Origin of the sequence: Streptacidiphilus monticola, assembly GCF_042658505.1 — a bacterium.
Classification (GTDB): domain Bacteria; phylum Actinomycetota; class Actinomycetes; order Streptomycetales; family Streptomycetaceae; genus Streptacidiphilus; species Streptacidiphilus monticola.
In genome coordinates this window covers 158,161-200,528 of the sequence record NZ_JBHSQJ010000010.1, presented here as the reverse complement: position 1 = coordinate 200,528, position 42,368 = coordinate 158,161, and the positions used below count along the sequence as shown (strand labels likewise).

The 42,368-nt window shown below is 72.5% G+C and carries 38 protein-coding genes and 3 tRNA genes; 23 read left to right on the top strand and 18 right to left on the bottom strand.

Annotation, left to right across the window (positions count from 1 at the left end):
• A partial coding sequence (locus ACFP3V_RS03980) for an RNA polymerase sigma factor (protein WP_380579714.1) occupies positions 1-1,054 on the top strand: 1,054 nt, incomplete at its 5' end.
• Between the two features lie 39 nt (positions 1,055-1,093).
• Here the strand turns inward: ACFP3V_RS03980 and ACFP3V_RS03975 are convergent.
• Both ACFP3V_RS03975 and ACFP3V_RS03970 read right to left on the bottom strand, forming a co-directional pair.
• Positions 1,094-2,539, bottom strand: a complete 1,446-nt coding sequence (locus tag ACFP3V_RS03975; RefSeq protein ID WP_380579712.1) for an FGGY family carbohydrate kinase — start codon at positions 2,537-2,539, stop codon at positions 1,094-1,096.
• Positions 2,540-2,585: 46 nt separating this feature from the next.
• A complete protein-coding gene (locus ACFP3V_RS03970; RefSeq protein WP_380579710.1) occupies positions 2,586-2,882 on the bottom strand; it encodes a YtxH domain-containing protein in 297 nt (98 codons plus the stop codon).
• Between the two features lie 293 nt (positions 2,883-3,175).
• Here ACFP3V_RS03970 and ACFP3V_RS03965 point away from each other — a divergent pair.
• From ACFP3V_RS03965 to ACFP3V_RS03955, 3 genes are all read left to right on the top strand, one after another.
• A tRNA-Asn gene (locus ACFP3V_RS03965) sits at positions 3,176-3,248 on the top strand.
• Between the two features lie 69 nt (positions 3,249-3,317).
• Positions 3,318-3,393 (top strand) — tRNA-Asn (locus ACFP3V_RS03960).
• Between the two features lie 117 nt (positions 3,394-3,510).
• Entirely contained in the window at positions 3,511-4,257 is a 747-nt protein-coding gene (locus tag ACFP3V_RS03955) for an SDR family NAD(P)-dependent oxidoreductase (protein WP_380579708.1), read from the top strand.
• A gap of 28 nt (positions 4,258-4,285) precedes the next feature.
• Here the strand turns inward: ACFP3V_RS03955 and ACFP3V_RS03950 are convergent, their stop codons facing one another.
• The 3 genes from ACFP3V_RS03950 to ACFP3V_RS03940 all read right to left on the bottom strand — a co-directional run bounded on the left by ACFP3V_RS03950 (position 4,286) and on the right by ACFP3V_RS03940 (position 6,601).
• On the bottom strand, positions 4,286-5,263 hold the full coding sequence (locus ACFP3V_RS03950) for an ADP-ribosylglycohydrolase family protein (RefSeq protein WP_380579706.1): 978 nt from the start codon (positions 5,261-5,263) through the stop codon (positions 4,286-4,288).
• A 643-nt stretch (positions 5,264-5,906) separates the two neighbouring features.
• Positions 5,907-5,983: transfer RNA gene (locus ACFP3V_RS03945), tRNA-Ile, on the bottom strand.
• A gap of 165 nt (positions 5,984-6,148) precedes the next feature.
• The gene (locus tag ACFP3V_RS03940) at positions 6,149-6,601 is read right to left on the bottom strand and encodes a MarR family winged helix-turn-helix transcriptional regulator (RefSeq protein ID WP_380579704.1); all 453 of its coding nucleotides are present in this window, start codon (positions 6,599-6,601) and stop codon (positions 6,149-6,151) included.
• A 144-nt stretch (positions 6,602-6,745) separates the two neighbouring features.
• Here ACFP3V_RS03940 and ACFP3V_RS03935 point away from each other — a divergent pair, with 144 nt between their 5' ends.
• The 13 genes from ACFP3V_RS03935 to ACFP3V_RS03875 all read left to right on the top strand — a co-directional run bounded on the left by ACFP3V_RS03935 (position 6,746) and on the right by ACFP3V_RS03875 (position 25,797).
• Complete coding sequence (locus tag ACFP3V_RS03935; RefSeq protein WP_380579702.1) at positions 6,746-7,771, top strand: NADP-dependent oxidoreductase; 1,026 nt, start codon at positions 6,746-6,748, stop codon at positions 7,769-7,771.
• A gap of 153 nt (positions 7,772-7,924) precedes the next feature.
• Entirely contained in the window at positions 7,925-9,619 is a 1,695-nt protein-coding gene (gene araB, locus ACFP3V_RS03930) for a ribulokinase (protein WP_380579700.1), read from the top strand.
• Positions 9,616-10,326, top strand: a complete 711-nt coding sequence (locus tag ACFP3V_RS03925; RefSeq protein ID WP_380579698.1) for an L-ribulose-5-phosphate 4-epimerase — start codon at positions 9,616-9,618, stop codon at positions 10,324-10,326. The genes araB and ACFP3V_RS03925 overlap by 4 nt, the downstream gene beginning before the upstream one ends.
• Complete coding sequence (gene araA, locus ACFP3V_RS03920) at positions 10,323-11,813, top strand: L-arabinose isomerase (RefSeq protein WP_380579696.1); 1,491 nt, start codon at positions 10,323-10,325, stop codon at positions 11,811-11,813. Before ACFP3V_RS03925 ends, araA begins: the two co-directional genes overlap by 4 nt.
• Before the next feature lie 80 nt (positions 11,814-11,893).
• Complete coding sequence (arfA, locus tag ACFP3V_RS03915; RefSeq protein WP_380579694.1) at positions 11,894-13,423, top strand: arabinosylfuranosidase ArfA; 1,530 nt, start codon at positions 11,894-11,896, stop codon at positions 13,421-13,423.
• A gap of 126 nt (positions 13,424-13,549) precedes the next feature.
• Positions 13,550-14,329, top strand: coding sequence for a nucleotidyltransferase family protein (locus ACFP3V_RS03910; RefSeq protein ID WP_380579729.1), 780 nt, complete (start codon positions 13,550-13,552; stop codon positions 14,327-14,329).
• 134 nt (positions 14,330-14,463) lie between these two features.
• Positions 14,464-15,507: a LacI family DNA-binding transcriptional regulator gene (locus tag ACFP3V_RS03905; RefSeq protein ID WP_465270092.1), complete on the top strand. Its 1,044-nt coding sequence runs from the start codon at positions 14,464-14,466 to the stop codon at positions 15,505-15,507.
• A 179-nt stretch (positions 15,508-15,686) separates the two neighbouring features.
• Complete coding sequence (locus ACFP3V_RS03900; RefSeq protein WP_380579692.1) at positions 15,687-16,847, top strand: substrate-binding domain-containing protein; 1,161 nt, start codon at positions 15,687-15,689, stop codon at positions 16,845-16,847.
• A gap of 4 nt (positions 16,848-16,851) precedes the next feature.
• Positions 16,852-18,387, top strand: a complete 1,536-nt coding sequence (locus tag ACFP3V_RS03895; RefSeq protein ID WP_380579690.1) for a sugar ABC transporter ATP-binding protein — start codon at positions 16,852-16,854, stop codon at positions 18,385-18,387.
• Positions 18,384-19,394 (top strand): ABC transporter permease, encoded by a 1,011-nt coding sequence (locus ACFP3V_RS03890; protein WP_380579688.1) that lies wholly within the window; start codon positions 18,384-18,386, stop codon positions 19,392-19,394. The genes ACFP3V_RS03895 and ACFP3V_RS03890 overlap by 4 nt, the downstream gene beginning before the upstream one ends.
• 122 nt (positions 19,395-19,516) lie before the next feature.
• Positions 19,517-22,720 (top strand): LamG-like jellyroll fold domain-containing protein, encoded by a 3,204-nt coding sequence (locus ACFP3V_RS03885; RefSeq protein ID WP_380579686.1) that lies wholly within the window; start codon positions 19,517-19,519, stop codon positions 22,718-22,720.
• Positions 22,721-22,969: 249 nt separating this feature from the next.
• A complete protein-coding gene (locus ACFP3V_RS03880) occupies positions 22,970-23,467 on the top strand; it encodes a DUF3145 domain-containing protein (protein WP_380579684.1) in 498 nt (165 codons plus the stop codon).
• A 284-nt stretch (positions 23,468-23,751) separates the two neighbouring features.
• Positions 23,752-25,797, top strand: a complete 2,046-nt coding sequence (locus ACFP3V_RS03875; protein WP_380579682.1) for a S53 family peptidase — start codon at positions 23,752-23,754, stop codon at positions 25,795-25,797.
• A gap of 19 nt (positions 25,798-25,816) precedes the next feature.
• Here the strand turns inward: ACFP3V_RS03875 and ACFP3V_RS03870 are convergent, their stop codons facing one another.
• From ACFP3V_RS03870 to ACFP3V_RS03840, 7 genes are all read right to left on the bottom strand, one after another.
• Positions 25,817-26,221, bottom strand: coding sequence for a hypothetical protein (locus ACFP3V_RS03870; RefSeq protein ID WP_380579680.1), 405 nt, complete (start codon positions 26,219-26,221; stop codon positions 25,817-25,819).
• Positions 26,218-26,871 (bottom strand): TetR/AcrR family transcriptional regulator, encoded by a 654-nt coding sequence (locus ACFP3V_RS03865; RefSeq protein ID WP_380579678.1) that lies wholly within the window; start codon positions 26,869-26,871, stop codon positions 26,218-26,220. The genes ACFP3V_RS03870 and ACFP3V_RS03865 overlap by 4 nt, the downstream gene beginning before the upstream one ends.
• 172 nt (positions 26,872-27,043) lie before the next feature.
• Positions 27,044-28,312, bottom strand: coding sequence for a beta-ketoacyl-ACP synthase II (fabF, locus tag ACFP3V_RS03860; protein ID WP_380579676.1), 1,269 nt, complete (start codon positions 28,310-28,312; stop codon positions 27,044-27,046).
• A gap of 81 nt (positions 28,313-28,393) precedes the next feature.
• Complete coding sequence (locus ACFP3V_RS03855) at positions 28,394-28,636, bottom strand: acyl carrier protein (RefSeq protein WP_380579674.1); 243 nt, start codon at positions 28,634-28,636, stop codon at positions 28,394-28,396.
• Positions 28,637-28,671: 35 nt separating this feature from the next.
• Positions 28,672-29,712 carry a beta-ketoacyl-ACP synthase III gene (locus tag ACFP3V_RS03850; RefSeq protein WP_380579673.1) on the bottom strand — a complete coding sequence of 347 codons (1,041 nt, stop codon included), beginning with the start codon at positions 29,710-29,712 and terminating at the stop codon, positions 28,672-28,674.
• Between the two features lie 2 nt (positions 29,713-29,714).
• Positions 29,715-30,635, bottom strand: coding sequence for an ACP S-malonyltransferase (locus tag ACFP3V_RS03845; protein ID WP_380579671.1), 921 nt, complete (start codon positions 30,633-30,635; stop codon positions 29,715-29,717).
• 114 nt (positions 30,636-30,749) lie between these two features.
• A complete protein-coding gene (locus ACFP3V_RS03840) occupies positions 30,750-31,961 on the bottom strand; it encodes a PucR family transcriptional regulator (RefSeq protein WP_380579726.1) in 1,212 nt (403 codons plus the stop codon).
• Between the two features lie 225 nt (positions 31,962-32,186).
• Between ACFP3V_RS03840 and ACFP3V_RS03835 the strand changes: the two genes are divergently transcribed.
• Positions 32,187-32,894 (top strand): pirin family protein, encoded by a 708-nt coding sequence (locus ACFP3V_RS03835; protein WP_380579669.1) that lies wholly within the window; start codon positions 32,187-32,189, stop codon positions 32,892-32,894.
• Between the two features lie 209 nt (positions 32,895-33,103).
• Here ACFP3V_RS03835 and ACFP3V_RS03830 read toward each other — a convergent pair whose 3' ends face one another.
• Positions 33,104-33,928: a serine hydrolase domain-containing protein gene (locus ACFP3V_RS03830; protein WP_380579668.1), complete on the bottom strand. Its 825-nt coding sequence runs from the start codon at positions 33,926-33,928 to the stop codon at positions 33,104-33,106.
• A 10-nt stretch (positions 33,929-33,938) separates the two neighbouring features.
• A complete protein-coding gene (locus ACFP3V_RS03825) occupies positions 33,939-34,382 on the bottom strand; it encodes a hypothetical protein (RefSeq protein WP_380579666.1) in 444 nt (147 codons plus the stop codon).
• A gap of 1 nt (position 34,383) precedes the next feature.
• Here ACFP3V_RS03825 and ACFP3V_RS03820 point away from each other — a divergent pair, with 1 nt between their 5' ends.
• The 5 genes from ACFP3V_RS03820 to ACFP3V_RS03800 all read left to right on the top strand — a co-directional run bounded on the left by ACFP3V_RS03820 (position 34,384) and on the right by ACFP3V_RS03800 (position 37,940).
• Positions 34,384-34,617, top strand: a complete 234-nt coding sequence (locus ACFP3V_RS03820) for a zinc-binding dehydrogenase (RefSeq protein ID WP_380579664.1) — start codon at positions 34,384-34,386, stop codon at positions 34,615-34,617.
• A gap of 99 nt (positions 34,618-34,716) precedes the next feature.
• Entirely contained in the window at positions 34,717-35,505 is a 789-nt protein-coding gene (locus tag ACFP3V_RS03815) for an SDR family oxidoreductase (RefSeq protein ID WP_380579662.1), read from the top strand.
• A 78-nt stretch (positions 35,506-35,583) separates the two neighbouring features.
• Entirely contained in the window at positions 35,584-35,976 is a 393-nt protein-coding gene (locus ACFP3V_RS03810) for a MerR family transcriptional regulator (RefSeq protein ID WP_380579660.1), read from the top strand.
• Between the two features lie 8 nt (positions 35,977-35,984).
• A complete protein-coding gene (locus ACFP3V_RS03805) occupies positions 35,985-36,989 on the top strand; it encodes an aldo/keto reductase (RefSeq protein WP_380579658.1) in 1,005 nt (334 codons plus the stop codon).
• Positions 36,990-37,355: 366 nt separating this feature from the next.
• A complete protein-coding gene (locus tag ACFP3V_RS03800; protein ID WP_380579656.1) occupies positions 37,356-37,940 on the top strand; it encodes a DUF4291 domain-containing protein in 585 nt (194 codons plus the stop codon).
• Between the two features lie 7 nt (positions 37,941-37,947).
• On the opposite strand, the gene ACFP3V_RS03795 is transcribed toward ACFP3V_RS03800, so the two are convergent.
• The 4 genes from ACFP3V_RS03795 to ACFP3V_RS03780 all read right to left on the bottom strand — a co-directional run.
• The gene (locus tag ACFP3V_RS03795; RefSeq protein ID WP_380579654.1) at positions 37,948-39,090 is read right to left on the bottom strand and encodes an alpha/beta hydrolase; all 1,143 of its coding nucleotides are present in this window, start codon (positions 39,088-39,090) and stop codon (positions 37,948-37,950) included.
• 290 nt (positions 39,091-39,380) lie between these two features.
• On the bottom strand, positions 39,381-40,118 hold the full coding sequence (locus tag ACFP3V_RS03790; protein ID WP_380579652.1) for a G1 family glutamic endopeptidase: 738 nt from the start codon (positions 40,116-40,118) through the stop codon (positions 39,381-39,383).
• Positions 40,119-40,243: 125 nt separating this feature from the next.
• Positions 40,244-41,434 (bottom strand): acyltransferase family protein, encoded by a 1,191-nt coding sequence (locus tag ACFP3V_RS03785; RefSeq protein WP_380579650.1) that lies wholly within the window; start codon positions 41,432-41,434, stop codon positions 40,244-40,246.
• Positions 41,431-42,368, bottom strand: a 938-nt coding sequence (locus ACFP3V_RS03780; protein WP_380579648.1) for an alpha/beta hydrolase, incomplete at its 5' end; no start/stop codon positions are given. The genes ACFP3V_RS03785 and ACFP3V_RS03780, both read right to left, overlap by 4 nt.

The window sequence follows — 42,368 nt, the reverse complement described above, 5'->3', positions numbered from 1 at the left end:
GCCCCCCGAACCGCCCGAGCCCCCCGAACCGCCCGAGCCGACCCCGGAGGACCTCACCGCCGAGGAGGTCCCTTCCGCCGCCGCGCTCGACGAGCCCACCGGACCGGCCGCGGACCTGTTCCGCCAGTACCTGCGCGAGATCGGGCGGATCCCCCTGCTCACCGCCGCCGAGGAGGTCGAGCTCGCCCGCCAGGTCGAGGCCGGCCTCTTCGCCGAGGAGTACCTGACCCGCCACCTCGACGGCTCCGACCGCCACGGCGGCGGCCTCGATCCCCGGCTCGACCCCCGCCTCGCCGACGAGCTCGACCAGCTCGTCGTCCTCGGCCGGATGGCCAAGCGCCGCCTGATCGAGGCGAACCTGCGCCTCGTCGTCTCCGTGGCCAAGCGGTACGTGGGCCGCGGCCTGACCATGCTGGACCTGGTCCAGGAGGGCAATCTCGGGCTGATCCGCGCCGTCGAGAAGTTCGACTACGCCCGCGGCTACAAGTTCTCCACCTACGCCACCTGGTGGATCCGCCAGGCCATGAGCCGGGCTCTCGCGGACCAGGCCCGCACCATCCGGGTCCCGGTCCACGTCGTCGAGCTGATCAACCGCGTGGTGCGGGTCCAGCGGCGGCTGCTCCAGGAGCAGGGCACCGAGCCCACGACGGCCGCCGTCGCCGCCACCCTCGACCTGCCCGAGGAGCGCGTCTGCGAGGTGCTGCGGCTGGCCCAGGAACCCGTCTCGCTGCACGCGCCCGTGGGCGAGGAGGACGACGTCGCGCTCGGCGACCTGATCGAGGACGGCGACGCCGCCTCGCCCGTCGAGTCCGCGGCGTTCCTGCTGCTGCGCGAGCACCTGGAGGCCGTGCTGTCCACGCTCGGCGAGCGCGAGCGCAAGGTCGTCCAGTTGCGCTACGGCCTGGCCGACGGACGGCCGCGAACGCTGGAGGAGATCGGCCGGCTCTTCGGCGTGACGCGGGAGCGGATCCGGCAGATCGAGTCCAAGACGCTCAACAAGCTGCGCGACCACGCCTTCGCCGACCAGCTCCGCGGCTACCTCGACTTCGACTGACCGCCGCGGTGAGCTGAACGGGGGTCAGTACCGTTGCGGTCAGGGGGACTTGAGCTCCGGGTGGGTCTGCCCCAGGACCGAGGCGTACTGCTGGCGCACCGCCGCGCCGAGCGCGGCGTCCTCACCCGGCTGGACCGTCAACGGCTCCTGCGGCAGCGCCCACACCGGCGGCTCCCCGGTCTGCGCCAGCGACCAGGCCGCCTGCCGCGCCGCGCCCAGCGCGGCGTAGTCGCCCTGCGCCGGGACCACCACCGGGACGCCGAAGAGCTGGACGGCGACCTGCTGGACCGCCGGCAGCCGGGACGCCGCACCGGTCAGGAAGATCCGACGCACCGTCACCCCGCGTCCGCGCAGCAGGTCGAGGGCGTCCGCCAGGTTGCACAGCATCCCCTCGACGGCGGCGCGGGCCAGGTGCTCCGGCTTCATCGACTCGACGCGCAGCCCCGCCAGCGTTCCCGCCGCATGGGGAAGGGCGGGCGTGCGCTCGCCGTCGAGGAAGGGGAGCAGGACCAGCCCGTACGAGCCCGGCGTCGAGCGCAGCGCCAGCTCGGACAGCCCCTGCAGGTCGGTGCCGAGCATCAGCGCGGTGGCCCGCAGCACCCGCGCCGCGTTCAGCGTCATCACCTGGGGGAACTGGCGGCCCGTCGCGTCCGCGAAGACCGACACGGCCGGGTCGCCCAACTCGGTGACGGCCCCGGCCGAGGTCTCGTCCAGCACCAGGTGGATCGTGCCGTTGGCGGTCAGCGAGATCATCACGTCGCCGGGCAGCAGGCCCAGGCCCAGCGCGGTGGCCATGGGGCTGCCGGTGCCCGCGGAGATCAGCAGGCCCTCCGGGCTGTGCCCGGCGGGGTCGGCGGGCCCGAGGACGGTGGGCAGCCGGGGCTCGTGGCCGAGCGCCAGAGCCGCCAGGTCGGTCCGGTACTCCTTGGTCGCGGGGGACCAGTAGCCGGTGCCGGAGACGTCGCCGCGGTCCGTGGTCCGGGCGTGGGAGCCGCCCAGCAACTGCCAGACCAGCCAGTCGTGCGGCTGCAGCACCTCCGCGATGCGGGCGGCGTGCTGGGGCTCGTTCTCGGCGATCCAGCGCAGCTTGGCCACCGGGGACGACGCCAGCGGGACGCTGCCGACGGCCTGCGCCCAGGCGGCGGCCCCGCCCAGCTCGTCGACCAGGCTGCGCGCGGCCCCGGCGGCGCGCGGGTCGTGCCGCAGCAAGGCCGGACGGACCAGTACGCCCCCCGCGTCCAACCCGAGCACGCCCTGCTGCTGCGCGCTGACGCCGATGGCGCGGATGCCCTCCAGCAGGCCGCCCTCGGCCGCTGCGCCGAGCGACCGCAGCCAGGCCTGCGGATCCAGCTCGGCCGGGGTGGTACCTGCGGGCACACCGGGGTGCGGGGCACGGTTCTCGCGCAGCACTTCGCCGGTGTCGGAGTCGCAGACGACGATCTTGGTGTACTGGGTCGAGCAGTCGATTCCCGCGACGATGGCCATGCGAGAGATCATGCCTCATAGCCCACCCCGGCGCGGGGTGCATCGGTCAGATGCGGCCGCTGTCCCAGTCGTTCTCGTGGACGGCCTGACGCCCGTTCAGGTAGGGGATACGGTCCGCCACCGAGGAGGGGATCCGGTCGCCCACCTTGTCGGCGACGGCCTGGCCGACCTTGTTCGCCGCCGTCCCGGCCGCCTGCTTGGCGCTCGCCGCGGCGGACTGCACCGCCTGGGTCTGCGAGAGATCGCGCGCGGTCCGGGCCAACTGCTCGTACCGCTCCCGCCCGGCGCGCGTGCCGAGCACGTACCCGATGCCGAGCCCCGCGATGAAGGCGAGCCTGCGCATGCCCTTCACCCCTTCCCGTTCCGTGTGCCGGTGGTCTGTGCTGCTGGTGGTCCGTACGGCTCGGGCGGCGATGCCGCCTGTGCTGCCGGCCTTGTGCCTCTGAGAGCCTATGAGGCGTGCGGTCAGCGGCGCTTCGCGCCGCGCCGAACGGGTGGACCACACGGCCGCCTACCCCGTCCGTGCCGCGGTCACACGGGCCCCCGGACAACGGATTGGCGGAGCACCCCCCCACGTGCGCTAATGTATGACCCGCAGCAAGGGCCGCCGACGCCGGTGGCAGGAGCTCGGTTCGATCCCCCATAGCTCAATTGGCAGAGCAGCCGACTGTTAATCGGCAGGTTATTGGTTCGAGTCCAATTGGGGGAGCTGCCGCTTCAGCGGCTCCCGAGTGCCGATGCCGGTCGCCGCGAGGCGTGGTGGCGGCAGGCGGATCAGTCCCCCATAGCTCAATTGGCAGAGCAGCCGACTGTTAATCGGCAGGTTATTGGTTCGAGTCCAATTGGGGGAGCCAGAATCGGCAGGCGGCGTGGCCTGCGTCCTCATCCCTTCAGCACGGATGTCCGCAAGGATGGTCTCCTCCTCGGAGAAGCATCCACGTGGACGGCAGCTGAAGGGATTCGTGTTTTCCATGGCCCGCATCGTTCTCGTCACCGGCGGCAGCAGCGGTATCGGCCACGCCGTCGCCCGCCACTTCGCGCGCGAAGGCTCCCAGGTCGTCATCACCGGCCGGACGGAGGCGCGGCTGGCAGCGGCGGCGAAGGAACTCGGACCCGACGTCCGGCGCGTCGTCTGCGACGCGGCCGATCCGGCTGCGGTCGCCAGGCTCGTCGCGGAGCTGCCCGCGGTCGACGTCCTGGTCAACGCGGCCGGTGGCTTGGGCCGCCCGGCGGCCGGTGCCGAATCGGATGCCGGGCCGGGCGCCGAACTGGAACGCGTCGCCGCCCAGTGGCGGGCCGACCTGGACGCCAACCTGTTCACCGCCGTCCTCACGACCTCCGCCTACCGGGAGCGGCTGGTCCCCGGCAGCACGGTCATCAGCATCGGCTCCATCGGCGCGGAGCGCCGCGGCGGTTCCTACGGCGCGGCGAAGGCCGCCCTCGCGGCCTGGAACGCCGCCCTCTCGGCGGACCTCGGCCCGCGTGGCGTGACGTGCAACGTCATCTCGGCGGGCTACATCGCGGGCACGCAGTTCTTCGCGGGAGTCGGCGGCGTCTCGCCCGAGCGGCATGCGGCGCTGATCGCTGAGACCCACGACAAGCGCGCCGGGTCGGTCGAGGACATCGCCGCCACGGCCTTCTTCCTCGCCTCGCCCGGCGCCCGCCACATCACCGGTCAGACCATCCACGTCAACGGCGGGGCCTGGACGACTCGTTGAGGCGGGGTGGGTCGAGCCGGGCCGGCGGTCACCCGGTGGGGAAAGGCTCCTGCGCCTCGCGCCAGGTGTCGGGAACCCCGGCGAGACCCGTGCCCGCGGCGACGACGCTTCCGGCGATGGCGCACGTGGTGTCCCGGTCGCCCCAGCCGGCGACGGTACGCCACAGCGTCGCGACGAGGTCCGTCGGCTCGGCCGCTGCGGCCCACAGCGCGAAGGGGACCGTGTCCGGCGCGGTGAGCCGGACGCCGGAGCCCAGCACGGCCGCGGCGTGCCGGACGGAGGTCCCCACGGGCAGCGCGGCGGCGACCGTCAGGCCCGAGCGGACGTCGCTGTCGGGAGGGAGGTGGCGGGCCACCTCGGTGAGGAACTCCGGTGCGCCGTCCGTGCCTTGGGCAGCGCGGCGAACATCCGGCCGCCGCCGTGCGCACAGGGCGGCCGCCACCGCCACGGCGACCGCCCCGGCAGCTGCCTCGGGGTGAGCGTGCGTCACCTCGGCCGAGAGCCGCGCCTGCTCGGCCACGGTGCCGAGATCCTCGTCCGCGAACCAGGCGCCGAGCGGTCCCACGCGCATGGCTGCGCCGTTGCCCAGCGATCCCTGCCCGGAGAAGACGGCGCCGGTCACGGCGCGCCAGTCGTCGCCCTCCCCGATCTGCCTCAACGCGCGGTGCATGGACGGCCCGTAGCCCCGGTCGGGGTCCCGGGCGTACTCGGCGGCGAAGTCGCGCGCGAGCTCGTCCTGCTTCACCTCGCCATGGCGGAGCAGGTGGCGGTAGAGGACCCCGCCCATCGCCGAGTCATCCGTCCACGGCCAGGGACCGGGCCTCAACTCCCGTGCGGCGCAGAGCGCGTCGGCGGTGTCGAACAGCTCGGAGGGAAGGAACCAGCTCTCCCCGAACGCATCGCCGAGCACGAGCCCCGCGAGGCTGTCGGCCGCAGCCGCAGCCGCAGCGCGGGGGGAAGGGGACGGGTGCCGGGGCGCGGGGTGGGGTGGGGGAGGGGTGCTCATGGCCGTGATGATGCCGGAAGCGGTCGACCCCGCGCCCGGGACACCCGACCGGGGCCCCGTCATCGACGGGGTCAGCGGCGTGGCGGGCGAGCCGGGCGCCCACTGCATCCCGGCGCAGCCGGGAGATCCCATCGCGGAGGGTCTGGCGGAGGAGGTGCCCGGACCTGGCACCTCCGCCGCGCTGGCGGCCTGTTCGGGTCGGAGCTCTCGGATGCGGGCCGGATCGACGCCCTCGTCGCGGTCACCCGGCACCGGCGCCGGCTGAAGCCCTCGAACTCCACCTCCTCGCGGGGCTGGACGACCAGCCGCTGCAGATGATCCCCGGCCGCCCCGTCGCACCGGCCGGCTACGGCGAGACCCGCGAACAGACACCAGCCACCCACACCGCCCCACCCCGCAACGACGAAACCGAGCACCGCGGCAGCAATCGCACACCCACCGCACCGACCCCCGCCCCAGAACGGGACGGCGCATCCCCCGATCCTCTGACGTCTCGTCAAACAGCCGTCCCCGGCCCCGAACGGGTGAAAAAGGCCCCGCCGGTGCATGACCGGGCGGGGCGTTCCGCTAGCGTTCATAGCGCTTGTTCGCGCCACGCCATACAGCGCACGCGGCGCGGCGCACACGTGACGCCGCTGCCGACTGGTGGGGCGGGTGGGACTCGAACCCACGACCAAGGGATTATGAGTCCCCTGCTCTAACCGGCTGAGCTACCGCCCCGGGTCTCGTGCTTCCTCTCGTACAGCTCGTACATCAGCACGAGCGGCCCGGATCAGGGCCGCTCGCCGCAGCATAGCTGTTGAGACGCAGTGCAGGCACGCCGGGTTCCGCTTTGGGATGACTCCGTCGATCCGGGGTCACCTGCGGCTTTGCTCCCAACCGTGTTCATCCCTCCCCGTTCGCCCGCTCCGCCATGCGCCGGAGCAGCCCGCGCAGTTGCACCCGCTCCTCGGGGGACAGCGCGGCCAGGGGCTCGCGCGCGAAGGAGAGGGATCCGCGCAGTTCCGCGGCCGCCGCCGCGCCGGCGTCGGTGGCGGCGACGAGCTTGACCCGGCGGTCCTCCGGGTCCGGGCGGCGCTCCACCAGGCCGCGGGCCTCCAGGCGGTCGACGATGCCGGTGATGTTGGAGGGCTCGCAGCTCATCGTGTGCGCTATCCGCCGCATCGGCATCGGTCCGCGGCGCAGCAGCGCGAGCACCTTTGCCTGAGCCCCCGTCAGCGACCGTGCACCGGCCGCCTCCTCGTACTCCTTGTGGAAGGCGGAGACGAGAGTGGCCATCAGGTCCACCACGTCCAGGGTGAGCTGGTCCGCGACGGCGGGTTCGGCATGCTGCGACATGACTGCCAGGGTACGGCAGCCGACCTGAATATTTGACACCATTAAGTATCTGCGTGAAGGTGGGGTGCCGGTCCTTGATGACATCAAGGAAATGCCGACAGGCCCACCCCCGAACACGAGGAACACAGGAAGCGAGTGCACGTCATGACGGACGTCACCATCCCCGCCACCGGACGTGAGTGGCACCTGGTCAGCCGCCCCGTCGGCTGGCCCGCGCCGGAGAACTTCGCGCTCGTGGAGGCGCCCGTCCGGGAGCCGGCCGAGGGCGAGGTGCTGGTCCGCAACGAGTACCTGTCCGTCGACCCCTATATGCGGGGCCGCATGTCGTCCGCCAAGTCCTACGCCGAGCCCTTCGAGCTCGGCAAGGTGATGCACGGCGCGGCCGTCGGCCGCGTGGTGGCGTCGAAGGCCGAGGGCTTCGCCCCGGGCGACCAGGTGGTGCACTGGTTCGGCTGGCGCGAGTGGTCGACCTTCAAGGCCGCCACCGCCGTCAAGGTGGACCCGGAACTCGCCCCGCTTCGCGCTTACTTGAGCGTGCTCGGGATGACCGGCCTGACCGCCTACGCCGGACTGCTGCGCACCGCCGCGCTCAAGGAGGGCGACGTCGTGTTCGTCTCCGGCGCGGCGGGCGCGGTCGGCAGCATGGTGGGCCAGATCGCCAAGCTCAAGGGCGCCTCGCGGGTCGTGGGCAGCGCCGGGTCGGACGAGAAGGTGGCCAAGCTGCTCGGGGAGTACGGTTTCGACGCCGCCTTCAACTACAAGGACGGCCCCGTGGCCGAGCAACTCGCCAAGGCCGCGCCCGACGGCATCGACGTGTACTTCGACAACGTCGGCGGCGAGCACCTGGAGGCGGCCCTGGGCGCGCTCAACCTGCACGGCCGGATCGCCGTCTGCGGCATGATCTCGCAGTACAACGCGACCGAGCCGCCGGCCGGGCCGCGCAACCTGGCCCGGCTGATCCAGACCCGGGGACGGATCGAGGGCTTCCTGGTCGGGGACCACTACGACCTGCAGCCGCAGTTCGTCCAGGAGGTCGGCGGCTGGCTGGGCGAGGGCCGGCTGCGCCACGAGGAGACCGTGGTGGACGGCTTCGAGCACACTCTGGACGCCTTCCTCGGCCTGCTGCGCGGGGAGAACACCGGCAAGATGCTGGTCCGGCTGGCCGGCTGATTCCGCTCCGGAGCAGGCGGGACCGGGTGCGGATCGCCCGGTCCCGCCGCCGAGTTCTGTCCTAACCCTTGACGTCAAGCAAATGTGAACGCTAACAATTAGTCCCGCACCCACTCCCCACCGGTCTGCCGGAGTGCTGATTGTGAGTCGATTGTGAGCGTTAACAAGCCGTTGGACGCGGTGTCCGAGCCCGGGCTCCGCGTCACTGTCGGTGTGGACTTCGGGACGCTGTCCGGGCGTGCCGTGGTCGTCTCCGTGGCCGACGGCGCCCAGCTGGGCGAGGCTGTCCACGAGTACCGCTACGGGGCGGTGGAGCACACCCTGCCCGCGACCGGTGAGCAGCTGCCGCCGGACTGGGCCCTGCAGGTGCCGGACGACTGGCGCGACGTGCTGCGGTACGCGGTGCCGAAGGCGCTTGAGCTGGCCGGGGTGACGCCGGATCAGGTGGTCGGCATCGGCACCGACTTCACCGCGTGCACCGTGCTGCCGACCACGGCGGACGGGAAGCCGCTGTGCGAGGTGCCGGGTTACGAGGGACGTCCGCACGCCTACCCGAAGTTGTGGAAGCACCACTCCGCGCAGGCGCAGGCCGACCGGATCAACGCGCTCGCGGCGGAGCGGGGGGAGAGCTGGCTGCCGCGCTACGGCGGGAAGATCTCCAGCGAGTGGCAGTACGCCAAGGCGCTGCAGCTGCTGGAGGAGGACCCGGAGCTGTACCGGGCCGCCGAACGCTGGATCGAGGCGGCCGACTGGATCGTCTGGGAGCTCACGGGTGCGGAGAACCGCAACACCTGCACCGCCGGCTACAAGGGCATCCGGCAGGACGGGCAGTGGCCGAGCCGGGAGTACCTGGCGGCGCTGAACCCGGAGTTCGCGGACTTCACCGGGAAGCTGGAGTTTCCCCTGTCCCCGCTCGGCGGGAAGGCGGGGGGTCTGAGCGTCCGGGCGGCGGCGTGGACCGGTTTGAATGAGGGCATTCCGGTCAGCGTGGGCAATGTCGACGCCCACGTCACCAACGCCGCCGCCCGGGCTCTGGAGCCCGGCCACATGCTCGCGATCATGGGCACCTCGACCTGCCACATCATGAACTCCGACCGGCTGGCCGAGGTGCCGGGCATGTGCGGGGTCGTGGACGGCGGTGTGGTGCCGGGGCTGTGGGGCTACGAGGCCGGCCAGTCCGGTGTCGGCGACATCTTCGCCTGGGCGGTGCGCACCGCGCTGCCCGAGGACTACGCCCGTGAGGCTCGCGAGCGCGGCATCAGCGGGCACCAGCTGCTGACCGAGAAGGCCGCGCGGCAGGCGGTCGGCGCGCACGGCCTGGTGGCGCTGGACTGGCACAGCGGCAACCGCTCGGTGCTGGTGGACCATCACCTGTCCGGGCTGATCGTCGGGTTGACGCTGGACACCCGCCCGGAGGAGATCTACCGGGCGCTGCTGGAGGCCACCGCCTTCGGCACCCGCACCATCGTGGAGGCCTTCGAGCAGTCGGGCGTCCCGGTGACCGAGTTCACCGTGGCCGGCGGTCTGCCGAAGAACGCCTTCCTGATGCAGATCTACAGCGACGTGCTGCGCCGCCCGGTCAACGTGATCGGCTCGGAACAGGGCGGAGCGCTGGGCTCCGCGATCCACGCCGCGGTCGCCGCCGGGGTGTACCCGGACATCCAGGCGGCCTCGGCGGCGATGGGCTCCATCCGGCGCGCCGTCTACACGCCGGACGGCGAGCGGGCCGACGCCTACGACGCGCTCTACGCCGAGTACCGGGAGTTGCACGACCACTTCGGCCGCGGCGGCTCCGACGCGATGCACCGGCTGCGCGCCCTGCGCGACCGGGGGAGGGGACAGGGATGAGCAGCCTGGACATTCCGGGCCTGGACGCACTCAAGGCCGAAGTCTGCGCACTGCACGCCGAGTTGCTGCGCTGGGGCCTGGTCGCCTGGACCAGCGGCAACGTCAGCGCGCGGGTGCCGGGCCACGAGCTGATGGTCATCAAGCCGTCGGGCGTCTCCTACGACGACCTGACGCCGGACAAGATGATCGTCGCGGACCTGGACGGCAACCTGGTCGAGGGGACGCTGTCCCCCTCCTCGGACACGGCCGCGCACGCGTACGTCTACCGCAACATGCCGGAGGTCGGCGGCGTGGTGCACACCCACTCCCCGTACGCCACCGCCTGGTCGGCCGTCGCCCAGCCGATCCCGTGCGCGATCACCGCGATGGGGGACGAGTTCGGCGACGACATCCCGGTCGGCCCGTTCGCGCTGATCGGCGACGACTCGATCGGCCAGGGCATCGTCTCCACCCTCAAGGGCCACCGCTCGCCCGCGGTGCTGATGCGCCAGCACGGCGTGTTCACCATCGGCAAGAACGCCAAGGCCGCCGTCAAGGCCGCGGTGATGTGCGAGGACGTGGCCCGCACCGTGCACCTGGCCCGGCAGCTCGGGCCGGTGGCCCGTCTGGACCAGGCCGACATCGACAAGCTCTACGACCGCTACCAGAACGTCTACGGCCAGCAGGCCGCCCAGCAGCCCATCGAGCCCCAGGGAGTCGAAGCATGAGTCAGGTCTGGTTCCTGACCGGAAGTCAGCACCTGTACGGTGAGGACACCCTGAGGCAGGTCGCCGAACAGTCCCAGGCCATCGCCGAGCAGTTGCGCGCGAGCGGCGAGCTGGCGGCGGAGCTGGTGTGGCAGCCGGTACTCACCGACGCGGCGGCGATCCGCCGGGTGATGCTGGAGGCCAACTCCGTCGACGACTGCATCGGCGTCATCGCCTGGATGCACACCTTCTCCCCGGCGAAGATGTGGATATCCGGCCTGGACGTCCTGAACAAGCCGCTGCTGCACCTGCACACCCAGTCGCATGTCGAGATCCCCTGGGACTCCATCGACATGGACTTCATGAACCTCAACCAGGCCGCCCACGGCGACCGGGAGTTCGGCTACATCCAGGCCCGCCTCGGCGTGCCCCGCAAGACCGTGGCCGGCCACGTCAGCGACCCGCGGGTGGCCCGGCGCATCGGCGTGTGGGCCCGGGCCGCGGCCGGCCGGGCGGAGCTGCGCAGCCTCAAGCTGGCCCGCTTCGGCGACAACATGCGCGACGTGGCCGTGACCGAGGGCGACAAGGTCGAGGCGCAGCTGCGCTTCGGCGTCTCCGTCAACACCTACGGCGTCAACGACCTGGTCGAGGTCGTCGACGCGGCCTCGGACGCCGAGGTCGACGCGCTGGTCAAGGAGTACGAGGAGCGCTACGCCGTCGCGGCCGAGCTGCGCGCGGGCGGGGAGCGGCACGACTCGCTGCGCTACGCGGCGCGGATCGAGGCGGGCCTGCGGACCTTCCTGACCGAGGGCGGCTTCAAGGCGTTCACCACCAACTTCGAGGACCTGGGCGGGCTGCGCCAGCTGCCGGGCCTGGCGGTGCAGCGGCTGATGGCCGACGGCTACGGCTTCGGCGGCGAGGGCGACTGGAAGACCTCCGCGCTGGTGCGCACGCTCAAGGCGATGGGGGAGGGCCGCGACGGCGGCACGTCCTTCATGGAGGACTACACCTACCACCTGACGCCCGGTCAGCAGCTGATCCTGGGCGCGCACATGCTGGAGGTCTGCCCCAGCATCGCGTCCGCGCAGCCCAGTTGCGAGATCCACCCGCTGGGCATCGGCGGCCGCGAGGACCCGGTCCGGCTCGTCTTCGACGCCGCGACCGGCCCGGCGGTGGTCGTCGGCCTGGCCGACGTGGGCGACCGGTTCCGGCTGGTGGCCAACGAGATCGACGTCGTCGAGCCGCTGCAGCCGCTGCCTGCGCTGCCGGTGGCGCGGGCCGTGTGGGCCCCGCGCCCCTCGCTGGAGACCTCCGCCGAGGCATGGCTCACGGCCGGCGGCCCGCACCACACGGTGCTGTCCACGGCGGTCGGCTCGGCCGAGCTGTACGACTTCGCCGAGATGACCGGCACCGAGCTGGCGCTGATCGACGCCGACACCACCGTCCGCCGCTTCACCCAGGAGCTGCGCTGGAACCAGGCCTACTACCGTCTGGCACAGGGTCTCTGACCCAACCGCGGCCCGGTCCCCGAGGGGGCCCGGGCCGCTCCGTGGGAACAGCAGCTGAGAGACAGTCAGAAAGGCCCCCCGTGTCCTCCTCCGAGAACCCCTCGGCCCGATTCACCCTCGACCCCGCCTTCACGGTCGCCACCGTGGACCCGCGGCTGTTCGGCTCCTTCGTCGAGCACCTGGGCCGCTGCGTCTACACCGGCATCTACGAGCCCGGCCACCCCCGCGCGAACGCGGCCGGCCTGCGCACGGACGTGCTGGAGCTGATCCGCGAGCTCGGCGTCACCGCGATCCGCTACCCGGGCGGCAACTTCGTCTCCGGCTACAAGTGGGAGGACAGCGTCGGCCCGGTCGAGCAGCGCCCGCGCCGGCTGGAGCCCGCGTGGCGCTCGACCGAGACCAACGCCTTCGGACTGTCGGAGTTCATCGGCTTCCTGCGGGAGCTGGGCCCCGAGGCCGAGCCGATGATGGCGGTCAACCTCGGCACCCGCGGCGTGGCCGAGGCGCTGGAGCTGCAGGAGTACGCCAACCACCCCGGCGGCACCGAGCTGTCGGACCGCCGGATCGCGCACGGGGACAAGGACCCCTTCGGGATCCGGATGTGGTGCCTGGGCAACGAGATGGACGGCCCGTGGCAGATCGGCCACAAGAGCGCCGCGGACTACGGCAAGCTCGCCGCCGCCACGGCCCGCGCGATGCGGATGATCGAGCCGGACCTGGAACTGGTCGCCTGCGGCTCCTCCGGCCAGGGCATGCCCACCTTCGGGGCCTGGGAGTCGGAGGTGCTGGAACACACCTACGACCAGGTCGACTTCATCTCCATGCACGCCTACTACGAGGAGCTGGACGGCGACCGGGACTCCTTCCTGGCCTCGGCGGTGGACATGGAGTCCTTCATCGAGAACGTGGTCGCCACGTGCGACGCGGTGGGCGCGCGGCTGAAGTCGAAGAAGCGCATCCACATCTCCTTCGACGAGTGGAACGTCTGGTACCTGACCCGGCACCAGCAGCAGACGGCGGACGAGCCCCTGGACTGGCCCGAGGCGCCGCGGCTGCTGGAGGACAACTACAGCGTCACCGACGCGGTGGTCTTCGGCTCGCTGCTGATCGCGCTGCTGCGGCACGCGGACCGGGTCAAGGTGGCCTGCCTGGCGCAGCTGGTCAACGTCATCGCGCCCATCCTGACGGAGCCGGGCGGGCCGGCCTGGCGGCAGACCACGTTCTTCCCCTTCGCGGCGGCGTCCCGGTACGGGCGGGGCGAGGTGCTGCGCGTGGAGGTGGACAGCCCCACGTACCGGACGGAGAAGTTCGGCGAGGTCCCGCTGCTGCACGCGACGGCCGTGCGCGACCCGGAGACGGGCGCGGTGACGGTCTTCGCCGTCAACCGCAGCCAGGACGCGGAGCTGCCCCTGGAGGTCGCCCTGCGCGGCTGCGGGCTGTCGGCGGTCCAGGAGCACACCGTCCTCACGGACGCCGACCCCGACGCCCGGAACACCCTCGCGGACCCCGACCGGGTCGTCCCCCGCCCCCAGGACGGCACGGCCCTCTCCGACGGCGTCCTGCGGGCCACCCTGGCGCCGCTCTCCTGGAACGTCATCCGCCTCCTCTAGCCGCACCCCTGCACGGGTGCTGTCCCCGGCCGCGCGCTGTACCCGCTTGCGCCCGCGCCGGAGACCGGGGGCCACCGGGGCGGAATCCGGTGGCCCCCCTCGGCCTGCCCTGGCAGGGTGACCCGCATGCATCTGGAGCGCGAAGGGTCACTGGACCGGGTGCAGCCCGAGTTCCGTCCGGTCGTGGCGGCAGCCCGCCAGGAGATCCCGCGGCGCTTCCCGGGCGGCCGGCTGCACAGTGCGTACGTCTACGGCAGCATCCCGCGCGGTGCCACTCGGCCCGGGCGGTCCGACCTCGATCTCATGCTGGCGCTCCGTCAGGAACCCACGCCCGCCGACCGGGAGGCGGCGCGGGAGCTCGAGGACGTCCTCGACGCCGCGCATCCTCAGATCGACGGAGCGGGCGTGCTGCTGTTCGGCGTGGCCACCCTCCTCAGCGACCTGGAGCGCTACGACCTCGGCTGGTTCACGGCCTGCCTGTGCACCCCGCTGCTCGGGCCGGACCTGGGCGCCGAACTGCCGCGCTACCGCCCCACATCCCTGCTCGCCCGGGAGACCAACGGGGACCTGCACCTGGTGCTACCGCGCTGGGAGGAGCGCCTGCGGGCCGGGGTGACGACGGCCCTGGCCCGGGACGTGGGACGGCGGTTGACGCGGACCGGGATGGCCCTGGTGCTGCCCCGGCACGGGCGGTGGACCAGCGACCTGCTGTCCCAGGCGGCGATCTTCGGCGACTACTACTCCGACCGGGCCCGCCTGATGGCGCGTGCGGCGGCGCTCGGGCTGGATCCGGTGCCGGATCGGGCCGAAGTGTCCGTGCTGCTCAGGGACTTGGCGCCGTGGCTGGTCGGGGAGTACCTCCGGCGGCACGGGGTCAAGGCGGTGCCGACCGCAACAGAAACGTGACCCTCCCGACCCGTTGACGGGGCGTCATGTGAACGCTAACAATGCAGTACCCCGGAAACGCGACGGAAACAGCGCGCCGGTTGCAGGGCGTAGCGTGTCGTCAGCAGATCCACTGGAACAGGCAGGAGGCCCAGGTGCCCGCAGGGAACGCCGTCGGGGGACGGCAGCCGGTGATGGCGGATGTCGCCAGGCTGGCCGGGGTGTCCCACCAGACCGTGTCGCGCGTGCTGAACGACAGCCCGCACGTCAAGGAGGAGACCCGGGAGCGGGTGCTCAACGCCATCCGGGAGCTGGACTACCGCCCCAACACCGCGGCGCGCACCCTGGTCACCCGGCGGTCGCAGACGCTCGGGGTGGTCAGCTTCGACACCACCCTGTACGGCCCGGCCTCGATGCTCTACGGGATCGAGCAGGCCGCGCGCAGCGCCGGCTACTTCGTCTCCATCGTCAGTCTCCGTTCCCTGGACGGCCGTTCCGTCCAGGAGGCGGTGGACCGGCTGCGGGACCAGGCCGTCGAGGGCGTGCTGGTCATCGCCCCGCAGACCAGCGCCGTCGGCGCGCTCGCCCATCTGAGCAGCGTGGTCCCGGTGGTGGCCGTCGGCGCCGGGGCGCAGTCCCGGGTGCCCGGGGTGGCCGTCGACAACGAGGCGGGCGCCCGGCTCGCGGTCCGCTACCTGCTGGACCTCGGGCACCGCACCGTGCACCACGTCGCCGGCCCGGCCAACTGGCTGGACGCCCAGGCCCGCCGGCACGGCTGGGAGTCCGCGCTGGAGGCCCTGGAGCGGCCGACCCCGGAACCCCTCGCGGGGGACTGGAGCGCGCGCTCGGGGTACGAGGCCGGCCTGCGCCTGGCCGAGGATCCGGAGGTCACCGCCGTCTTCTGCGCCAACGACCACATGGCGCTCGGCGTCCTGCGCGCTCTGCACGAGCGGGGCCGCAAGGTGCCCGCCGAGGTCAGCGTCGTCGGTTTCGACGACATCCCCGAGTCCTCCTACCTGACCCCGCCGCTCACCACCGTGCGGCAGGACTTCGGCGAGCTCGGCCGCCGCGGCCTGGAACTCCTGGTCGAACAGCTCGAGCAGCAGGACAGTACTCCTGCCCGCCGTCGCCAGGCCCGCCAGCGGGTCCTGGTCACCCCGGAACTGGTGCTGCGGCAGAGCAGCTCCGGCTCCCGCTGAAGCGGTACGGACCGGACCGTTCGGCACGTACCGACGGAACCACCCACAACTGAAGACGAGTTCGTACAGCGCGAATTGTTAGCGATCACAAAGCGTGGATCGCGATTCGTCCGCTGTGAGCACCGCCCGCACGTGTCCCACCCGTTCAGTGTTTCTTCGATGAAGAAGAGGACCCACACATGCGCTCGGCTCTCTCCCTCCGCAACAGAGGTCTCCGCGCCGCCGCCCTGGCCGCCGTCACCGCCCTCGCTCTGACCGCCACCGCCTGCTCGAAGCAGGGCGCCGGCAGCAGCAGCACCGACACCGCCCCGTCGGGCGGGGCCTCCGCCGCCTCGGCCGCCCCCGCGATCCAGGGCGACATCAAGTTCAACGACGACAACCTGGCCAAGCTGGACGCCGCCCTCAAGGCCGCGCTGCAGGGCAAGGACCTGTCGAAGCTGGACCTGGCCATGGTCGTCAACGTGGCCGTGGACTACTGGAACGCGGGCAAGGTCGGCTTCAACAAGGGCCTGTCCGACCTCGGCGTCAAGGGCACCTACCAGGCCCCGGCCAACGGCCGGCTGGACCAGCAGCTGTCCATCATCCAGACGCTGCGCGGCCAGAACATCTCCGCCTTCTCGGTCTCCGCGATCGACCCGACCGCCATCAAGTCGCCCATCCAGTCCGCGAATTCGGCCGGCATCCCGGTGCTGGCGATCGACTCCCCGCTGCCCCCCGAGGACGGCGCCGCCCTCTACCTGGGCACCCCGAACTACACCGCCGGGCAGAAGGCGGGCGAGGCCATGAAGGCCGCGCTCGGCGGCAAGGGCGAGGTCGTCGTCCTGGTCGGCTCGCTCACCGCGTCCAACGCGGTTCAGCGCATCCAGGGCTTCGAGGACGCGCTCAAGGGCACCGACATCAAGGTGGTCAACAAGCTCGCGGACAACATGGACGCCTCCAAGGCGCTCACCAACGCGCAGACCGCCATCCAGACCGACCCCAACGTCAACGGCCTGTACGGCGTGTACTCCTACGACGGCCCGTCGGCCGCGCAGGCGGTGCAGGCGGCGGGCAAGGCGGGCAAGGTCAAGGTCGTCTCCGACGACTCGGACGCGCAGACGCTCAAGTTCATCCAGCAGGGCGTCATCCAGGCCACCGTCGTCCAGTCGCCGTACCAGCAGGGCTACACCGGCGCCTACCTGCTGGCCGCGCTCAAGGTGCTGGGCAAGGACGCGACGCTGAACATCGTCAAGCCGTTCCTGGAGTCCGACGGCACCACGCTCAGCTCCGGCGTCGGCGTGGTCACCCAGGGCAACCTGAGCGACTTCCAGTCCAAGCTCACCCAGCTCGGCATCGGGTGACCCGATGAGCGCCGATGTCACCGTCGCTCTGCGCGGGGTGCGCAAGAGCTACGGACCGGTGACGGTCCTGGACATCCCCGAGCTGGAACTGAGGCGAGGTCAGATCGTCGGTGTCGTCGGCGAGAACGGCGCCGGAAAGTCCACCCTGATGGGTGTGCTCTCCGGCACCGTCGCCGCCACCGCGGGCGAGATCCTGATCGGCGGGCAGCCGTTGCACAGCGGCCGCCCGGACCACGCCCAGGCCCTCGGAGTCAGCCTGGTCGCCCAGGAGTTCCCGCTGGTGGGCCGGCTCAGCGTGGCGGAGAACCTGCTCCTCGGCCGGCGCACCCGCGCCGCCGAGGGCGGCGGGATCCTGCGCCGCACCCTGTTCGACCGCGCGGGCACCCGCCGCGAGGCCCGCGAACTGCTGGCCGACATCGGCGTCGAGGGCGTCGACGTCGACCGGCCGGTGGAGCGGCTGCCGGTCCCGCTGCGGCAGATGATCGAGATCGCCAAGGCCTGGGGCCACCGGCCCACGGTGCTGATCCTGGACGAGCCCACCTCCTCCCTCGGGCCGGTCGAGGCCGCGAAGGTGCTGGACCTGGCCCGCCGCCACGCGGCGGGCGGGGGAGTGGTGCTGTTCATCGGCCACCGTCTGGACGAGGTGCAGGACATCGCCGACCGGGTGGTCGTGCTGCGCAGCGGCAAGCTGGTCGCCGACCTCACCCCCGAGGAGGCGACCGAGGAGCGGATGATCCGCGAGATGGTCGGCAGCGAGCTGGCCCGGGCGGACATCGCCCCGCCGCCCGCCGGGCAGCGGACCGTGCTGGAGGTCTCCGGACTGACGGCGGACGGTCTCGGCCCGGTGGACCTGGAGCTGCGCGCCGGCGAGATCGTGGGCGTGGCCGGGCTGATGGGCTCCGGCCGCTCGCGACTGCTGCACAGCATCATGGGGGCCCAACCCCGCACCGGCGGAACGGTTCTGCTGGACGGTCAGGAGTTCCGTCCGCGGCACCCGGCCGACGCGGTCGAGGCGGGCGTCGGGCTGGTGCCCGAGGACCGCAAGGAGCAGTCGCTGCTGCTGCAGCACCCGGTGCGGTGGAACGCCACGCTGGCCGTGCTGCGCCGGATCTCCCGGCGCGGGGTGCTGACGCCGAGGGCGGACAAGGAGCGGTCCCGGGAGATCGTCAAGGACCTGGGGGTGCGCATGCACTCGCAGGAGCAGCCGATCGGGGACCTGTCCGGCGGCAACCAGCAGAAGGTGATCTTCGGGCGGTGGCTGGCCGCCGAGCCGAAGCTGCTGCTGCTGGACGAGCCGACGCGCGGCGTGGACGTGGGCGCCAAGGCCGAGATCTACCAGCTGATCGACAAGGCGGCACAGGACGGGCTGGCGGTGCTGGCCGCGTCCTCGGAGCTGGAGGAACTGCTGTGGATCTGCCACCGGATCGTGGTCATGGCCCACGGCCGGATCGTGGCGGACCTGCCGCGCGAGCGCTTCAGCAAGGAACTGATCATGACCGCCGCGGCGGGCACGCAGGCAATGGAGGCACAGGCATCATGAGCACGGAGACGGCGCCGGCCCCCGCGAAGCGGGAGCCGGGCACGGCAACTCCGCTGCTGCGGAGGCTGGTGGAGACGCCCGAGGTGGGCGTGGTGGCGGCCTGCGCGGCCGTGTTCATCGGTCTGGCACTGGCGCGCGACACCTTCGCCAGCGCGGTCAACCTGCAGGGCATGGGCTTCGACCTGGCCCAGTACGGGCTGATCGCGATAGGCGAGTCCCTGGTCATCCTGACCGGCGGCATCGACCTGTCGGTGGGCGCGCTGCTGGGGACGTCGGTGATCCTGATGTCCTGGTTCAACGTCCGCGCCGGGCTCCCGGCGGGCGTGGCGGTGCTGGCCACCCTCGCCATCACCGGCCTGGTCGGCTTCTGGCACGGCATCGCGGTGACACGGCTGAAGATGCCGCCCTTCGTGGTGACGCTGGTGACCTACACGGTCGCCCAGGGCGTGACGCTGGCCATCACGTCGGGCACCTCGATCGTGGGCATCTCCGGGTTCTTCGGCAACGTCGGACAGACGTACCTGGCCCAGATCCCGGTCCCGCTGGTGCTGTTCGCGATCGTCGCGGCCGCGGCCTGGTTCTTCCTGGAGCGGACCTACGCGGGGCGCCAGGTGTACGCGGTCGGCGGCAACCCGGAGGCGGCCCGGCTGGCCGGTATCCGGGGCGAGCGGCGGGTCATCTCGATGTACGTGACCAGCTCGCTGCTGTCGGGCTTCGCCTCGATGCTGGTGCTCGGCCGCATGGGGGTCGGGTCCGCCAGCGGCGTCGGCGTCGGCTGGGAGCTGTCGGCCATCGCCGCGGCGGTCATCGGCGGCGTCAGCCTGACCGGAGGTCAGGGCCGGATCCTCGGCATCGTGGCGGGCACGGTGCTGCTGGAGCTGATCAACAACGGCCTGACGACCCTTCAGATCAACGCGAACTACACGAACATCGTGCTCGGCTGCGTCCTCGGCATCGCCATCCTCGCCGACCGCCTCCGCGCACGCAGCGTCGACAAACGGCGCTGATCGGCCGGTACCACCAGGGGCGCGGGAACTGCGCGCCCGTCCCGCTACGGACGTAGTGGGTCGACCGCGCAGTCCCCGCGCCCCTGCACGTCTGCATGGTTCATCTTGTCAGGGAAGGTGGCATGTTCAGATCATTCACGAAGAGGCGCGGACTGGGAATCCTGGCCGCGGGAGCGCTGCTCGTGGGCGGGGTGACGGCGGTCACCGGCGCGGCGAACGCCGACACGACCGCGCCCGCCGTGGCGGCGCACTACACGCTCGACGAGGGCTCCGGGACCACCGCCAAGGACTCGTCGGGGAACGGGCATGACGGCACCGTGGGCAGCGGGGCCAGTTGGGCCGCCGGGAACGTGGGCGCGGGCTCGCTCTCCCTCAACGGGACCGTGAACGGCAACGTCGACATCCCCACCCCGGTCGTCGACACCACCAAGAGCTTCACCGTCTCCGCCTGGGCCAAGCTCAACAGCACCTCGGGCTACCAGACCTTCGTCTCGATCGACGGCTCCCAGGTCTCCGGCTTCTACCTGCAACAGCGCGGTGACACCGGCGAGTTCGCGTTCACGCGGCTCGGCAGCGACTCCACCTCGGGCACCTCGGCCATCGCCAACGCGGGCTTCGCGCCGGCCACCGGGACCTGGTACCACCTGGTGGGTGTCTACGACACCGCGAACAGCACGGTCACCCTCTACGTCAACGGCGTGAAGCAGGAGTCCACCGCCTACAGCGGCGGCTGGCAGGCGACCGGGCACACCGCCATCGGGCGCGGGCTGTTCGGCGGCAGCAAGGTGGACTTCGTCAACGGCTCCGTCGACGACGTGCAGTTCTACCAGGCGGCGCTGACGGGTGATCAGGTCGGCGCGCTGAACACCTCCGCGCACTGGGGCTTCGACGAGGGCAGCGGCACCACCGCCGCCGACTCCGCCGGGGCGCACACCGCCACCCTGGGCTCCGGAACCGGCTGGGCCACGCCGGGCCGGATCGGGGCGCACGCGCTGACCCTGGACGGCACCGCCGACGGCAACGCCACCGCGGACAGCGGGATCGTGGACACCGCCCACAACTTCTCCGTCGCGGCCTGGGTCAAGCTCAACTCCACGTCCGGCTACCAGACCTTCGTCAGCGTGGACGGCTCCAACGTCTCCGGGTACTACCTCGGACTGCGGGCCGACACCGGCAGGTTCGCCTTCACCCGGCTCGCCTCCGACTCCACCTCGGCCGCGGCCACGCACGCGGACGCCTCGGGCGCGCCGGCCGCCGGCACCTGGTACCACCTGGTCGGCGTGGACGACGTCACCAACGGCAAGCTGTACCTGTACGTCAACGGCGTCCAGGCGGGCAGCGCCGGGTACAGCGGCGGCTGGAACGCGGGCGGCAGGACGGCGATCGGCCGCGGCCTCTACGGCGGCAACCCCGTGGACTTCGCCAACGGCGCCGTGGACGAGGTGCAGCTGTTCGACCACGCGCTCTCCGCGGACGAGGTGCAGAGCGTCGTCGGCACCTCCGGCGGCACGCTGAGCATCGACGCGGGCACGGCGGCGCACGCGTTGCCGTCCACCTTCTTCGGCGTGATGACCGAGGACATCAACCACTCGGGTGAGGGCGGTCTCTACGCCGAACTGCTGCAGAACCGCTCGCTGATGGCGAGCGCCACCAGCCCGACCGGCTGGTCCGCGGTCGGCGGCGCCGACATCGCGCTGGACGGCTCGAACGGGCTCAACACGGCGCTGACCCGCTCGCTGCTGGTCACCGTTCCGGCCGGCGCGAAGGCGGCGGGCGTCGCCAACGGCGGCTTCTGGGGCATCCCGGTGGTGCCGGGCCGCCAGTACCAGGCGTCCTTCTTCGCCAAGTCCGACAGCGCCTACGACGGTCCGGTGGACGTCTCGGTCGTCGGCGGCGACGGCACGGTCTACGCGCACGGCCGGGTCGACGACGGTGTCGGCACCTCCTGGCACCAGTTCAAGGTGAAGCTGACGGCCGATCAGGACGCCCCGGCCACCTCGGACGCCAGGTTCGTGCTGACCGTGCGCGGCGGCAAGGCCGCCCGCAGCGTCTGGCTGAGCAACGTCTCTCTCTTCCCGCCCACCTACAAGAACGTCAGGAACGGTCTGCGGACCGACCTGATGGCGAAGATCGCGGGTCTGAAGCCCTCGTTCATCCGCGAGCCGGGCGGCAACTACCTCGAGGGCAACACCCTGGCCACCCGCTTCGACTGGAAGTCCACCATCGGCCCGGTCTGGACCCGGCCCGGCCACCAGGACGACGCGTGGGGCTACTGGTCCACCGACGGCATGGGCCTGCTGGAGTACCTGGAGTGGGCGGAGTCCGTCGGCGCCGAGCCGCTGCTGGCGGTCTACGCCGGCTACAACCTGAACGGCACCCACGTGCCGGTCGACCAGCTCGGCCCGTACGTCCAGGACGCCCTGGACGAGATCCAGTACGCCACCGGCTCCACGGACACGGTGTGGGGCAGGAAGCGCGCCGAGGACGGCCACCCGGCCCCGTTCAAGATCTCCTACGTGGAGATCGGCAACGAGGACTGGTTCGACAAGTCCGGCAGCTACGACGGTGACAACGGCCGCTTCGCGCAGTTCTACGACGCGATCCGGGCGAAGTACCCGAGCATCAAGCTGGTGGCCACCACCGAGGTCAAGTCCCGTACCCCCGACGTGCTGGACCTGCACTACTACGAGTCCCCGGCCTGGATGGACGCGCACGCCGACCTCTTCGACTCGTACAGCCGGTCCACCGGCACGAAGATCATGGTGGGCGAGTGGGCCGCGCAGGAGGGCAAGCCGACGCCGGACCTCAACGCCGCGCTGGGCGACGCCTCCTGGCTCACCGGCCTGATGCGCAACTCCGACCTGGTCACGCAGGAGGCCTACGCGCCGCTGCTGGCCAACGTCAACAGCGTGCAGTGGAACACCAACCTGATCGGGTTCGACGCGCTCACCAGCTACGGCTCGCCCAGCTACTGGGTCCAGTCGGTGCTCGCGAAGAACCACGGCGACCAGGTGCTGAACGCCGACTACGCCGGTATCGGCGGCCTCAACACCGTGGTGACCAGGGACTCGACGACCGGGAAGATCTACGTCGTCGTGGTCAACCCGAACGGCACGGCCCAGCCGGTCAAGGTCTCCCTCACCGGAGCCGGCGCCATCCCGGCCACCGGCACTGCCACGGTGGTGAGTTCGGCCCGGCCGACGGACACCAACAGCATCACCCAACCCGACAACATCGTGCCGGTGACCACCCCGGTCACCGGTCTGGGCAGCGAGTTCACCAGGACCTTCCCGGCGTACTCGATGACGGTGCTCACCCTGGGCTGACCAGCCCCCCGAACGGGCCCGCCCGGCAGATGATCTGACCATCTGCCAGGCGGGCTCTCGGCCGTACGGGCGGGTTCCTCGCTCCGTCCGGGTGGTTCCTCCGGACGATCGCCCACGGGGCCCTGCCGGGCGGTACGGTGGCCTCGTGGTGGAACGGGGAACTCGCGGGGACACCGTGGGACCAGGACTGACACTGCGTTCGGCGAGGCCGCTGGGGAAGGCGACCCTCGCAGCAGCAATGGAGGTCCGGTGACGACGACTCGTGGAGTTCTGTACGTGCACTCCGCCCCGCGTGCCCTGTGCCCGCACGTCGAGTGGGCCGTGGCCGCGGTGCTCGGCACGCGGGTGAGCCTGGAGTGGACCCGCCAGCCGGCCGCGCCCGGGGCGTGGCGGGCCGAACTGTGCTGGACGGCGGAGCCGGGCACGGCCGCCCGGCTGGCCTCCGCGCTGCGCGGCTGGCACCTGCTGCGGTTCGAGGTGGCCGCCGATCCGGCCCCCGGCATCGAGGGCGAACGCTTCAGCGGAACACCGGAGTTGGGCATCTTCCATGCGGTGACCGGGGTGAACGGGGACATCCTGATCCCGGAGGACCGGCTGCGCTCCGCGGTGCTGCGCGCCCGCAGCGGCCGGGTGGACCTGGAGGGCGAGATCGCCCGGCTGCTGGGCAAGCCCTGGGACGACGAGCTGGAGCCCTTCCGCCACGCCGGGGACGGCGCCCCGGTGCGCTGGCTGCACCAGGTGGTGTGAATCGGGTAAGAGGCGGGCGTAGCCCAGTGCGGCGGTGGGCATCCCTGCCGAGGGTGTGTCCACCGCCGACCGGCCGTCTTCACCCCGCCGTTCGTCGTTAATTCCATGTTGCATCCACTGCCAGTGGTGGCAGTTGTCAATTCCTCGACTCCAACCCCTTGCGTGCTGTTTCCCGCACCGTGTACACAACAGCCTCGGGGGGTCTTGCAGAACGCGTGTTCCTCAAGCGCACCGGTGCTCCCCCGCTTCTGACGGACCGTCACCTTGGAGTCGTCATCAACGACATGAAGCACACCCGTGTCCAGCGGGCCCGGATAGCGACCGTCGCCGCCGCCGCGCTGGCCCTCGCTTCCGGTTCGCTCGTGCTGGCCTCGCCCTCGAACGCCGCCGCGCCGGCCCCGGCCGCCAAGGCCGTCTCCGGCAGCCACCCGGCCTGGGCCACGGCCGCCGCGGACCAGGGCGCCGCCTCGGCTGCTGCCGAGTACACCGCCACCGTCTACTACCAGGGTCAGGACCCGGCCGGCCTCGACGCCTACGCCAAGTCCGTCTCCGACCCGAACTCCGCGGGCTACGGCAAGTTCCTGACGCCGGCTCAGTTCTCCGCGCGCTTCGGCGCCACCCAGGCCCAGCAGGACGCCGTCAAGCAGTGGCTGACCGGCGCCGGCCTGACCATCGTCGGCAGCACCGCCCACGGGGTCACCGTCAAGGGCGACAACGCCGCGCTGCAGCGCGCCTTCGGCACGACCGTGCACGAGTACACCGTCGACGGCAAGACGCAGCACGCCCCGGCCACCAACGTGGTGGTCCCTGCCTCCGTCTCCAACGCCGTCCTCGGCGTCACCGGCCTCAGCTCCGCCACGGCGACTGGCAAGGCCAAGCCGCAGTCGGTGCGCGTGCGCAACACCGTCGGCGCGGGCGTCAAGCCGGCCGACGGCCTGCCCACCACCGCCACCTGCTCCGACTACTGGGGCGAGAAGACGGCGACCGGCGCTCCGGCCGGATACACCAGCGACCCGGTGCCGTTCGACCAGTGCTCCTTCGTGCCCTCGCAGCTGCGCAAGGCCTACGGCGTCACCGCCTCCGGCCTCACCGGCAAGGGCGCGACGGTCGCCATCGTGGACGCCTACGGCCTGTCCACCATGGAGCAGGACGCCAACACCTTCGCCACCGCCCACGGTGACAAGGCGTTCGCGCCCGGCCAGTACACCGAGTACGTCACCCCGGACCAGTGGACCCACACCGCCGAGTGCGGCGGCCCCGCCGGCTGGGCCGGCGAGGAGGCCCTCGACGTCGAGATGGTGCACGGGCTCGCGCCCGACGCCAAGGTCGTCTACGTCGGCGCCAACTCCTGCTACGACGCCGACCTGCTCGGCTCGCTGCAGATGATCGTCGACAAGCACCTGGCCGATGTCGTCACCAACTCCTGGGGCGAGATCATGCACACCACGGACGCCGGCGACATGGACCCGACCCAGATCGCCGCGTACGAGCAGGTGTTCAAGCAGGGCGCGGCCGAGGGCATCGGCTTCAACTTCTCCGCGGGCGACTGCGGCGACGAGTCCCCGGAGGCGGCCGCCACCGGCGCCAACTGCCAGACGGACACCGCCCGGGCGCAGGCCGACTTCCCCGACTCCGACCCCTGGGTCACCTCGGTCGGCGGCACCGCGCTCGGCCTGGCCAGCAAGGCCGGCAAGTACGGCTTCGAGACCGACATGGGCAACCTGCGCTCCGGCCTCTCCGCCGACGGCAAGTCCTGGACCCCGTTCCCGGCCCCGTTCTTCTTCGGCGGCGGCGGCGGCACCAGCGAGGACTTCGCCCAGCCGTGGTACCAGAGCTGGACCGTTCCGGGCTCGCTCTCGCACACCCTGATGACGGGTGCCAAGAGCAAGACCGCGCAGCGCGTCACCCCGGACGTCGCGATGAACGGCGACCTCTACACCTCGGTCAACGTCGGCTTCACCGACGGCGGCGTCTACAGCGAGGGCGGCTACGGCGGCACCAGCGTCTCCTCGCCGGAGTTCGCGGGCGTGCTGGCCGACGCCATCCAGGCCCAGGGCCACGCGATCGGCTTCGCCAACCCGGACATCTACCTGCGCTCGACGCTGGGGCTGTTCCACGACGTGGTGGACCGTCAGGCCCAGCGCCACGAGGCGCCGCTGAGCAACGTCGCCGACTTCGGCGTCATCGGCGGCACCCTGCGCGTCCGCCTGGTGGCCTTCGGCCAGGACACCTCGCTGAACGCCACCCCGGGCTACGACAACGCCACGGGCGTCGGCTCGCCGACGGCGGCGCTGCTCAACTCCTACAAGTGGGTGGACTTCTCCCGCTGAACCGGTAGGTGACGGACCCTCAGGGGCGCGGGGCGTGGACATCCCCCCGCGCCCCTGAGCTTTTCCGCGCACGCGTCGCCGACAGGGCGATCCCGCCCGCGGTCACCAGCAGCCCGACGGCGAGCCAGGGCCAGGGCGACCACTCCTCGGTGCAGACGGCTCCGGTGGCCGTGGTCGTACAGACCTCCCCCGGACCACCGGCGTTGGCCGCGGCGACCCACAGCAGCGGCAGCCCGAGCCCCGCCACCGCGCCGGGAAAGCCGCGCCGGGCGCGGGGCGACCGGGCCAGGACCACGGCGGCCACGAGCACGACCGGGGCGAGGAAGAGCCCGAAGCTCAGGATCGCCAGCAGCGAGAGCAGTGCGGCCGCCCCGACGGCGTACCAGGCGAGCCAGGGCAGGAACCAGGACAGTTTGCGCATCACGGACGCCTCCACGGGGCCCTCGTCTTGTCGAGTCGGTCGAACAGCGCACGTGCGGGGGCCGGGTCGCCATCCACGGCGGCCAGCAGCTCCAGCNTCCACGGGGCCCTCGTCTTGTCGAGTCGGTCGAACAGCGCACGTGCGGGGGCCGGGTCGCCATCCACGGCGGCCAGCAGCTCCAGCCCCAGGTACATCGCGACGACGGCGTGCGCGAGCTCGTCTGCGGGCAGCAGCCGCCCGAGCAGCGTGCCCCGCACCGCGTCGGAGGCGAACTCGCGCCAGGGGCGCAGTCGTTCGGCGACCTGCGGCCGCAGCTCCGCGTCGGTCTGCGCGGCGGCCAGCAGCTCCAGCAGGACGGCTGTGTGACCCGCCGTCAGGTCCTCCTCGAAGACCTGCCGCGCGGCCTGGGCGAGCCCGCCCAGCCCCTTCGCCTCGTCCACGAGGGACTGGTAGCGCACCCGCCGCTGTTCGGCGACGTGGTCGAGAGCGGCGATGAGCAGGCCGTTGACGGAACCGAAATGGTAGAAGACCAGCGCCTGGTTGCAGCCGGCCCGCCCCGCGATCTCGCGTGCGCTGGCCTTGGCGTGCCCCACCTCCCGCAGGGCCGCTATCGCTCCGCCGATCAACGCCCGCCGCGTCTCCTCCGACGCCATCTCCCCACCCCCACCCAGGTTTTGAGCGACTGCTCAAACAGTAGCGGACGGTTGGGGGCGCGGGGAACAGCGCGAGCAGGAAACCACCCGGGGAGGTCCGACCCCATCGAACGGGCCGGACCTCCCCGGGTGGTGTGTTGCTCGCGCAGTTCCCCGCGCCCCCAACGGGGGCCTACGGGGTGCGGAAGGCCAGGACGACGTTGTGGCCGCCGAAGCCGAAGCTGTTGTTGAGGGCCGCGATCCGGCCCTCCGCCAGGAGCTTGCGGGGCTCGGCGGTGACGATGTCGGCGTCGACCTCGGGGTCCAGGTCGTCCACGTTGATCGTGGGGGGCGCCAGCCGGTGCTGCAGGGCGAGGACGGTGGCCACCGTCTCGATGCCGCCCGCGCCGCCCAGCAGGTGGCCGGTCATGGACTTGGTCGCGCTGATGGCGATGTGGTCCAGGTGGTCGCCCAGGACCCGGCGCAGCGCCTTGATCTCGGCGACGTCGCCCTGCGGGGTGGAGGTGGCGTGGGCGTTGACGTGGACGACCTCGGCCGGGTCCAGGTCCGTCTGCTCGAACAGCGCCGCGATCGCGCGGGCCACGCCCGCACCCGTGGGCTCGGGCTGGGCGATGTGGTGGGCGTCCGAGGACAGGCCCTGGCCGACCGCCTCCGCGTACACGCGCGCGCCGCGCGCGGCCGCGTGCTCGGCGGACTCGAGCACCACCACGCCGGCGCCCTCGCCCAGGACGAAGCCGTCGCGGGCCTTGTCGTAGGGGCGGGAGGCTTCCTTCGGGTGCTCGTTGTTCTTGGACATCGCCATCATGTTGGCGAAGGCCGCGATCGGCAGCGGGTGGATCGCCGCCTCGGTGCCGCCCGCGATGACGACGTCGGCGCGGCCGGTGCGGATCATCTCGATGGCGTAGCCGATGGCCTCGGCGCCGGAGGCGCAGGCCGACACGGGGGTGTGCACGCCGGCCCGCGCGCCGAACTCCAGGCCCACGTTGGCCGCGGGGCTGTTCGGCATCAGCATCGGCACGGTGTGCGGGGAGACGCGGCGGACGCCCTTCTCCCGGAGCACGTCGTACTGGTCGAGCAGGGTGGTCACGCCGCCGATGCCGGAGGCGATGACCGCGCCCACGCGCTCGGGGACGACCGGGGAGCCCTCCTCGGTGGCGGGGGCGGTGAAGCCGGCGTCGGCCCACGCCTCCTTCGCCGCGATCAGGGCGAACTGCGCGGAGCGGTCCAGCTTGCGCGCGACCGGGCGGGGCAGCACCTCACCGGGGTCGACGGCGGTCCGGGCCGCGATGCGGACGGGCAGGTCGGCGGCCCACTCTTCCTCGAGGAGCTGCACGCCGGAGCGGCCCGCGACCAGGCCCTCCCAGGTGGACGCGGCGTCGCCGCCGAGCGGCGTGAACGCGCCGATCCCGGTGACGACCACGGTGCGGTTGTCGCTGGTCACTGCTTGGACTCCTGTGAATGTGCGGGAAGGGAGGAAGGGGCGCCCCCAACTCGGCAGGCGCCCCCGGCAACTGAGTCAGTCTCAGCTGTGGGCGAGGATGTAGTCCACGGCGTCGCCGACGGTCTTCAGGTTCTTGACCTCGTCGTCCGGGATCTTGACGTCGAAGCGCTCCTCGGCGGCGACGACGACCTCGACCATGGACAGCGAGTCGACGTCCAGGTCGTCGGTGAAGGACTTCTCCAGCTCGACGTCCTCGGCCGGGATCCCGGCGATCTCGTTGACGATCTCAGCGAGACCGGAGAGGACCTCGTCCTTGGTGGCCATGTCGGCACTCCATTCAGTGGGTTGGGTTGTTGCTACTACGGGAGGGTAACGACTGCCGCGGCGTACACGAGACCCGCCCCGAAGCCGATGATGAGTGCGAGGTCGCCGCTCTTCGCCTCGCCGGACTGGAGCATGCGCTCCATGGCCAGCGGGATGGAGGCGGCGGAGGTGTTGCCCGTCTCGGCGATGTCGCGGGCGACCGGCACCGAGTCGGGCAGCTTCAGGGCCTTGATCATCGCGTCGATGATCCGCATGTTGGCCTGGTGCGGGATGAACGCGCCGAGCTGGTCGGCGGTGATCCCGGCGGCGTCCAGGGCCTGCTGGGCGGCGCGGGCCATGTCCCACACGGCCCAGCGGAAGACGGTCTGGCCCTCCATCCGGAGTGCCGGCCACTTGGTCTCCTCGCCCGCGCCGTTGACGGCGTCGGGCTTGGCGAAGGCGGTGTCCCAGGCCTGCGTCTGCGAGATGACGTCGGCCTGCGAGCCGTCCGAGCCCCAGACGACCTTGCCGATGCCCGGCGTGTCGGAGGGGCCGACGACGACGGCGCCTGCGCCGTCGCCGAAGATGAAGGCGGTGGACCGGTCGTGAATGTCCGTCAGGTCCGAGAGCCGCTCCACGCCGATGACGACCACGTACCCGTCGGCCCCCGCGTTGCCGCCGCGGATCAGGCCGTCGGCCAGGGTCAGGCCGTAGCCGAAGCCCGCGCAGGCGGCGGAGATGTCGAAGGCCGGGGCGGTGCCGCAGCCGAGCCGCTGGGCGATCTCGGTGGCGATGGCCGGGGTCTGCTTCAGGTGCGAGACCGTGGCCACGATGACGCCGCCGATCTGCTCCGGCGCGATGCCCGCCATGGCGATCGCCTTGCCCGCCGCCTGGACGGACATCTCGGCGACCGTCTCCTCGGCAGTGGCCCAGCGCCGCTCGGTGATGCCGGAGCGGGTCCGGATCCACTCGTCCGAGGAGTCGATCCAGTTGAGCACCTCGGCGTTGGGGATGACCCGCGACGGGCGGTAGCCGCCGACGCCCTGGATGCGCGTGTACGCGGCACCGGTGGCGGGCTTGATCTGAGGCGTCGTCATGGTCAGTTCCCCTCGGGGGCGGTGTGCTCGGCGATCAGCGCCCGGGCCTTGTCCAGGTCGTCCGGCGTCTTGAGGGCCAGCGTGGCCACACCCTTGAGGTTGCGCTTGACCAGGTTGGTGAGGGTGCCCGCCGGGGGCACCTCGATGACGGCGGTCGCGCCCAGGCGCTCCAGCGCCTCCATGCACAGGTCCCAGCGGACCGGGTTGGCGACCTGGCTGACCAGGCGGGCCACGACCTCGCGGCCGCCTTCGACCGTCTTGCCGTCGGCGTTGGAGACGTAGGCGGTGACCGGGTCGGCGACCGGGACGCCCGGGGCGATGGCGGCCAGGCGCTCGACACCGGGGGCCATGTGGTGGGTGTGGAAGGCACCCGCGACGGCGAGCGGGATCAGCCGGGCCTTCTCCGGCGGGTCGGCCTTGAAGGCCTCCAGCTGCTCGACCGTGCCGGCCGCGACGATCTGCCCGCCGCCGTTGTTGTTGGCCGGGGTCAGCCCGTACTTCTCGATCTTCGCCGCGACCTCGTCCGGGTCGCCGCCGAGCACCGCGCACATGCTGGTCGCGGTCTGCGCGGCCGCCTCGGCCATGGCCAGGCCGCGCTGGCGCACGAAGGCCATCGCCGACTCGGCGGAGAGCACGCCCGCGAAGGCGGCTGCCGTGATCTCGCCGACGCTGTGCCCGGCGACCGCTCCCGGCCGGACGCCCAGCACGCTCGCCGCGGCCAGACCGGCGGCCACCAGCAGGGGCTGGGCGACGGCCGTGTCCTTGATCGCGTCCGCGTCGGCCTCGGTGCCGTAGTGCACCAGGTCGAGACCGGCGACGGCGGACCACCAGCGCAGCCTGTCGGCGACGCCGTCGACCTCCAGCCAGGGGGCGAGGAATCCGGGCGTCTGGGCGCCTTGTCCGGGAGCAACGATTACGAGCACGGAATCAACCTTCTCTCGCCGGGCGTACCTGGCGCGGGTGGGGACGCTGACGAAGAACCGCATCCCGAGTTGTGGGTTCTCTACAGTGCAGGTAGGGGAGGATATCGCTGCAGGTCACCCGGCCTGCAGGCGGCCCAGCGCGAGCGCGATCCGAAGGGTGAACGCACTGCGTACGTCCGAAGGGGCGTATCCGGTGACGTCGGTCACCCGGCGCAGCCGGTAACGGACGGTGTTCGGGTGCACGAACAGCATCCGGGCGGCGCCCTCAAGGGAGCTCGCCTGCTCCAGGTAGACGGAGAGGGTGTCCAGAAGTGCGGAGCCGGCCTCGTCGAGCGGCTGGTAGATCTCCTCGACCAGTTGCTGACGGGCCGTCTGGTCCCCGGCCAGGGCCCGCTCGGGGAGCAGGTCGTCGGCCAGCACCGGGCGCGGCGCGTCCGGCCAGGCGGAGCAGGCCCGCAGCCCGGCGGCGGCGGCCTGCGCGGAGCGGGTGGCCGACAGCAGGTCCCCGACGGTCGGTCCGACGACGACCGGGCCGGGCGCGAACTGCCCGATCAGCGCGCGGGCGGCCGGGATCGGGTCCCAGGGCTTCTCCTGTCCGTTCTTGTCCACCTGCTTGCGGCCCTGCCCGACGACGACCACCAGGCGCGAGCCGAGCACGCCGGTCAGCACGTGCAGCTTGGCGTGGCGCGCGGCCCGGCGGATCGCCTCGACGACCAACTCGCTGTCCCCGGCGGGGGCGCTGCCCATGACCACCATGACGTTGTCCGGCGAGCCCCAGCCGAGAGCCGCGGCCCGGGACAGCACGCCCTCGTCGGCGTCTCCGGAGAGGAGGGAGTTGACGACCAGGGCCTCGAGCCGGGCGTCCCAGGCGCCCCGCGCCTCGGCGGCCTGGGCGTAGACCTGGGCGGTGGCGAAGGCGATCTCGCGGGCGTAGACGAGCACGGCCTCGCGCAGCGCCTCCTCCGCGCCCGGGGCGGCGACCTCCTCGATCGCCTCCTCGACGACCTCGATGGTGGTGCGGATCATCTCCACCGTCTGACGGAGCGTCACCGCCCGGGTGAGCTCGCGGGGGGCGGTGCCGAAGACGTCCGTGCTGATCGCCTGCGGCGCGTCGGGCCGGCGGAACCACTCGGTGAAGGCGGCGATGCCCGCCTGGGCGACCAGGCCGATCCAGGAGCGGTGCTCCGGCGGCATGTTGCGGTACCAGGACAGGTTCTCGTCCATCCGGGCGATCGCGGCGGTGGCCATCCGCCCGGCGGCACGCTCCAGGTTCTTGAGCGTCGCCGCGTGCTGCTCGGGATCGGTGACGAGCGCGCGCCGCTCCATCCCGGTGCCGCGCCGGGACCGCGTCGGCGGCTCCCCGGCCTTCTCGGCGGCGGACGTCGTCCCCGCTGCGGGCTTCGCGGACTTGGCGGGCTTCACGGCGGACTTCTTTGCGGGAGCGGCTGGCACAGCAACTAGCCTGCCTTACGTTCGGCGGCCGGAACGCCAAGGGGTCCGGGATGGCGGAGTGGCGACTGTCACAATCCTCTAAAGGTTAGGGTGCTGGGCGTGATCACGGTGCATCGTGCGCAGGACCGCTACGCCTCGACCCCCGAACCCGGCGTGTCCACGCGTCACGCCTTCTCCTTCTCCGGCCACTACGACCCGGAGAACACCTCCTTCGGGGGGCTGCTGGCCTGCAACGAGGAGTCCCTGGCGGCGGGGAGCGGCTTCGCGCCGCACCGGCACCGCGACACGGAGATCCTGACCTGGGTGCTGGAGGGCGCCCTCTCCCACCGCGACGACCACGGCCACGCGGCGGTCGTCCGCCCCGGGACCCTGCAGTACCTGTCGGCGGGGTCGGGCGTCGAGCACAGCGAGCGGGCCGCGGAGGGGCCTGTTCGGTTCCTCCAGTTCTGGCTCCAGCCGGACGCGTTCGGCACGCGGCCGAGGTATGCCCTGCGGACCGTGGACCCCGCCGCCGCTGCGGTGGACCTGACGCAGGGTCAGCTGCGGCGGGGCGACGCCTCCCTGCACCTGCGGCGCGCCGAGCCCTACGCGCTGGTGGACCTGCCGACGGCGACCTACCTGTACCTGCACGTGGTCCGGGGCGCCTTGGGCTTCCGGACCGCGTCCGGCCCGCGCGGCGTCGGCGTCGAACTCGCCCCGGGGGACGCGGCTCGCGCCCACGCCACCCGCCCGGTGGACCCGACGGCGGGCCCGGACGGCGTCGAGCTGCTGGTGTGGGCGATGGAGACCCCTCTGCAGTACGGGTAGTCGCACTACCAGGGGCGCGGGGAACCCCCACCCCCCCAGCCTTCGGCGGGGGTGCTCCCACGGCGACAGGTGCCCCCAGCGCGACCAGCCCACCACTCGGGGAGCTCCGGCCCCGCGTGCGGGGCGAAACTCCGTGGGTGGCGGGCTGGGTCGCGCCCACGCGGCGGAGCCGGACGTGTCGACAGCCTTGCGCCCTGGATGGGTGGTGGCTACCCCAGCTCTTTCAACACGCCGTCCGTGAAGGGGGTCCAGCGCTCCGCCGCCCAGGGGCCGAAGTCGCGGTCCGTCAGGACCACGCACGCCGCGCCCGCGGCGGGGTCGACCCACAGGAAGGTCCCGCTCTGGCCGAAGTGGCCGAACGTGCCGGGGCTGCTCGAAGTCCCGGTCCAGTGGGGCGACTTGTGATCCCGGATGTCGAAGCCGAGGCCCCAGTCGTTGGGCTTCTGGTGCCCGTAACCCGGCAGCACGCCGTTCAGACCGGGGAACTGGACCGTCGTCGCCTCCGCCAGGGTGGACGGGTCGAGCAGGCGGGGGGCTTGCAACTCCGCGGCGAACAGCGCGAGGTCGGCCGCCGTGGAGACGCCGCCCGCGCCCGCCGGACTGCGGCCGGCCGCGTCGATCCAGGTGTCGGCCATGCCCAGGGGCTGGAACACTGCCTCCGCCGCGTACTGGGCGAAGGGGATGCCGGTGGCCTGCTCCAGCGTCTCGGACAGCACGTCGAAGCCCGCGTTCGAGTAGAGACGCCGGGTGCCGGGAGCGGCCATGGCGCGGTGCTCGTCGAAGGCCAGACCGCTGGTGTGGGCGAGCAGGTGACGGACCGTCGAGCCCTCCGGCCCGGCCGGGTCGTCCAGCTCGAGGGCGCCCTCCTCGACCGCGACCAGGACCGCGTAGGCGGTCAACGGCTTGGTCACCGAGGCCAGCCGGAACGGGTGCCGCTGTGGTCCGGCCGTGCCGGCGACGGAGCCGTCCTTCCGCACCACCGCCGCGGCGGCGGTCGTCACGGGCCACTCTTCGATCACGCGCAGGCTGTCCATGCGCCCGAGTCTAGGAGGCCGCCCACCCCGGCCAGGCCAGCAGGGCGAGGTCCGCCGGCCGTTCCCGTTGCTCCCGGGGGGCGCCGTCCCGGGCCTGGGTGGACAGGCCCTGGACGACGGCGGCGTAGAAGGCCGCGGGCGAGGCGGCGTCGGTGCCGGCGGGGAGCAGGCCCCGGTCGACGTCCGCGCGGATCTTCCGGGCGAGGGCGTCGGTGGTGGCCCGTCGGATGTCTCGGAGCTCCCCGGCCACATCCTGCGAACCGGGGCCGCGGCACCCCGGCGGGTGGGCGGGGCCCGTGTACTCGGCGGCGGCGAGCCGCAGCATCGTCTCCACGGCGGAGCGGGCGTCGGGCCGGGCGAGTGCCGCGGCGCCGTAGCCGCCGTGCGTCCACCGTCGGCGGGGACTGCGGCCCGCGATCGATGGGGCGCTGCGCCCCGGCGGCCTGCTGGTCACCGTGGTGGACCGGGCCGACACCGCCCTCGCGGAGGCGGCGCGCGCGGCGGGCCGCCGGTTCGCCGGCGTCACCGTGGAGCCGGACCACGTGGGCCTCGCGGCGCTCGCGGAACTGGCCGAGGCGGGGAAGCCGCGTCCCTACCTGGAGCGCGAACTGCCGCTGGCGGAGGCGCCCGAGGCGTACGAACTGATCGAGGGCGGCAGCACACGGGGGAAGATCGTGCTGATTCCCTGAGCTTCCGTCAGCCGCCGGTCAGCGAGTGGTCAGCGGTGCGGCCGAAGGTGAGGTCGTCGCCGGGCGGAGGTGCCCGGCGGGACCTCACCGGAGGAAGAGATGGACGCGAAGCAGGCGCTGACGGGAAAGGCGGCACTGGTCACCGGAGGCTCCCGGGGCATCGGCAGGGCGATCGCCCTGCGGCTGGCCGCCGACGGGGCACGGGTGGGCGTGCACTACGGTGCGGACGCGGGCGCCGCGAAGGAGACCGTGGCCGCGATCGAGGCCGCCGGCGGACAGGGCTTCACCGTGCAGGCCGCCTTCGGCGAGGAGGGCGCGGTCGACGCCCTCTTCGCCGGGCTGGAACGGGAGTTGGCGGGCGAGGGGCTCGACGTCCTGGTCAACAACGCCGGGATCGCCTCGGTCCACGGCATCGCGGACGTGACCGAGGCCGAGCTGGCCCGGCTGCTCGCGGTCAACGTGGCCGCTCCGCTGTTCGTGGTCCAGCGCGCGCTGTCGCTGCTCAACGACGGCGGACGGATCGTCAACATGGGGTCGGTGGCCAGCCGGATGGCCGTGTCGAACCAGATCGGGTACACCGTCACCAAGGCCGCGCTCGAGGCGCTCGCGCCCACGCTGGCGAACGACCTGGGCCGGCGCGGGATCACCGTCAACACCGTGGCGCCCGGGGTCGTCCGCACCGACATGACCGCGCACTACCTCGCGGTGCCGGAGCTGGTGGCGGGTCTGGAGTCGGTCGCGGCACTCGGCCGGGTCGGTGAGCCCGAGGACGTGGCGGACATCGTCGCCTTCCTGGTCGGCCCCCAGGGACGCTGGATCACCGGCCAGACCCTGGACGCCTCCGGCGGCACCTGGCTCGGACCGCTGATGCCCGCGCCCTCGGAATGACCGGGAACGCGCGTGTGGCGCTTGCTTCGAGTGCACTCTAGGTGCGTAGCTTCGTGGACGACGAGAGGGGCACGCACGATGAGCACCGCGGCCGAGCAGCTGGCTCCCGAGGACGTACCGCAGTACACGATCAGCGAGGTCGCCGCCCGTACCGGGCTCACGGCGCACACGCTGCGCTGGTACGAGCGGATCGGGCTGATGCGGCACCCGGCCCGCTCGCACACCGGGCAGCGGCGGTTCAGCGACCGGGATCTTGGGTGGCTGGACTTCATCGGCAAGCTGCGCGCCACCGGCATGAGCGTCGCCGACATGCTGCGGTACGCGGAACTGGTCAGGGAGGGCGAGCACACCCGCGAGGAGCGCCGCCAACTGCTGGTGGACCACCGCGCCGAGGTGCTGCAGCGCATCCACGACCTGCAGGCGAACCTGCTCGTCATCGACTGCAAGATCGACCTGTACGCGAAGGGCTGAGCGAGAGCATGAGCGAGAAGACGATCCCCACCACCCGTCTCGGCGCCGAGGGCCCGGTCGTCGGCGTCCAGGGCCTGGGCTGCATGGGCATGAGCGACTTCTACGGGGAGAGCGACACCGCCGAGTCGCTGGCCACCCTGGACCGGGCGCTGGAGCTGGGCGTCACCCTGTACGACACCGCGGACATGTACGGCAACGGCGCCAACGAGGAGCTGATCGGGCCCTTCGTGCGGGCCAACCGCGACCGGGTGGTGCTGGCCACGAAGTTCGCCATCCAGCGCGACCCGGCCGACCCGACGGTCCGTCACATCCGCAACGACGCCGGGTACATCCGGCAGGCGGTGGACGCGAGCCTGAAGCGACTCGGGGTGGACCACATCGACCTGTACTACATGCACCGCCGCAACAAGGAGGTGCCGCTGTCGGAGTCGGTGGGCGCGATGGCGGAGCTGGTGCAGGCCGGCAAGGTGCGCTGGCTGGGCCTGTCCGAGGTCAGCGGCGCGGAGCTGCGCGAGGCGCACGCGATCCACCCGATCACGGCGCTGCAGTCGGAGTGGTCGCTGTTCTCCCGGGACGTGGAGGAGACGGCCGTCCCCGCGGCGGCGGAGCTGGGCGTCGCCTTCGTGCCCTACTCGCCGCTCGGCCGCGGCTTCCTGACCGGGGCCTTCGCCAATGCCAACGAGTTGAGCGCGAGCGACTTCCGCCACTACCAGCCGCGGTTCACCGGGGACAACGCAGCGAAGAACGCGGCGCTGCTGGAGCCCATCCGCGAGATCGCCGCGGCGCACGGTGCGAGCCCGGCGCAGATCGCCCTGGCCTGGGTCCAGCAGCGGGCCGAGGTCCACCAGCTCGCCGTGGTCCCGATCCCGGGCACCCGCAAGCGCACCCGCCTGGAGGAGAACACGGCCGCCACGGCCATCACCCTCACCCCGGAGGAGCTGGCCCAGCTCGAGCCCATCGCCTCCCAGGTCGCGGGCGACCGCTACGCGGACATGAGCTTCGTCTCCCGCTGAGCCCGAGTCGCCCGAGCTGGTGATCGGCCGGGCGCCGCAGGTCTGGTCGGACAGTGCGGACACGGTCGCGGCCAGGATCCATTGGCCCGCACTTCGAGGGTCCGGCCGCCGGTGGTGCTTCCGGCACGGGTCCTCGGAGAGCCTCGGGGACGCCCGGCCTGGGTCCGTTCCCCGGAGATCGCCTGCGGAGAGCACAGGGGCGGCCACGAACTCGATGTCGTGGTCGCCTCCTCGGCCGCGGGCGGTCCGCACCGGACTGCCGAACAGCGCGCTGACGTCGAACTGGTCGACTTCGACCGGCTCCACCGCGGCGACTGAGGGGTAAAACCGGTGGACCCGCTCTCCTCCGGCGATGATGCTGACGGCGTGTCAGAGCCCAAGCACCGGATCCGTGCCCGGTACGACGACGCCACGGTGACCGTCTACCAGGCGTACTCGCCGGCCCTCGGCCTGCCGGCCGCGGCGGCCGGGAGGTTTCCACCGGCCTGGAAGCGGGACCGGATGACCTGGGTCAAGCCCAGCTTCCTGTGGATGATGTACCGCTGCGGCTGGGCCGCCAAGGAGGGGCAGCAGACCGTCCTGGCCGTGCGGATCAGCCGGGGCGGGTTCGAGTGGGCTCTGGAGAACGCCTGCCTGTCCGGCTACGAGCGGGGACTTCACACGGACCGGGCGAGCTGGCAGCGGGAACTGAGGCGCGCGCCCGCGCGGGTGCAGTGGGACCCCGAACGGAACCTCCGGTTGCAGCCGCTGCCGCACCGGGCCCTGCAGTTGGGCCTGGTCGGCGAGGCGGTGCGGCGGTACGCCGACGAGTGGATCACCGAGATCGACGACGTGACCCCGCTGGCCCGGCGGATCAGGGCACTGCTGAGCGAGGGGCGGGACGACGCGGCGCGGGAGCTGTTGCCGAAGGAGCGGCCCTACGACTACCGGGCGGCCCATCTGCTGCTCTGAGCCCGCGTCAGACGCCGTCCATGCAGCTCGTGGTGGCGTTGGCGCAGGTGACGTCGTGGTAGTGGCCGAGGAGGATGTCGGCGTAGTTGCGGAGCGAGGCGGTGCCCTCGTCGAAGTAGCCGTTGTGGCCGGAGGCGCCCGCGGAGGAGATGACGTGGGAGCCGAAGCCCGAGGTGGTGGGGTCGGCGCCGTGGCCGAGGCCGCCGATCTCGAGGTAGGGGACGTTGCCGATCCAGTCGCTGTGGTTGCGCGCGGTGGCCCACAGGCGGATTCCGGGGCCCAGGTCGGCGGCGCTGTCGACGTCCATGCCGGGGGAGCCGAGGACGACGAGATCGGTGGGGCCGTGGGCGCCGGCCGGGAGGCTGGGCGCGGCCATGCCGCAGACGACCGAGCCGTAGGAGTGGCAGAGCAGGGCGGTGGCCGCGTCCGGGCGGGTGGTCTCGTGCAGGCCGGCCATCAGACGCTGCAGCCGGGGGGCCGCGGCCGTCGCCAGGCGGGCGGTCGCGGCGTCGGCGCCGAGGCCGACGGGGGTGACGTAGTCGGCCCAGGCTATGACGGCGGTGGGCGTGCCGGGGGAGACCGCCGCGGCCTCGGTGCGCAGGTTCTGCGCGGCGAGGACCGCCTTGTCGAAGTGGGCGAGGTCCATGTCCGAGCCGGGGACCACGACGCCGATGCGCTGGGCCGCCGCCAGGTCGCCGTAGACCTCGACGACCAGGCCGCGGCTGCGCGGGTCGAAGGCGAGGATCTGGCGTCCGGGCTGGAGCAGCTTGTGCAGTTCGACGGCGCGGGCGTCGCGCGGGTCGAGCTGTTCCAGCTCGTCCTGCATGGCCGTCCGGTTGGCGCGGTAGCGCAGCGCGACGGGGGCGCCGTCGAGGTTGCCGACGACCAGCGGGTAGGTGCGGGCGAGCCGCTGCTGCTGACTGCGCGTCAGGGTGGCGAAGAACGCGGCGACCTCGGCCGGGGTGGCGGTGGCGGGGTCCGGGAGGGGCCGGCCCAGGGAGGTGTCGGCCTTCCAGGCCGCGCTTCCGGTGGGCGGGGTGGTCACCGCGATCTGCTCGTCGGAGACGGCCGCCCCGGCCGCGGCCGCACCGGTGCCCGCGAGTGCGGAGAAGGAGACCAGAGCGGCCACGAGGGTGCGCTTGAACCGCATGCGTCGGGTCTCCTGGGGGTCTTGCGAAGGGGGGCGGGCGGCGGGGGCCCGGAGCGCTGGAGGCTCTGCGCAAGAGTACGTGGAGCGAAGCGGAAGACAAGCGTCAGTCGCCGGGGGCAAAGCCGGACAATCACCGCATTGGGTGCGTAGCGCCGAGAGTTTTTACCTGCTTGTAGAGGAGTGGGGAGAACGTGGAGGCGCAGCGGCGGGCGTGTCGTCCCGACGGTCAGCCCGCCGCTGCGCAGTCTGTCAGCGGCTGCCCCAAGGGCGGTGCTACCGGCCCGGGTTGGTCACTTGTGCTTCCAGGTCACCGAGAACGCGTTGCCGCCGGAGAGGGCGGAGGTGGTGGCCTTGGTGGTCGAGCCGGAGGCCATGTTGATCTGGTCGGGCGAGAAGTTGCCGATGTTCTGCCCGTTGACCGTGGCCGAGGTGAAGTTGACGGTGCCGAAGTTCGTCAGCGGCAGGACGCCGGTGGAGCTGGACGGCGCCTCGGCGATCACCTCGGCGGAGGCGAGCGCCGCCCCGCTGTAGGTCTTGCTGACGGTCCTGGTCCAGCCCTGGGTGGTGTCGCTGAGGGTGAGCGTGAACTTGCCGCCGCTGGCCTCGGTGACCGAGGCGGTGAAGTGGTCGCCGGCGCGGACGGTGTTGCTGAAGTTCACCGGGTAGGCCGGGTACATCTCGTACCACGAGTAGTACTGCGGGCTGCCGCCCGAGCAGTCCACCTCGCTGCCGGTCTGCTCGACGGAGTTGCTGCCGTCGCCGTCGATGCCCACCCAGAAGCTGGAGTAGGTGGTGGAGCTGGTGCAGCTGGCGGCGGGCTGGACCCAGCTGGCCTTGACGCTGGTGAAGGTCCCGCCGGTGGTGGCGTATCCGGCCCAGTTGGAGCTGGTGCTGTTCCAGATGTGCGAGTGGTGTCCGAGGACGGTCCGGTTGGCGACGCCCGGGGTGGCGGCGAGGGCCGGGGCCGCCGTGCCGAGGACGGCCAGTACGGCGGCGGACAGAGCGGTGGTGCGACGGGATGCGCGCATGGTGCTCCTCTCGCGTGGCGCCGGTTCCTTGTCGGCGCTCAGCCAAAAGGTACTCAGACCGCCACCCCGCTGCGGGGTGTTTTCAGGGAATTCACATATGAACTGAGGAATCGTCAGCGTGTCGTTCAGACCACGGTGCAGGCGTACAGGGTGAACGCCGCGGCCAGCACGGCCGCGGCAGCGCGGCCCAACGCCCCGGTGCGCCACGGCTGTTCGAACCGACGGGCGGCGGCCACCAGTCCGGTCAGCAGCAGCGCGAACAGCGGCAGCCAGGCCAGCCGGGCGGCCACCCAGCCGGGGCCCACGGGGGCGGTCGTCAGTCCCGCCAGGGCAGTTGACGCCCCGGTGGTGAGCGCGGGCAGCAGCATCGCCGTCTGGTGCCAGCACAGGATCGTCATGGCGCTCAGGTTGACCAGCACCACCGCCGTCCACAGCCGGGGCCGGCGCAGCAGCCGGTTCAGCCTGCCGTGCAGCAGCAGCGCCACGCCCGACTGGGCGGCTCCGAGAGCGAGGACGAGCAGGGACGGCGGGTGCGCGTTGTCCCGCGCCGCGCCGGGGACGCCGACCATGCTCAGCGGGTAGTGGAAACAGAGCAGCAGCAGGGCGAACAGGCCAGCCCCGCCGAGCAGCAGGGCCGTGCCGGAGCGGCGTCCGCCGATCCGGCCCTCGCCCCAGGCCACGCCCAGCTGGTAGCAGAACAGCCAGCCCGGCAGCAGGTTGACCAGCCCCAGCCAGCCCGGCACCGCCCCGGACCACGGGCCGTAGCGCAGCAGGTCCACCACGGCCACGGCGGCGAGCAGCGGCAGTGCGGACCAGCCGCCGAAGCGGCGGGCCGCCCGGCGGCACAGCGGCGTCAGCGCGGTCGTCACGGCGTAGACACCGACGAACCAGAGCGGTTGGACGACCAGGACGGCGGCGGTGCGCAGGCTGTCGGCGGGCACGCCGAGCGCGTGCAGCAGCGGCAGCGCGGCCGCCCAGACGGCGGCCACCCCGAGCACCGGGCGGCCCAGCCGGGCGATCCGGCCGCGCAGCCAACTCCTGGTTTCCGCGGACCGGTTGAACGACAGGACGGAGGCGTGGCCGCCGACGAGGAAGAAGACGCCGAGCAGCTGCAGGAACCAGGTGACCGGGGCGAAGCCGCCCATCGCCACCAGCGGGCTGGCGTTGTGGATCGCCCCGTCCGGGGTCCGGGTGAAGCCTCCCAGCAGCCAGTGGCCGAGCGGGACGCAGAGCAGGGCGAGGGCGCGCAGGCCGTCCAGGGCGCGGTCACGGGTGGCCGGGGTGCCCGCCTCGATGCGGGCGGTCAGCGAGGTCACCGGGCGTCTCCCGTCAGCGCGACGCGGGCCATGGCGGCGAGGGAGGCGGTCCCGGCGGCGAAGTACCCCGAGTGGCCGACCGCGCCGGTGGACGGCAGCAGCCGGGCCCCGAAGGACGGATCGGTCGGATCGGTGCCGTGGCCCAGGCCCAGCACGTCGATCCCGCTGACCCGGCCGATCCACTCGCCGGAGTCGTGCGACACGGCCCAGACCCTTGCGGCGCCGGTGAGTTGGGCCGCCCGGTCGGCGTGCATGCCGGGACTGCCGATCGCGACCAGGTCCGGCACCGTGCCGGCGGGCAGTTCGCGGGCGGCGAGCCCGCAGACGACGGAGCCGTAGCTGTGGCAGAGGAGCGAGGCGGGGCGCGGCAGCGCGGACAGGAGCCGGACCAGGCGGTGGGCGCCCTCCGCCCCCAGCCGCTCGGTGGCGGCGTCGAGGCCGAGGCCCCGCGGCGTCACGTAGTCCGCCCAGGCGACGACGGCGACGCGGTCGCCGGTCGCGGCGTACAGGGTCCGCGCGGCCCTCTCCAGGGAGGACGCGCCGGACAGATAGGTGTGCGCGTCCGTGTCGTCGCCCGGGACCAGCACCGCGATCCGCCGCGCCCTGTCCAGGTCGCCGAAGACCTCGGCCACCAGGCCGCGGCCGCGCGGGTCGAAGGCGAGCAGGCGGCGGTCCGGCGCGGCCAGGGCCGCGTACTGCGGACCCGCCGCCTTGGCGGCCAACCGGTTGGCCTGGTACCGGAGTTCGAGGGGCGCGCCGTCCAGGTTGCCGAGGACCAGCGGGTACCGGCGGACCAGGTCCTGCCGGTCGGACGCGGACGTGCGGGCGAAGATGGCCGCGACGGCGGCCGGGGAGCTGCCGGGCGCGGGCAGGTGTCGCCCGTCACGCGCCCAGGCGGCGGCGCCGGGCAGCCGGCCCGTCAGCGGCTGGGCGT

Bases quoted from the DNA above. Each gene is read 5' to 3' on its own strand.
- ACFP3V_RS03975 (WP_380579712.1), bottom strand. From the start codon at position 2,539: ATGGCCATCGTCGCGGGAATCGACTGCTCGACCCAGTACACCAAGATC.
- ACFP3V_RS03970 (WP_380579710.1), bottom strand. From the start codon at position 2,882: ATGCGCAGGCTCGCCTTCATCGCGGGGCTCGGCATCGGGTACGTGCTC.
- ACFP3V_RS03955 (WP_380579708.1), top strand. From the start codon at position 3,511: ATGGCCCGCATCGTTCTCGTCACCGGCGGCAGCAGCGGTATCGGCCAC.
- ACFP3V_RS03950 (WP_380579706.1), bottom strand. From the start codon at position 5,263: ATGAGCACCCCTCCCCCACCCCACCCCGCGCCCCGGCACCCGTCCCCT.
- ACFP3V_RS03940 (WP_380579704.1), bottom strand. From the start codon at position 6,601: ATGTCGCAGCATGCCGAACCCGCCGTCGCGGACCAGCTCACCCTGGAC.
- ACFP3V_RS03935 (WP_380579702.1), top strand. From the start codon at position 6,746: ATGACGGACGTCACCATCCCCGCCACCGGACGTGAGTGGCACCTGGTC.
- ACFP3V_RS03925 (WP_380579698.1), top strand. From the start codon at position 9,616: ATGAGCAGCCTGGACATTCCGGGCCTGGACGCACTCAAGGCCGAAGTC.
- araA (WP_380579696.1), top strand. From the start codon at position 10,323: ATGAGTCAGGTCTGGTTCCTGACCGGAAGTCAGCACCTGTACGGTGAG.
- ACFP3V_RS03910 (WP_380579729.1), top strand. From the start codon at position 13,550: ATGCATCTGGAGCGCGAAGGGTCACTGGACCGGGTGCAGCCCGAGTTC.
- ACFP3V_RS03900 (WP_380579692.1), top strand. From the start codon at position 15,687: ATGCGCTCGGCTCTCTCCCTCCGCAACAGAGGTCTCCGCGCCGCCGCC.
- ACFP3V_RS03895 (WP_380579690.1), top strand. From the start codon at position 16,852: ATGAGCGCCGATGTCACCGTCGCTCTGCGCGGGGTGCGCAAGAGCTAC.
- ACFP3V_RS03890 (WP_380579688.1), top strand. From the start codon at position 18,384: ATGAGCACGGAGACGGCGCCGGCCCCCGCGAAGCGGGAGCCGGGCACG.
- ACFP3V_RS03885 (WP_380579686.1), top strand. From the start codon at position 19,517: ATGTTCAGATCATTCACGAAGAGGCGCGGACTGGGAATCCTGGCCGCG.
- ACFP3V_RS03875 (WP_380579682.1), top strand. From the start codon at position 23,752: ATGAAGCACACCCGTGTCCAGCGGGCCCGGATAGCGACCGTCGCCGCC.
- ACFP3V_RS03855 (WP_380579674.1), bottom strand. From the start codon at position 28,636: ATGGCCACCAAGGACGAGGTCCTCTCCGGTCTCGCTGAGATCGTCAAC.
- ACFP3V_RS03850 (WP_380579673.1), bottom strand. From the start codon at position 29,712: ATGACGACGCCTCAGATCAAGCCCGCCACCGGTGCCGCGTACACGCGC.
- ACFP3V_RS03840 (WP_380579726.1), bottom strand. From the start codon at position 31,961: ATGGAGCGGCGCGCGCTCGTCACCGATCCCGAGCAGCACGCGGCGACG.
- ACFP3V_RS03830 (WP_380579668.1), bottom strand. From the start codon at position 33,928: ATGGACAGCCTGCGCGTGATCGAAGAGTGGCCCGTGACGACCGCCGCC.
- ACFP3V_RS03815 (WP_380579662.1), top strand. From the start codon at position 34,717: ATGGACGCGAAGCAGGCGCTGACGGGAAAGGCGGCACTGGTCACCGGA.
- ACFP3V_RS03810 (WP_380579660.1), top strand. From the start codon at position 35,584: ATGAGCACCGCGGCCGAGCAGCTGGCTCCCGAGGACGTACCGCAGTAC.
- ACFP3V_RS03805 (WP_380579658.1), top strand. From the start codon at position 35,985: ATGAGCGAGAAGACGATCCCCACCACCCGTCTCGGCGCCGAGGGCCCG.
- ACFP3V_RS03795 (WP_380579654.1), bottom strand. From the start codon at position 39,090: ATGCGGTTCAAGCGCACCCTCGTGGCCGCTCTGGTCTCCTTCTCCGCA.
- ACFP3V_RS03790 (WP_380579652.1), bottom strand. From the start codon at position 40,118: ATGCGCGCATCCCGTCGCACCACCGCTCTGTCCGCCGCCGTACTGGCC.